Raw genomic sequence first — 57,671 nt, 5'->3', positions numbered from 1 at the left:
GTCCCCAATACTGTAGTCCTTTATCCATTTGTGCATTTCCGAATCCAGGTTTACCGGACGGTGCTTGCTCTTATTGGTAGGAAGTAACCTGTAGCCTAGATACCTAAAATAGAGTAGGGTGATGATCAGTAGCGGCAGACCTATGAGTCCAAACTCGAAAAACGAAAAACCTTCGACGCCCTGCTCCAACAACGCATTGCTAGCAATGATGTTGGGCGGGGTACCGGTAAGGGTCAACAATCCCCCCGTATTGGAACCAAAAGCGATGGGCATCAGCAATTTTGAGGGTACGGTCGCCGCGTTCCATGCTGCGGATACCGTTACCGGTAATAAGGCGGCCACTGTACCGGTATTGCTTACAAAACCGGACAATAGGCTTGAGCCCAGTGTTACGATTACCAGCAGTTTGGGGATACTGCTCCCGGCCCAGGATACGAATTTCTGCCCCGCCAGGGCGGTCCAACCTGTTCGGGAGAGTCCTTCACCTATGATAAAAAGGGCTGCAATCATGATTACGGTAGGATTGCTAAAACCGCTAAGGGTCTCGGTAAGGTCCAAAGTGCCTACCAGGAAAAGGGCCAACATGGATATCAGGGCCACCACATCGGGTGGGAATTTGCCCCATATAAACAATAGAATAGTGAACCCTAATATCAGCAATACTTCAAACATATGTTTGCGTGTTTTATCAATCGATGGCCAATACGGGCACTTTGGAACGAACGGTAAGTTCCTTGGTCAAAAGGCCTTCGGAAGGTTCCGCTTTTTTACTGTGGTTTCTGGGCAGAATAGCAATCAGATCAATATCCTTCTCCTCGGCATAGTTAAAGATGCCGGCCACCACATCAGGATTTTCCATAAACATATGGTGTGAATAAAAATTTTCCAGATAGTACTCCAGCACATTCTCATTACTTTCATCGGCTTTGGAATACCCATAAACTCCCGGTTCATTTTGTACGGTAAGCACGTGGACCATGGCATTGAACCTACGGGCCACTTCCAAGAGCGTTGCCAAGACTTCCACATCCTCAATCTTGTCCTTGCCAAGTACCAAGGCTATGTTCTTTAACTTAAACTCTTCTGCGCTCCCTTGTACCGTGAGAACGGGGCAATCTGCTTCCAATACTAGCTTTGAGGCATGGGTATTCTCTGTGCTACTACCAGCACTGCCCGAGGTACCCATAATGATCAAATCAATATTGTTAGTCTCGCGTATGTGCAGGATAGAGTCGGTCAAGGGCTCCTTGCCCACTACCCAACTCATGGGCGATCTAAAGTTGGGGCCATAAGAGGTGCGCGTACGCTCAAATTCCTGCTGTAGGCGTTCCATATCCGGGTTATCGGACACGTAGCATAGTACGATTTCCATATCGTCGTGCCCTTCCACAAAATGTACGGCATAGTCCAAACCGGTTTTTGCGGTTTCGGAAAAATCAAAGGGGACCAAAATGCGTGAAATTTTTTCCATATCTGCTCTCTTTAAAAGTTGTTTACCTGACGAATTCTGAGGTAAAATTAGTGGGTGGACAAACGCGGAAATATGATATTTGTCATATAAGCCGGGTTTGCATTCCAAACCTCCTTCCCAAGGCAGCAAATTTTCCCTAATACCTTGCTTTGGGTCGATAGGTGATGCACTGTGCCCAATGAATGATATCTTATATGGATTTCCTTTTGAAATTGCCTTGCAAAACCGTATTTTAAACCTTGGTATGGAAGCAGTAATCGGAATAGATATCGGAGGTACCAAAACCAAGATTGGCATCGTAAATCAAAAGGGCGAATGCCTGGAATCCATGTTCTTCAGAACACGGGAACACCAAGACCTGGAAGCCTATCTGGACAAGGTGAGGGACAGTGTGCACGAACTGGAGCAGCGGTTCCCCAAAGACCTAAAGCTTTTGGGCTGTGGTATAGGGGCACCCAATGCTTCCAGTAGAAACGGGACCATTGAAAACGCTTCCAATTTGGCATGGAAGGGCCGCGTACCGATTCTGGATAAATTAAAGGAGCGCATTCCGCTGCCCATGAAGATTATGAACGATGCCAGTGCCGCGGCCCTAGGAGAAATGCTCTTTGGAAATGCCAGGGGCATGACCGATTTTATCGCCATTACCCTAGGTACCGGATTTGGTGCCGGTATTGTAGCCAACGGAATGCTTATAGATGGCTATGATGGTTTTGCAGGCGAATTGGGACATGTAGACATGACCCTTGGTGATGGCCGGGAAACAGGCCTGGGGGTCAAGGGTGGCTTGGAGGCCTATGTGTCGGCCACCGGTCTTAAACGCACCATACTCTATATGCTCAGCAAGCACATGGATGAGAGCCGGTTTAGGTCGGTAGCCTATAACGATCTGCACGGAGAGGATATTACCAAGGCCGCAGAAGAGGGAGATCCCATTGCCCTTAGGGCCTTTGATTATACCGCCGATATTTTAGGGCTGGCCCTGGCCAACTTTACTGCCTTTACCCAACCCGAGGCCTTTTTTCTTATGGGCGGTCTGATCAATAGCGGCAAATGGATCATCGATCCGCTAAAAAAACATTTTGAGGGATACTTGCTGGATATCTACAAGGGGAAGGTAAAACTGCTCCTTTCTGGCCTACCTCCCAAGACCACGGCCATATGTGGTGCTGCAGCGTTGATTTGGGAAGACCACGCCGCTTAAAGCCCAGAGATCTACCATCAAGCTACAACAAAAAAAACCGATGTTTCCACCGGTTTCGCAAGACTAACTCAAACTAACTCCATTAAGAACGTGCCTCTATGAAAGGCACTCCAAAAATACAATCCCTTTGCCCAAGGGGGGGTTAAGAAGGCATGAGCAATTGGTTAATTTTATGTGAACCGGAAGGTGTACCGTATAGTGGTTAAAATGGCTATCTTTAGGGATACCATAAACCTTTAGATTCCAGCCTATGCAATCCGGTAAATACCACGCCCCGAGATGACGCTTGGCCTTGTCCTTTTATTATTCTTGTTGGGGATGGCCAATGGTTTTTACTCCGGACTTATGGGTACTGGAGGCAATGTTATCCTGATTCCGGTCTTGGACCTGATGCTGGCCTCATTCGGTATCGAAGGACAGGAATTGGTAAAATATATTATTGCCCATTCGCTCTTCATCACCGTTTTTAATGGGCTATCCGTAAGCTATAAGCAATATCGGGTCAAGAATTTTTATCCCCGGGAAGTGCTGCTCATTGGGATTCCGGCGATTATCGCCGGTTATGGCATGTCCGAAATCGTCAAAACTTCCCTTTGGTACGACAAAATTTATTTTGACATCCTTTTCTTGATTATGGTCTTCTTGGTCGCTGTCCGATTTCTTTTTTACAAACATCCCGGCATAAGTCCGGACCGCCACGGACATCGGCCCAATAGCTTCGCCTTTGGCGGACTGGGTATTTTTACCGGTATTACCACAGCACTATCTGGTTTTGGTGGAGGTATTGTGGTTATTCCGTCCCTGACCGATATTTTTCGCATTCCTATTAAAAGGGCAAGTTCCGTATCCATTGGGGTAGTGTTGCTCATCGCCATGGGGGTCAGCATCAGCTATCTGAACCTTGGGTCCCCTGCTGTAGTGTCCCAGGTACTTTCCCATCAATACGGCTATATTTCCCTTAGTCTGGTCCTTCCTATTTTGTTTGGGGTATTTGTCTCCGCACCTTTCGGTGTTCGGGTAGCCCATAGAACGTCACCGCCTATCCTGAGATATATCTTTGGGGTTGTCATGGTGGTCCTCTGCGCAAAGACGGTTATGGGTATGGTATAGGTGGCCGCCTGTGCCCTATTTGTCTTTGAGGTGTAAACTTGTGAATACAGGAAAATGGTCAGAAGGGTAACGCTCCCCCTTTGCTTCGTTTATGATAGCGCTTTTGAGGACTACAAAATCGTTTTTGCTGATAAAGATAAAATCGATCCTTCGTTCCACGGGTTTGTGAAAATCAAAGCCATTAAAGGTGCCCTCCGGTCCATGGGCATTAGCTCCTGCAGTGACATGGGTATCCAACATTTTGTTTTGGATCAAACGAATACCCCTGCTATTAGCCTCAAGGTTAAAATCTCCCATCAATACCACCGGAACCTTTTGGGTGTTCAACACATTGATCTGCGCTAAGATCAGTTTTGAACTTTCTTCCCTGGCCCGTTGGCCGATGTGATCAAAATGGGTATTGAACACGTAGAATTCCTTACCATCGGTTTTTCTTTTAAAGCGCCCATAGGTACAGATTCTGGGTAATGCGGCATCCCATCCCTTGGACGGTTTTTCGGGAGTATTGGACAGCCAAAAGGTGTCTCCTTCCAAAAAATCGACCGTAGAACCGTTATAAAAAATAGCGGTAAACTCGCCCTTCTCGTTCCCTTGATCCCGCCCTACACCAAAAAACGAGTAGTCCTCGAGCCCCTTTTCGATATCTCTCAATTGATGTATCATGCCTTCCTGGGTTCCTAAAATGTCCGGAGCGTAGTCCTTAAGCTGGGAGATGAGGAAGGCCTTTCGACTCTCCCAGTTGTTCAAGGTGTCCCTGGGGTCGTCAAATTTGATGTTGTAGCTCATAAACCCAAGCTCTTGTGCAGCCGTTAGCTGAACTAGGCTCAGCGTCAAAAGAAATATCGTATGTTTCATCATGTTCCAATGGTTGAAGGTTGCTAGTTGGAAGTTCCGGTTAAGAATTATGAATTAAAAGTTATAAGTTAGGAATTGATAATTATTTATTGATAATTGTTTATTGATAATTGTTCATTGTTCATTGTTCACTGCTTGTCACCGCCTACTGCCGGATAAAATGCATCGCGCCATACGCCGAGCGCATTGCCAACTGCTTACTGCCGACTGTTTCAGGTTTTTGGTTGATGGTGAAAGCTTTGAGATTCTTCGCCTCGCTTTGCTCAGCGCCTGCCTGCCTAGGACATGTCATTCTTTCTTTACTACCCTTCCGCCCCCAACACTCACTTTGCTTCGGTCGGGGCCACCTTCCCTTAACAAAGGGAAGGAGCTACTTGGAACTGGGAATAATGAATTTAGAATCACGAGGGTCGAACTTTAAATTTAACACGTAGAACTTACCATCGGTCCTTGAACGTAGAGCGAATAGGGTTCAACTCATAACCGATCTCTGACTACTGCCATTTTTTATTGCTAATTGTTTATTGTTAATTGCTCATTGTTCACTGCCCCGAATTGTCCGCTTTTCCCTTTAAACGCTCAAAAGCTTTGTACGCCTTTTGTACCTTTTCTTTAGGGGAGGTCTCAAATTCGCGCTCCGTTACCTTGTACCGTTTTTGGAGGCTATCCAGTTTTAAGTGCATCATGGCAATTTCCTCTATGTACTCCGTATCGTTGATGGCATTATACATTTCCCTGGGGTCTTTTTGCAAATCATAAAATTCCCAGGTGTCAATATCGTCATAAAAATGGATCAATTTATACCTTTTTGTCCGAATTCCGTACTGTTTTTTTACCATATGAAAGGCCGGATAGTCGTAGTAGTGGTAGTATATTGCTTCTTTAAAATCGGCCTCGTCCGAACCCTCCAATACCTTTCTAAAGGACGCGCCCTGCATAACCTTACTTTCTTCTTGCCCGCCTGCAAAATCGAGAAAAGTGGGAGCAAAATCCAAGTTCTGTACCATGGCTTCGATCTTTGTACCGGGGGCGATGACACTCGGCCACTGCATAAGCAGCGGTATCCTCAGGGATTCCTCGTACATAAAGCGCTTGTCGAACCAACCGCGCTCCCCCAAGTAGAATCCTTGATCGGAGGTGTACACCACCAAGGTATTTTCTGCCAATCCGTGCTCCTCCAAATAGTCCAGAACTTCTCCGATACCCTCGTCCACCGCTGCGATGGTTGCCAGGTAATCCTGTAAATACCGCTGTCCTTTCCATACGGCAAGCTCCTCTCCCGATAAATTGGCGCTGTGCATCGCATTGTTTTTAGGTAGATAAGCCTTATCCCAGGCCTTGCGCTGCTGTGGGGTCATGCGGTCAAAATCCGTAGGCCAGGGATTATGGGCCAATGCCGTACTTCCATAGGCTTTCGTCATCTTTAAATCGTGCCCCTCGTACATATCGCTGTAGATGGTCTGCTGTTGTTCCGAGGCTGCCTGCTGGTCCACAAACTCGGGAAAAAAGGACTCCGGCAGAGGAAAAGTGACAGAATCGTATTTGTTCACGTGCCGCAATGCCGGCATCCAGTTGCGGTGCGGGGCCTTATGGTGTACCATCAGGAAAAAGGGGGCATCGTCAGACTCCCTTTGTCGTAACCAATCCAAACTTTTATCCGTAATGATGTCGGTAACATAGCCGTTTACCACGGCAGTATCCTTGCCCTGGATGAATTCTGGATTGTAGTAATTTCCCTGGTCGTTCACAATGTCCCAATAATCGAAACCGGTGGGCTCCCCATGGAGGTGCCATTTACCCACAATGGCCGTTTGATAGCCCAATTTTTGCAAATGCTTGGGCAAGGTTGCCTGCCTACCGTCGAAGCGCTCCCCGTTCATCCGAAACCCGTTGATATGGCTGTGCTTTCCAGTCAGGATCACGGCCCTGCTGGGTCCACATATGGCATTGGTGCAAAAACTGTTTTGGAAAAGGGCCCCATTCTTGGCCAAGCGATCAATGTTGGGAGTAGGAGCCAATTTTGCCAAGGGATGACCATAGGCACCAATCGCTTGGGCGGCGTGGTCGTCGGACATGATAAAAATGATATTAGGAGGCCCCAACTCCGATTTCTTCGCAGGATGGGAATCCTTGCAGGCCCAACCAAGAAGGAATACAAGGGCCCATGCTATTTTTCGGTACATAATTATTTTTTCAAGTGTCAAGTTCAAGGGACAAATTCAAGGTTCAAGGTTCAAGGTTTAAGGTTTAAGGTTTAAGGTTTAAGAATCGGCCATATTTTTTGATTGTTGCAAATTATTTGGCGTTCACTGCTGACAGTTTCATGTTTCTCGTTTACTGGGAATTGTTCATTGTTAATGGTTCACCACCTACTGCCCACTGTTTGAGATTCTTCGCTCCACTGCGCTACGCTCTGAATGACAATACGCATTGATTTGTCATTCCGAGCCTGCGAGGAATCTCTGGCACCATTACCCACTGTCTACTGCCCTCTGCTCACTGTTTACTGTTTACTGTTTACCGTTTAGGAACGGAACATTGTTTATTGCTAATTGTTTATTGTTCATTGTTTACTGCCTACTGCCTACTGTTCACTGTCTCTGGTCTCTGGTCTCTGGTTTCTTGTTTACCGTTCACTGCCAAGTGTTCATTCATTACCGCCTACCATCAATCCTTGGCGCCTACTGCTCACTGTTTACTGTTTACTGTTTACTGTTTACTGTTTACTGTTTACTGTTTAGGAACGGAACATTGTTTATTGCTAATTGTTTATTGTTCATTGTTTACTGCCCACTGTTCATCTATTTTAGCGTAAAGGAGGCTTTCAAAGAACTATCCGAATCTGTCCCAACGAACACTTCAAAGTCTCCAGGTTCCGCTACAAATTGCAATTCGCCATTGTAAAATTTCAGGTCCTCCGGGGATAGGGTCAAGGTCACCTGGACACTTTCACCCTTAGGTACAGATACCTTTTTAAATCCCTTAAGTTGTTTTACGGGCGGGGTGATACTGCGTTCCATATCCCGGAGGTAAAGTTGAACCACTTCCTCTCCGTCAAAATCCCCAGTATTGGTGAGGGTTAGCCCGATGATCAAGGATTCGTCCGGACCAATTTCAGTTTTGTCCAGATGCAGATCCGAATAGGTAAACGTAGTATAGCTAAGACCATAACCAAAGGGGAAAAGGGGTGTGTTGGGCGAATCTAAATAGTTAGACCGGAATTTTTTAAACTCCCCGGTCGCCGGGGGCCGTCCCGTATGTTTTACGCTGTGGTAGATCGGAATCTGACCTACATTCCTGGGCCAGGTAGCGGTAAGCTTCCCAGATGGATTGTAAGTGCCAAAGAGCACATCGGCCACAGCATTTCCGGCTTCTACGCCAGGATGCCACACCTGTAAAATGCTCACGGGAAGTTCAAATTCCTCGGAAATGACCAAGGGCCGTCCACTCATCAGGACCAGGACTATAGGTTTTCCCGTCTCCACTAGGGCCTGAATCATTTTTTTCTGGGCCTTAGGCAGGGATAGGTTGGTTCTGCTAGCCGCTTCCCCGCTCATTTCGGTCGCCTCACCCACCACGGCAACCACTATGTCCGATTGTTTGGCGAGATCAATGGCCTCTTTTAATAGCACTTCCGGTGTTCGCTCATCGATAACCACCCGGGGGCCAAAGACGTTTACCCGTTTGGCCAGTTCAACGTCATCTGTGATATTGGCTCCTTTGGCATACCGTATGGAGCTGTTCGGAGCCGCTTTCTTGAGTCCTTCCAAAATGGTAACGGCCAAGTTGGGGTTTCCCGTGGGGGCCCAGGTGCCCAACATATTGTTACGGCTATCGGCCAAGGGCCCTACCAATGCTATTTCACCTTTTTTTCTTAAGGGGAGAACATCCTGATGGTTTTTAAGGAGCACAAAGGACCGGGAGGCAATTTCACGGGCCAGTTCGCGATGTTCTGCGGTGAGGATATCCTTTTTGGGCCGACTGTCGTCCAAATATCGAAAGGGGTCCTCAAAAAGTCCCAATTTATATTTGGCCTCCAAAATCCGAAGACATGCACGGGTAATTTCCTCCTCGGTGACCTTGCCCTCATCCACCGATTTTTTAAGGGTGGTCAGAAAACCTTCGCCCACCATGTCCATATCCAGACCGGCCTTTAGGGAAAGTGCGGATACGGTCTGTAGGTTCCCCAATCCGTGGGCCACCATTTCGTTGACCGAAGTATAGTCAGAGACCACGAATCCCTGGAACCCCCATGTATCACGGAGTAAGTTGGTAAGCAGCCAACGGTTTCCCGTAGCCGGCACACCGTCCACATCATTGAAGGAAGTCATGACACTGGCTGCTCCCGCATCTATTGCGGCCTTGTAGGGTGGAAGGTATTGGTTAAACATCTTTACCCTACCCATGTCCACCGAGTGGTAATCCCTACCGGCTTGGGATGCTCCGTAGAGTGCAAAGTGTTTTACACAGGCCATCATAGTGGTGGAGTCCGAGAGGTCTTCTCCCTGATATCCCCGTACCATGGCTGCGGCAATGGCCGAACCCAAGTAAGGGTCCTCCCCTGCCCCTTCTGCGATACGCCCCCATCTGGGATCCCTTGCAATATCGACCATGGGCGAAAAATTCCAATTAATACCATCTGCGGTAGCCTCCCTTGCCGCCATGCGTGCGGCCCGTTCCAAAAGCTCCATGTCCCAGGAGGCGGACGAGCCCAAGGGAATGGGGAAAGTGGTCTTATATCCGTGTATCACATCGGAACCGATAAGTAACGGAATTTTTAGCCGTGTTTGCCGTATTGCAAGTTCCTGTACTATCCGGATCTTCGCCGGACCTGCAATACCAAACAATCCGCCTACCTGTCCCGCCTTTATTTTTTCTTCTACGTTTTGGCTTATCACTGCTCCCGTGGCTACGCCGCCGCCAGGGGTAAGCAAGTTCAGCTGCCCAATTTTTTCTTCCAGGGTCATTTTCTGAAGCAGCTCCTGCACCAGGGGAATTTCACTTTTGGTCTGCCCAAGAAGTGGGTAAAGGATGGCAAGGTGAAACAGAAAAGGTAGAAAGGTCTTTTTAATAATGTTCATCGGTAAGATTTTGGATTTATTATTGCGCTGTCCTTGTCCATGGGACATTTAGAAATTGTTTCGGCAAATACGAGTAATCATAGGTCATATTGAAATCCCAATTTCTCCAATCCCGCGCGGACTTCTTCATTTTGCATGAACAATTTCCAAAGCAGACCGCTCCTGTGGTTTTCGATCATCACGGGGATAGGGCCTTGATCAATGGCCAAATATCGAGGTAAATACCAATTGTGGGTAAAGCTAAAAGCATCGTAAGGCCCGTATTTTCCAATGAGGCTGTCCTGCTCTTCGTACATATGCCTAAGGAACCTAAGGCTCTGTTCCGGTGTATAGGGCGTGGAGGAAAGGGCAGCCGTGGGCGATATAACCCCCAAATCCCTATCCGGACGATGGGCCGAATATCCTTTCATGGAATAGCTAGAGGTAAATCCCCACATGTTTTCCCCATACCCTTGGTAGCCCATAGGATTCTCCAGGGCATGTTTGTAGTGGATAAGGGCATGATTGGTATTGAGTTTCCAATAATCCCCAAATTGATCGTTAAGTCCGTTGGGATCCAGGCCCAAGTAGGAATAATGGGCCCAAAAGAGCGGGCCTACAGGGGAACTATCGTTTTCATAATGGTCCAATACGGTCCTCAAGCCATAAAGGTCCGTATCCTGTGTTATACTCCCGCTCCGGGCCCATCCTTTCTCGTACACTTCTTTTTCTATGGCATGCGTTGGTGATGCCGCTGCCAAAATGTACATAATGAGGGCTTCGTTGTACCCCCCTACGGGAAAATCCATCTCCCAGGCATAGTTGGGGCTCCAGTGCCAATACAGCACCTCTTCGCCCCCTTTGGTGTACCAGTCCCACTCTACTTCTTCCCAAAGTTTTTGAATGTTTTCCGTTAGTAGTTTTTCCCTGGCATTGCCTTCCTTAAAATATTCATGTACGGTGAGTAGTCCTTGAATCAAAAAGGCGGTTTCCACCAAATCCCCGCCATCGTCCTTGGTACTGAACGGTTTGGTCTTTCCGGTGGGGCCGTGCAACCAATGGGGCCACGCGCCATGGAACCGATCTGCCTTGGCCAGGTAATCCATGATTCGTTCATAGCGTTCCAGGGCCTGATCTCGCGTAATAAAGCCCCGTTCTACGCCTACCAAAATGGCCATAAGTCCAAAGCCCGAACCGCCGGTGGTTATGACATCCCTATCGTTAGAGGGGTAGATGTCATCCAGATGGATACGTTCTCGGGCCAAGCCCGATACGGGTTCTGCCCCGTCCCAAAAATAATCGAAGGTTTGCCGCTGTACTTTGTCCATAAGTTCCTCATCGGTAAGCGACATGGTATTGGGATCCGTGGTTTCCTCGGATACCACTGTATCTTCGGTCTTGGTAGTTTTAGGGCCATTGCACCCCGCTACTAAGGGTGCAACAGCCAACAAAACTAAACTCAAACCTAACTTAACTAACTCCTTCATATATCGTTTTAATATCCTGGATTTTGTTCTAGAACGCCGTTGCTCAATGAAATTTGGTTTGCAGGTATGGGAAATAGTTCGTGCACACCATCCGTAAACTGTGTACCATGGGCACGTAGCACTTCGCCGGCCCTACCTTGCCGTACCAAATCCAAAAAACGATCGCCTTCCAAAGCGAGTTCCACACGTCTTTCCCTCCATATCTCCATGCGCAATGCGGCTTGATCCGTGGTGTTGGAATCTGCAAGTCCGGCTCGGGTTCTGATCCGATTAAGACTTTGCAGGGCAGCCGCAGCGTTGCCCTGTTCGTTGTTGGCTTCCGCATTCATCAATAAAATATCGGCAAAACGTAAAATTTTCAAATTGGCATCCGCATTTTGCCTGCAGTTGTTTCTTCTATGGTCAACTTCAGGAATGTACGTTTTTTGATTATACCGAATAGGATTGTCCGGATTGTTCCCGGCGGTGATCAAATCGCCTTCGGGGGTAGTTTCGCCCACAAAAAGTATGGTGGCGTCCATGCGAAGATCTCCAGGCTCGTAGGCATTGACCAAATCTTCGGAAGGTGAGTTGAAGCCCCAACCAAACTGTCCCCTTACCCCTTGATGTTGACCGTATTGGGAATCGGCCTGACAGTTTCCATCCGCGGTGGACTGCACTTCAAAGATGGATTCTATATTGTATTCGTTCTGGGGACGGAAAAATTGATAGTAATCCGGAAACAGATCATACCCCAGACCCTTTACTTCTTCGGTGAGCGACAATACCTGCGCCCAGTCGCCCCGATACATATAGGCCTTTGCCAAAAAGCCCTTTGCAGCTCCTTGTGTGGCCCTGCCGACATCCGCGCCACTATAGGACACGGGCAAACCTTCCGCAGCTTGCGTTAAGTCGGCTATGACCAGCGCATATACCTCATCGGCAGAATTTCTTGGAATGTTGTAAATACCGTCCTCGGGCAAGGTCTCATAAAGGGGAACCCCACCGAAGGCTCTTACCAAATTAAAATAGTGATAACCCCTAAAGAATCTTGCTTCGGCCAACAACCTCGTTTTAAGGCTTTCATCCATGGAAATGTTAGGTACATTGGCCAGGACTTGATTGGCATAGTTGATGCCCCTAAACTGTCCGGTCCAGTAATTATCAAATAGGAAGGCGGAAGAATTAAAGGTAAAATTGTTAAAATCGTTCAGAAAGGCAGCATCTCCCGGGTTGCTTCCCTTGTCCGAATCATCAGAGGGAATTTGCAGCACCCCCGTGTATGGAAATCCTGAGGTAAACCATTCTATCTGATAGGCATACATCTGATTTACAGCCTCAAGGGCGTGTTCCTGGGTCACAAAAAACTCCTCTGCCGGCGTAGCATCCTCCAAAGGAATTTCCAAAAAATCTTCTTCGCAGGCCAAAAGGGCCACGCAAGAACATATTAGTGTGATTACTTTTTTCATAGGTGTCATTTTATGCTCCTGTAAAACAGGAGCGAGTTAGGTTTTAAAATTTTAAGCTTACCCCTAAATTATAAGTGGCCGACAAGGGATATACGTTATTATCGATACCCGCATTGACCACAATACGCTCGGGGTTGTTATTATCTCCGATGAAGCTATTTGCATCGCGGTTGAAACTAACACCACCGCCATTAATTTCGGGGGAAAAGCCATTGTAGCTAAAGATGGTCAATGGATTCTGTGCATTAAAATAAATGCGCAGGCTTTTCCAAAGGGCTTTATCACCAAAGATGGTATCAGGCAGGGTATAGCCCAATTGTATGTTCCGTATTCTAAAATAATCCCCTTTTTCCACATAGAAATTACTGGGTCTTGAGGAATTTTGATCCGAGTTGGGTGCCGGATAGTCGGTTACGTTGCTTCCCGGAGTCCATCGATTTTCATAAAAATCCAAATCCCAACTTTCATTTCCAAATCTGGAATTCCTGTTAAAATTGTAAATCTCATTTCCGGCTACTCCTTGGAAATCCATGGCGAAGTCCATGTTTTTATAATTGAGTCCAAATCCAAATCCGTACGTGAATTCGGGAATGGGGCTGCCAAGAAACGTCTTGTCATCCTCTCCGATAAGGCCATCACCGTTTCGATCTTGAAATCTGAAGGCTCCTACCCTGGATCCCAAGGCGGTTGCCTCGGCCTCTGTTTCTATTACCCCATCGGTAACAAAACCATAGTATGAGCCTACCTCGGCGCCTTCCTCGAGACGAATGATCGGGTTGCCAAACAAAGCATCGCCGGTGTTCAGGAATGAGGCTCCCAGAATTTCGGTAATCTCGTTGCTGATGGTGGTCAAATTTCCATAGACGCTGTATTGAAAATCGTCGGAGATATCATCGGCCCAATTAAGGGAAACCTCCACCCCGGTATTCTCAAAGCTACCTGAATTGGTCAGTAGTTGGGCATTGGTAGCCCCTGAAGATGCCAATTGGGAGATGCGGAATACGGCATCTTGTGTTTCCCTGTTGTAATAATTGACCTCCCCAGTAAGCCTGTTATCGAGCAATCCAAACTCCAGTCCTACATCGTACTCCTCCACAATTTCCCAGAAAATACTGGGATCCGAAAACTCGCTGATGGATCTGCTGGGTGCTGCCTGACCGCCAAAGAAGGTAACTGTCGGGTCTGTTGCGGTGACGTCAAAACCCCTAGGTACATTGGCATTCCCCAACTGGCCCCAGCTGGCTTTTAACTTTAGCGTGGTAATGCCTGAATTTTCCATAAAGGCTTCGTTGTTTATTACCCAACCCACACCAACAGAGGGAAAGACTTCGGTATTGTTCTCCGATGGGAAGCTCGATGAGCCATCTCTCCTGATCGTTGCATTCAATAGGTATTTGTTGTCAAACTTGTACTGTAACCTTCCAAAGAGCGATTGGAACCTAATTTTTGAGCCTTGATCATTGACCTCCTCGGTATCTGCATTTCCAAGGTCCAAAAACAAGACCGCATCATCCCCGTTGAAATCCACCTCGTTGGCAAACCCCTGCAATCTAAAGGAGATCCGCTCTTCTTGGGAGAAACCTCCTAGTAGGGTAATATCGTGCTTTCCAATGGCCTTTTGCCAGGTTACCGTATTTTCCCAAAGCCAGTTGTCATTTTCAAATTGATTTCTTTCCAACCTACTGACAGGAGATTGCTGCGCGTCGTTTACCCGAAATTCTGGCGTATATCTGAAATTTCTGCTCGAGGAAAAATCCCCGGAAAAACTAACACGGACCTTCAATTCCTCAATGGGGCTGATTTCCGTATAGATATTGGACAGCACCCTATTTCCTTTGGCCTTTCCCCGGAAGAAGTCGAGCGTGGCCCTTGGATTACCAAAATTTCCTACCGCCTCGGCTGAGCCGTACGAACCGTCCGCATTGAAAGCGTTGAACAAAGGAGGCGCTATAAAGGCCTGATAAAAGGGCTCATTGGCCAAGTTGTTTTGGGTATCCGTATAGGCCACAGAACCGCCTATGGTAACGTATTTACTCAGGTCGATGTCCAGACCTATCCTCCCCGTCAATCTTCTAAAATCGTCACCGGAGTTGATATTGTTTCCCGCATCCAAAATCCCTTCCTGTCCAAAGTAGCCCACACCAACATAATATCTTGTTTTCGCCGAAGACCCTGTTATGGATACATTGTGCGAAGTGGTCAGCGGTGCGCTCCGCAATATTTCGTCGAACCAATCCGTGTCCCCATCAAAATCGGCGACACTAATCCTGGTGTCAGAGCCCTCAAAGGCCTGTTTTTCATTGAAGAGTTCCACATACTGGCTGGCATTGACCAAATCGGGCACATTGGTAACCCGCTGAAAGCCGATAAAGCCATCGTAAGAAAAGGATACTTCCTCTGTTCCTGCTTTGCCTTTTTTGGTCTTGATCACAATGACCCCGTTTGCCGCGCGTATCCCATAAATGGCAGAACTTGAGGCATCCTTCAAGACACTCATACTTTCAATATCCGCTGGGTTTAGGTACTGTATATCATTAGTAAGCACCCCATCCACCACATAAAGGATATCGGCGTTACTAACACTTCCTATTCCTCTGATCCGTACGTTAGGTGCTTCTCCAGGGCGTCCGGAATTGTTGATGGTAACTCCTGCCACCCTACCCTGTACGGAGCTTAAGGGATTGGCATTGGGTTGTCTGGAAATTTGTTCGCCGGTAACGACCTCGATGGAACCGGTAATGTCCTCCTTGCGTTGGGTACCATACCCTATAACGACCACCTCGGCCAAAGCCTGGGTATCCGTAGCCAGGGCCACCGTAATGGTACTCCTTCCGTTTATCTGTACCGTTTGCGTAACAAAACCGATATAGCTGATGACCAAAGTGCCATTTCCGGGAACGTTCTCTAGGACAAAATTCCCATCAAAATCGGTCTGCGTACCTGTCGTAGTGCCTTCAATGATGACACTGGCCCCCGGTAAGGGTTGTCCTTGGTCATCGGAAACACTTCCCGATACCCTTATTGTATTTTGGGCCCAAGTGGTAAACCCGAACAATACCAATAAGATTAATACTAATGAAGTTCTAATTTTCATAATAGTTTAATAATTGAGTTAGATTATTGCTAAATTACCAAAGTGGGCCCGCCATACCGGGTACAGCTGCTACATAAAAAATACATCAGCGAAATATGCGGTGGTAAGCCATATGATTACGGGTTTTGCAGTAGCGAAGTCTGTAAAGAAATCTAAAAATTTAACATTGTGATGCGGTAATGATGTAGTCGATAAAGGGAAATCTTAAAGCTATCCTAAGGTATGGGACGTCCTAAAAGGTTATTAGGAAATTGGAAAGGTTCTCGGAACTGTCTATCTTAAGTTTTTTTCGGAGCCTGTAGCGATGAATTTCCACGCCCCGTATCGTAATGGCCATCAAGGGGGCGATCTCTTTGGTGGAAAGGTTCATTTTAAGATAGGCGCACAGCTTTAGGTCCTTGGGGGTAAGTCTGGGATATTCCCTTAAGAGTCTTTCGAAAAAGTCTTCGTGCAGCTCCTTAAAATTGAGCTCGAACCTTTTCCAGTCCTCCTTGTCCTTAACCGAATTGTCCAATCTTTTGACAAAGGAGCGGTACCGCTGCGAATTGGAAAACTTGTCCTTGTTGAGTACGAGCATATTTTTGAGTTCGAGCAACATCTCGTTCTTTTTTGCAATATTCAAGGTGGTTCCCGCCAGCTCTTTCTGTTTTTGTTTGATCTCCTTGGCCAATTTTTCCTTTTCCAGTTCTGCCAATCTTTTTTCGTGCTCCTTTTCCATCTCCTCCATAAGCTCCTGTTCTTTTCTACCGAGCTTTCTCCTGTTGTATCCCCGAACCAGGGCAATTCCCCCTATAACCATGGCCAAGTACAGGGCCATACTGGGTTTGGACAGATACCAAGGGCTGGCTATACTAAAGTTTATGGTATTTGGAACGGAAGTGTTGTTATCCATACTCACCGTGGACACCTTGAGTTGGTAATCCCCATAGGGCAGGTTCTGAAAACTAATGGTCCCGCTGTCGACGTAAGAGGAATAGGTTTCGGACCCTATCAATTCATAGTAATAACGGGGCTCTATAAGTGCTGGTGAAGCAACTTTGATGGTTACTTCCTGTGCGTCCTTGAAAGGAATTTCTATGGAAGAGGCCTGTAAGGGATAAGGTTTCTTCTCATCCATGAAAGCACTGAGTTTTGGTGTTGGCAGAACAAAATGCTGCAGTTGCTTCCGCAGTTTATACAACTCTATTTTTCCAAAACCGTCGCCAAGGGTAAAGAAAAAGGTGGAATCATTGGATTTGATGATATTCTGCGATTCCGGAACCAAGCGCTGCCTCAACTGGGGATCTGCAATGACCAGACTGTCGTTTTTAAAATCGGTATAGATGATTTCCTTGGTGCCTTCATTGTCCACAAACCAGAAATAATCGTCATGATAGATGAGCTGCATGTTTTTGTAGGGATCAAATTCCCTAAAGGGAAGGATACTATCCAAAATTGGATCATATTTATACCATACGCCCTCGCTGCAAAAAACGATCTGGTTCTTGATATTAAATAGTTTAATATTATAATTATTGGGAATCACGGACTGATCAAACTCCTTGGTGTCCAGTATGTTGTTGTATCGGCCATCGATTTTTATCCTATGGAATCCTTTGTATGGATGGGCCACCCAAATGGTAGAAGGGTCTTCAAAGCACAATTGCTTTACGGGGAAATCTATTCCACGCACCCGCTCCACGTTCCAGGACCCATCCTTTTCCTTTTTGTATTTGGCCAGTCCGCTATACGTGCCCTGCACATGGGTCTCGCCCTGCTCCGGAACCTTGGCAATTTCATACCCCCCCGCTATCGTGGAGATTCTTTGTAATTCGCCCTCTTCTATCCTATAGGTCCCGGTATTATGCCCACATAACAGGTCGCCATCTACGACCTCCAGGTCCCATACATGGCCCTGGGAACCATTCACAAACCTTAACTCATCGTCCTCAAAATAATAAATACCGGTATTGCTGCCCAGGTACAAGAGTCCCTCGTGGAAGGCAATATCGTAGACCGTTCCCAAGACTCCCGAAAAATCAGTGAAGTAGGTAATGGGATGGTTTAACTTGATCCTATCTATTCCATTGTCGAGTCCCACCCACAGCTGTTCCCTAAACTGCCCCATGGAAAGGACGGTGTTGTTTTGAAGTCCGGTTTTTTTGTTCAGGTTATCCACTTCCCCACTGGCCTCATCATAAAAGTAAACGCCATTTTTGATGGTTCCGAAAGCGATCTTGCCCGTATCGAGCTTAATCATTTTGTTAAGTTGCTGCTGCTTCAATTCGGTATTGAGCTTCGTGTCCCAGGGAGAAAGTCGGTCCCCTTTAAAAATATAACAGCCGTTTAGTTTTGTACCAATAAGGAGGTCATTGCCCAGAAAAGTCATATCGGTAATAGTCTTACCACGCAGTAGGTCTTGGTTGTTAAGAGGTACCAGTTTTTTATCAATCAACTCAAACAGGCCATCGCTTCCGCCTCCAATGATCACCCTTTCGTCCTTGATGATGATATCTGTCATGATCGAATAAGGATCTACCACTGTTACCGTATTGTCCTCATAGATATAGATAGAGGAGAAGGTTCGAAGTAAAATGGAATTTTTAAAAGGTACAATCTCCCAAAACTCCTCGCTGGTGAAGGTATGCCCGCTGATCAAATGGGTAAGCGAGGTATACTCCAACAATCCAAAATCGTTTTTTTTCCAAAACCCGAACTCTTCGTAGGATCCAGTATATATTTTATCGCCTACGCAGGCCACGGAACGGATGATTGTTTTGTTGGGCAGTTTGTTCAGGCTCCATTGTTCCCCGTTAAAATAGAGCAGCCCCATATGGTTGGCCACAAAAAGTTCCCCCTCTGCGTTCACGGTCAGTCCCCAATTCTTACTGGCTCCTTTATACTCAAAAATCTTATAGTTGTATACTGGGGGCACTACATTCTGGCCCATTGCGGTAAAGGGAAACAAAGAAAGAAAAAAAAGAAAGTACAGGGCCCTTTTCATACCGTTCCAGATAAAATTTTCGGGAGTTTAACAAAGCATCCCTCCTTAACCGATTCACAAATAAAGTCCTTCGGGACGTTTTATACAACAAGCCAAATTACTATTTATTGGGTTCATAACTGCAGTAGCACCCTACATCATTTATACATCATGCACTGTGGATCTCCGTAGAGGTCCCTTGGGGACTGCTTTCATCTTCTACGGGAATTGGACGCTACTAGGTCTTGGGAGCCCTTATGGCTTTGAGGTAGCGGTGCAATTCCTCCCGTACCTTGGGAAACAAAAAGAACAGGCCTATAATGTTCGGAAAGACCAGGGCCAATATCATGGAATCGGAAAACTTGATGACAGCATCCAGGGTGATGGCCGCTCCAAGAATCGTAAAAAGCAAGAAAATACATTTATACGTGAGGTCCATGGACCTGCTCCTTCCAAATAAGTATTTCCACGACTGCAGTCCATAATAGGACCATGATAAAATGGTTGAAAAGGCGAAGAGTACCACGGCCAAAACCAAAACATAGGAGGAACCGGGAATGGCCCCGTCAAAAGCCAGGGAAGTTAAATTAACGCCCCCTACCCTGGTACCGTCTGCCATTAGCGCCTGGCCGTTGACTACGTCGCCATAGGCAAAAGCACCGTCCATATTGAACATAATGATAACAACCGCCGTCATGGTGCAGATTACCACGGTATCAATGAACGGCTCCAATAAGCCTACCAAGCCTTCCGAGGCCGCAAATCTGGTATTGACGGCAGCATGTGCTATGGCGGCAGAGCCAGCCCCCGCTTCATTGGAGAATGCGGCACGTCGAAATCCTTGAATCATAACCCCTATAAATCCCCCGGTGATGGTGGCCCGCGGTGTAAAGGCTTCACTGAAAATCAAGGAAAAAGCATTGTCCACATAGCTGATATTCGAAAAGATAATGAAGAGGGCGGCAGCCACATATAGGGCAGCCATAAAGGGGACCACCTTTTCGGTGACCTTGGCAATGCGTTTAATACCTCCGATAATAACGATGCCCACGAAAATGGCAAACACAATACCCACAATGCTTCCGGAGGCTGCACCGTGTAAATCGAATCGCTCTATGATTTGGGCAGCGGCCTGATTGGTCTGGAACGCGTTTCCACCACCAAAGGAAGCCCCCACGCATAAAATGGCAAAAACCGCGGCCAACACCTTGCCCAGTTTTTGAAAGCCTCGCTCCTTTAGTCCTCGGGATAAATAGTACATAGGACCCCCATAAACGTTTCCCCCTTCGTCTATGTCCCTGTACTTCACCCCCAAGGTGCATTCCACGAATTTGGACGACATGCCCAAGAGGCCGGCCACAATCATCCAAAAAGTGGCCCCCGGCCCGCCAATGGAAATCGCCACGGCTACCATGGCAATATTGCCCAAGCCTACTGTACCCGAAACGGCAGTGGCAAGGGCCTGAAAGTGATTAACCTCCCCATGATGGCCTTCATCCCGTATGGTATCCACAATATCACCATCCACGGCATGAACATGCTTTAGCCCGGGAGGTCCCAGGGTTTCCAATGCATCATATTTGCCCCTGACCACCTGGATGGCCGTGAGAAAATGCCGTAGGTTGACAAAACCAAAATAGATCGTAAAAAAAAGTGCTCCCGAAAGCAGTAAGATCAGGACCAGGGGGATGCTAAAACCGAAGAGGGGAATTTCGGTGAAAATCAGTTTTTCCCACCAAATGGCAAAAGGCATAAAGGCATCATTTATACGTTCGTCCAATCCTTTGGTCTGTGCCTGGATCAAAAAAGGAAATAGGATAAAGCCCATAAGGGCCATCAATTGTTTTTGCCTCAAATTCATCGTGGTCGGTTTATGATTTGAGGGCAAATTGCAGTTAATAATCTTCCTTGGGGTTTGAAGTCAGAAAAAAGTTAAAAATGTCGGTAAACCCTATTCTGACAAAAACGATGGGGCGGCCTATTTTACAGGGAAATATTATGGGGCGGTACGGCCAAACGAATTTTTCGCTCGCGCTTTTCCGACATCTCAAAAAGGGTGTTTTTCAAGGGTTTTAGATGATGGTCCCGGGTCCAGTTCTCCTTTCCAAAAATCCCATCCAACAGGGCAATGAGCAAACGCTTTATTTCATTATAGTCATTGATGTCGAAATTTTTTCCCGAAAACATAGGGCCCTTTGGCTTGATCTCGAGCCAATCGTCCGAACCCTCCTTCCTACGTTGCGCAAATTTCAGCAGTAGTTCGTACAACGCCGGTGTAAGGGCCACTTTGCGGACCCTGTCGCCTGGAAATCCCCTTAACAATACAAGCTGCTCCCGTTTTCCCTTTGTGTTTTTTTGCTTTTGAAAACCGATGTGAAAATGTTGTGGTTTTGGAATTACGTTTTCGGCGAGCTCCTTTACCCAACTAAGTGCCAGGGCAAAAAACAACATGATGAGCGAAGTCTTAAAGATTGCCGAGAAGAGCGTAAGGTTAACGGATGAATCGGTCAGTTTGTAGCCTTGGGCGATCAAAGTAACCAAAATACAGCTCAGGGACAGCCACGCCAGCGCCTTTAACCTGCGCTTTGCAAAGGATTCCCAGAGTACATAGCCCAAAAATCCCAGGGTGAGGACCGCGTAATAGACATCCAATTCGTTAATAATGCCCAAGACCTTTCCAGAAATCATTTTGTTGATGGTGGGCAATAGCGAAAAAAGGAAGGGCAATCCCACGATATAAATCCAATAATTCGATTTTATGATATGTCCTATGGGCCTGGGCAAATACCGGAACCAAGGCAGTGCCAATAGGATAAACAGGCTGTTGAAAAGGGACAATATGCTCCGCCAGCCATCTATCAGGATGCTCGTCTCCAGTTGAATATGTACAAAATATACCTCTAACGCCCCCGATATGCTCCAGCACAGCACGGACAATGCCAACCACACCTGTCCAAAGTCGTTTTGCCGTTTTCCGATATGCCACCAGATGGCAATCAGCGCCAGAAAGCCGAACAAGCATACGGCGAACTGCCACCATCCATAAAAGGAGAGCACATCCTGGGTGGCATTGGTATGCAAAAGAAAACTAATAGACATGACTTTGAAGTACCAAGGTAGTCCAAATATAGCCAAAATGGCCGGAGTACTTCCTGATCGTAAATGGTTTTGCCAGCGTAGGGCATGATTTGCGGAAGCATTGTTATACTTTTTGATCTTTTACTTATCCATTTTTTTCTACAGGGCGGGAATACTTGACCTAAGCTCCAAAAAAGAGTACATTACAAGAACGTTTCATCACAATCCACAGAACACCATGAAAAATACCGACAAAGGCAAAAACAGACGATCTTTTATCAAAAAACTGACCATGGGCTCGGCCCTGGTGACCGCTGCACCCTATGTATTTTCCTCCCCATCACAAAAACAGCGGTTGTGGTTGGAGCGATCTTACGAAGTCGAAAAATTTAGTGCCAATGACCAGATCAACCTTGCTTTGATCGGTTCCGGTATCCAAGGCATATACGATACCACCGCTGCCCTTAAAGTAGCCGGGGTACAACTGGTTGCTGCCTGTGATCTCTATACCGGGCGACTGGATCGGGCCAAGGAACTCTGGGGGGCACAGCTTTTTGTAACACGGGATTATCGCAAGATCTTGGAACGAAAGGACATTGATGCCGTAATCGTGGCTACTCCGGACCATTGGCATAAGAAAATCACTATTGAGGCCTTAAAAGCAGGGAAGGCCGTCTATTGTGAAAAACCCATGGTACAACATTTTGATGAAGGCCATGAGATTATCAAAGTCCAGAAAGAGACCGGCAAAATCTGCCAAGTTGGAAGCCAGGGGATGTCGTCCCTGGGTAATGAAAAGGCCAAACAGTTATATGAGGAAGGCGCCATCGGAGAAATGGTGATGCTGGATATGTACAACGATCGGTATTCCTCGGAAGGGGCCTGGCAGTATCCCATTCCCCCGGACGCCCATCCGGATACGGTAGATTTCGATACGTTTTTAGGAAATGCGCCCAAAGTGCCCTATGACGCCACGCGATTCTTTAGGTGGCGGAATTATAGGGACTATGGCACCGGTGTTGCGGGCGATTTGTTTGTACATGCGTTTTCTACCCTGAATTTTATTTTGAGCTCACAAGGACCCAATAGGGCCCTATCCACGGGTGGACTGCGTTATTGGAAGGATGGGCGCGACGTTCCCGATGTTACCCTCACCTTTTACGATTATCCGGAATCCAAGACACATGCTGCCTTTAACGCGTCCTTTCGCGTGAATTTCATTGCCGGTTCAGGCGGTGGTGGCGGTTTTAGACTTATAGGTACGGAAGGGGAAATGCAGGTGAGTGCCAATTCGGTAACACTGAAGCGTTCCAAACTGGGGAAAACGCCTGGCGGGTATTCCCTGGTCGCCTATACCGAGGAAACCCAGCAAAAGATACGTGACGGTTATGCCGCCAAAAATTTGGAAAGCAGGGAGGAGATCCTCAAACTCGGGGAAACCACTTTTGAGGCCCCAAGGGGTTACAAAGGCGACCATTACGACCATTTTTATAATTTCTTTCAAGGCGTACGGGGAAAGAACACCGTGGTGCAAGATCCTACCTTTGGACTGCGGGCTGCGGGAGCCGCGCTATTGGCCAATGAAAGCTATTATCAGAGTAAGGCCGTTCAATGGGATCCAAAGGCGATGAAACTGGTGTAAGCCCAAAGTATCCCAAATAGGTCTAGACAAAAAAGAGGCGCATTACAAGATTATGGAAGTTTTCCCTACCCAAATCTTGCGTCCTGCACTTTTTGATTTCGCCCCGTGACAGGGAAATGGGCCCGGGTCCATCCGTAGCACCACAAGTTTCCCTTATATGAGGCCCGCCATGGGCCGTTTCATTTTTTCTTCAGTCCCTTGTATCGTACTGCGATGTGATAATCGGCAAATCGTAGGGGACCAAAATCCTATCCATGTTATAAACACTTAAATACTTTTTTCAAAAATGCTGCGTTACTGATTTGTAAGAAAATTCTTTAAATCATTATCCCATGAAAATATACCAGCACAAGATCGTTGCGCTTGATGACGTAGATCAAATTGAAATTCCGTTTGCCCCAGAAGTTTTTTTCCTTTTTGCTTCCCCCACTTTTCCGGAGACCCGGGAGTTCGTAAAAAGACTAAATGAAAAGTTTGAAAATACCATTTCCATAGGTTGTTCCACCGCTGGTGAAATTATGGGAAACGAGGTGTTGGATTCCACCATTACCCTAACCGCGGTAAAGTTTGATAAAACCACTTTAAGGACAACGGACATTGACCTCACCACCTATGACCTGGACTGTTTTGGCGCAGGAAACGAGATTAGCGAGAATCTGATAGATAAGGACCTACGCCATATATTTATTTTGAGTGATGGTCTTAATGTAAACGGTGCCGAACTGGTGAAGGGCCTCCACTCCAAAATCGACAAATCCATAAGCATTACTGGGGGTTTGGCAGGAGATGGAGCGAATTTTGAAAATACTTTTGTCATCCATAATGGTGAAGTACAATCCAAAAAAATTGTCGCCCTGGGGCTTTATGGTCCGGATTTAAAGATTGGGTTCGGATCTAAGGGAGGATGGGACAGTTTTGGTATTGAGCGCTTGGTGACGAAGTCCCATAACAATGTGCTTTACGAATTGGACGGTCAGCCCGCATTGGAACTTTATAAATCCTTTTTGGGCGATAAGGCCAAGGACTTGCCCAGCTCAGGACTGCTATTTCCATTGAGCATGCGGGACGAAAACAACAAGATTCCCGTAGTAAGAACCATCCTTTCGGTCGATGAGGCCGAAAACAGCCTGACATTTGCCGGGAATATTCCCCAGGGATCCTATGTTAGACTAATGAAAGCCAACATTGATAGAATCATCGATGGGGCGGGACAATCGGCCCTGGTTACTACGGACAAAACCGAATATCAGCATCAATTGGCCTTCTTGATCAGTTGTGTGGGCCGACGCTTGGTGATGAAACAGCTGGTGGAGGAAGAAGTGGAAGCCGTTAACGAGGTGCTCGGGGACGGGGTCCATACCACGGGCTTCTATTCCTACGGGGAAATTGCCCCTTTTGACAAGTTCTCTCCTTGTTCCCTGCATAACCAGACCATGACCATTACAACTTTTTCGGAATGAACAAATTGCACAGGCTTTTAAAGAGGCAACTTAAAAAGGTAGACATCGATCCGGGGACCCGGCTTCAGTTGGAACCTTTTTTGGAGCAGGTAAACCAGGCCTATACCGCCTTTGATAACGACCTGTCCCATATGGAGACCATTTTGGAAAAAAGCTCGGTGGAATTATATGAAGCCAACCAGCAATTGAAGAACAATGTGGAGTTGATCACGGGTCAACTGTCAAAGATTGCCGGGAATATCAAAGATGTTATTTTCGAAATGGACCTAGGCGGAAAATGGTCCTATCTGAACCCTGCCTGGGAAACACTTACGGGCCTTAAGGTGGCCGATAACCTGGGAAGGCCCTACTATGAATTCCTTAGGGATGAACATGGTAAGCCACTAAAGAAACTGATCAACCTGAACGACCCCAATTTTAAGCCCTTCAGCAAGCGCGTTAAATGTTTAATGCCCGATCGCCAGATCAAGTGGTTCGACTTTTCCTTGAAGGCCGTTAAATCGGACAAGGGCAAAGCGGAGGGCTATATTGGTACCTTGGTGGACATCTCCGATTTAAAGGAGACCGAATACGCCCTGATCCAAGCAAAAGAAAAGGAGACCAAGGCCAACAAGGCCAAGGACGATTTTCTATCCACCATGTCCCACGAAATAAGGACGCCCTTAAATGCCGTAATTGGCGTAAGCCACCTCTTGCTTATGGAAGATCCCAAAAAGGAGCAATTGGAGAACCTTCAGGCCCTTAAATATTCATCGGAACACCTTTTGGGCCTGGTGAACGATATTTTGGATTTCAACAAAATAGCTTCCGGTTCCCTTCAATTGGAGGAGGCCGACTTTAGCCTGGAGCAGGTACTCAACGGACTACAAAGTATTTTCCACAACAAGGCAAAGAAAAAAGACATCACCTTCGTCATAAAGAAGGACAATTCCATACCAAAAATATTGGTCGGGGACAGTACCCGGATCTCCCAAATACTGACCAACCTTATCAACAATGCCATAAAATTTACGGAAGAAGGACGTGTAATATTGGACATTGAAATGGCCGATGAAACCGATGACACCCATCTTTTACGATTTGAGGTGAAGGATACCGGAATTGGTATCCCAGCGGACAAGCAGGGGCAGATTTTCCAATCTTTTGCCCAGGCCAATACCGATACCACGAGAAAATATGGCGGTACCGGATTGGGATTGGCCATTTGCAAACAGCTGTTGGAAATCATGGGCAGTGCTATAAGTTTGGAGAGCGAAATTGGAAAGGGATCCAGTTTTACCTTTTATCTGAATTTGCAAAAGAGCCATTTAACCGATTTTCAGGAAGAAGAGGAAGATATTGTCAATTATTCCAATATTCAGGACCAAAAAGGTCTAGGGGGCATTAAAATCCTTGTGGTAGAGGACAACAAATTGAATATCATGGTCATCAAAAAACTGTTCACCAGATGGAAAATTGATTTTGATATTGCGGAAAACGGCTTAATTGGCCTAAAAATGGCGACGGCCAACTGCTATGACATGATTTTGATGGACCTGCAGATGCCGGTCATGAACGGATTTGAGTCCTGTAAATCGATCAGGGATTCCCACAATCCCTTGAACAAGGTGGTCCCCATATATGCCCTGTCCGCCTCTACTGGTGTAGACATCAAAGATGAGATCAAGGAATACGGAATGGACGGTCTTATCTGTAAACCTTTTGATCCGGCAGGACTTTATAAGACCCTGGCCAAAATAGCCCAGCAAGAACGGGTAGCGTAGGACTTCATTTATACCACCAGATTCACCAGCTCCTCGCTCCCCATACCGGGAAAGATAAAGTCTCCTGTTGTTTATTAATAGATAGGCAGTATCATCATCAATCGCGTTGGAGGATTGGCGCATACTTTAAGGAATGGAGGCCGAAGAAACGTCCTTGTGGCCACAAATACTTTTATAACCATCAAAAATCCATTAGTTTAGAGGTGTGAACAACATAATAATTGATTGCAAGGGATTTTTCCAATGGAATCATAGCCGTAACCTTTACGCTAATATGAAAAAAATCTTTCTTCTTACAGTGATTTTGTTTATCAATTTATCCGTTTTAAGTTGTTCTTCGGGGGATGATACGGAAAATGGAGGTGCCGAAACTGGGATAGCCCTACCCTTCGAAAGCCGTCTCTTCTTTGAAGACAATGGCGAGCTCGACCCCGAAAGAAATGCCATCGAAACGGTAATCCGGGAAACTATTTCATTGGTCAACCAAAAAATGTCGGTCGAGAATCTGAACATACGGATAAAGGCTTCACCATCTAATGCAATTCCAGAAATTGGGATCGGTGGATTTAATCCAAACGCAGGGGAGGTCATACTATCAATTGATCCAAACTTTACCAATCTGGCGCAGTCCATTGCAACTGAACTCGGTCCGCTATTGGCTCACGAAATGCATCACGCAAAACGTAGGCGTACGGTCGGCTATGGTTCAACTTTGCTCGAAGCCAGTGTTTCGGAAGGTTTGGCCGATTGTTTCGCAATGGAAATTACAGGTATCGATCCACCTATCTGGTCCGTAGCACTTACAGGAAGTACGTTGGAGGAATGGATTGACATCGCTGGGGAAAGTTGGAACGATAGCTCTTACAATCATGCGAGATGGTTTTTCGGTACAAGTCCTGATGTTCCACGATGGACGGGATACTCCATCGGTTTTAAATTAGTAAAAGATTATATTGCTGCCAATCCGACGAGGAAACCTTCAGATCTTTTCAACGAATCGGCGAGTTCGTTTGACCAATAAAAAATTAACCTAACAACCAGTGCCAATTACAGCTACAACCCGCTTGTCCTCCAAGGGCGGATACAAATTTACATTGCGGCGCCAAATGTAAATAGAAGGCCGAACGACTGGCTCCAACAGTTTTATTTTCTTCCACTATCAAATGATGTCCTTTTCCAAAGCAAAATAGGTCTTCCCCTATAGGATTGGTCGATTCGCTTCTTTTGACAGGCTAGATTTGTATTCCAATAATTCAAAAAGTAGCATCATGAAAAACAAAGGGATAGTGGCTGTTTTAATACTATCGTTAGTGGCATCAACAGGATATGGCCAATCCAAACTGGACAAACACCGCGCACAAGCCAAAAAAGAACTGGAAAAAAGAATTGAAACCTTTGTCAAAGATTTCAACGCCGGAAATGGCGAAGGTTTTGCCGATATTTTTTCAAATAGGTTTTATGACGCCGCCCAGCGACAAGCGGTAGTGAAAAATGTGAAAGGCGTACACCAGTATTATGAGGTGCACTATGAATTGGAAATTGATACCTTGATCGTTGACCACCACATGGCATACGACAAAGGGAAGATCATTACGACCCTAACACCAAAAGGAGCAGGTGAAAAAATCACCGAAACCAACGCCTATATGGAAATTTGGGAAAAGGAAGCGGATGGTAAATGGCGTATTGTCGATGCCATAAAGCACAAAATAAACAAAGCTCCAAACGCTACCTCGGACACCACCGATGTGCCCAAAGAATGGGTAAAATACCTCGGTGATTACTACACCGGTGGCACTGTATTTAAAATATTGGTATCGGAGGATAAAAAACGGCTAATGATCTTTCTCGAGGGCCAGTTAAACCATACCCTTACCGAAAGCGCTAAAAACGTTTATTCCATTGACAGCGCACCGGGTATCTCGGTAAAGTTCAAAGAAGAAAATGGCAAGATTGCCCTACTCGAGTTTGTACAACCCACAGGTACCATCATTGCCAATAGAAAGTAGTGATATCGTACTATGCTATTCGTTCCTATGTCTTCGATTTGGAAGTGGCTTTTTCGAACCCGGTATGCAATTGCCCCATAGAAAAATGACCGGTCGTACCATATATGAACTGGTAAGCGTATTACAGGCACGTTTCATTTACTCACTTTAACACCCTTCAAAAAATATCAAAATCATGGAAAAAAGCGCAAGACAGATCGCCCTGAGGTACGGACTGTATTTAGGATTATTTTTATTTGTTTATGGCCTGTTTTACCGATTGGCCGAGGTGTCGCACAGTTCACCACTTGGTTATATTTTTTATATCGCCCTGCCGATAGGTGTCTTTTTGGCCATACGGCAGTTCAAAAGAAGGAACAGCATGGCCAACTTTAAGAACAGCTTCATCATTAGTGCCATTGTGGTGATCATAGGCAGTGCTATCTATTCCCTATTTGTATATGTCTATAATAAATTTATCGATGATGGGCTCCTAAAAATCATAAGGGAAGAGAACATGGAAAAAATAGGCAACAATGGCACCTTAACGGAAGATCAGGTGGAACAATCGTTAAAACTGGTCGATATTTTGTCACAACCGGGGGCATTTTCAATAACCATATTTATACAACTATTGGTTTTTGGTATCATAACAGCGCTGTTACTGGTATGGTTTATGACCAGAAAAAGGTAACTTAGATACCTGGTTTTATGGTTTAAAAGCTACGGTCCATGCACTTGATATTCATAGTCGCCTCATCGGTTTGTTTGCTTTTGGCGGTATTGATCCTAAGCAAACGGCACAACAACATTCCCAATACCCTTTTAGGCATTTGGCTGTTGTTAACGGCAATCGAATTTACCTTTCAATACGGAATGGAAATAGAAATTTACCTGATCTATCCCCATATCCTAGGGGTTTTGGATTTCTTTCCATTACTACATACTTCGCTACTCTATATCTATGTATTGGCCATAGTTAACGACCCTTTTAAAAAAACCTATTTTCTGTTTTTAATTCCTTTTTTTATTGGCCTCATAGCCTCCATTCCTTTCTTTGTTTTGGGCGGTGATACCAAAATAGAGCTCTATACCGGTACCCGGGACCGTCAACTGGCCTTTCAAAATACAACCATTCTGATCTTGGCGATGGTCCATGCCCTTATTGTGGCATCCTACCTGGTTTTGAGTTTAATAAAACTCAACACCTACCTGATCAAATGGAGGTCACAGATACGGTCGCTAAAAAATAACGGCCTGTTTTGGTTAAGAAACCTGGTGTTGGGGTACTTGGTACTTTGGTCTATCGTTGCCGTATCGACCTTGACCAATATGGCCGACCTGCAAAATACGGGATTGTTGGTATTCGCAGTTTTCATGATAGCCCTTGGGTATTTGGGTTTAAAGCGGACCCATTTATTTGTGCAATCGACCCCTATATCGGATAGTGATACCACTGAGGTTTTTAAATATCAGGACTGGAACGTATTTACCCCCTATGCCCATTCGGGTTTAAAGGAAGAAACGGCAAAGGTGTATTTAAATCGCCTTGAGGCCTATATGAAATCCGATACCCCCTATTTGAATCCAAAATTGACGCTGACATCACTTTCGGATCAATTGGATATTTCCTCCAATCACTTGTCCCAGATCATCAATGAACGGTTACGGATGAATTTTTCCGATTACATCAATTCGTATCGTGTCAAGGAATTTAAGGATAGGATTACTTCCGAGGATTCAAAAAAGTACACCGTATTGGGCTTGGCGTTGGAATGCGGCTTTAATTCCAAATCTTCGTTTAATAATGTCTTTAAGAAGCTAACCGGTGAGACGCCCACTTCTTATATTAGTGCGACCCGTGGGGAAAAGGTCTCTTGAGGAAAGATGTTTCGTGTAAATACGTTCGGTTTTCCCATACTTCGCATGGTATAAGTAGAACCACTATTGATGCAGGTTTCATTGTATTCCGAGATTGGAGAAAATATGAAAAGGCTCAGCTTTAAAAACCGAGCCTTTTTCAAACACTAACCCCACTAACACTATATTCTTATCCTATTAAAGAATTATCCACTGTAATCTTCACTTGTGGTCGACCAACCAATTCCTGAGCGGTTCCCAAACCATTTGTGCAGCATCTTCTGCCATGAACATATCCGCATGGCCATAATCTATTGCACGTAGCTCATCAGGTTGTTTGCTGGCAATATGTATACTGACATCCTTACTACTTGTTACGCTGGTACTGTAAACGCCCTGTTCTCCAAAACCGCCAGCCGCACCAAGATAAAGGATGGGTATTTTAATCCTATTCAGTTGTTTTTCAACAGTACTTACGTTTTCTTCACAGAATTTACCAAATCCTTCGACCGCATTGTAGGTTGGTTGATGAGGCGCTAAGGAAACCAATAGTTTAAACCATCGTTCCGTATCGGTGTATAAAAGCCCTGTTGGGGCCTGTCCATCAAATTCGCCCCCTAAAAAGTGCCAGTTGGGTGCTTGAGGTGAAGGGCCGGGTACAGCGGCGGCGACTATGGCAAATTGATAATTTGTAAGGCCCGGTGCAAAGGGAGAATCCCCGGTTGGGTCCGATAGGGCAGCCCCGCCAACCGCTGCAAAAGCAGCTCCATTGCTGGTTTGGTAAACCCCGTCCAAGTAGTTCGCTTCTGCCGCACGACCAGCGTTACAAATATTTTCCCGGTACGCATCGTCTTCAGGGCTATATAGCATCGCCCAATCTGCCGGAATAATCCCTTTGATATCCCTTAGAATTCTATGCTGGCGAGTTTCCTTATAAGCAGCGTTATAGGTAAGGAATCCGCCGTAGCTAAAGCCCAATAAATTCATTCGCCCAAAACCCTGTCTGGTCAATCCCCTTACCAATCGGGCGATGGCCATCGATTTCATAACGTGCCTGGTATCTTTGGTCGTGCCCCAGTCTTGAAAAGAAGAGAAGTCCGTGGTTTCCAAAGGTACCAGGGTCCAGCCCAGATCAATGCCCCAAACATCAATATTTTGCGAGGCCAAAAAATAGGGCGAGGAGTTTTGTTCATTGGGCGTATCCACTCCCGGGCGAAGAAAAATGTCATCAAAGTCTTGCGATGACCCGTGTACCATAAAAACATTGCCCGAAGTTCGTACAGGACGGTACTTTCTCGCTTCTCTTACCACGCGATGGATCCGTACAATATCATAGGGGCCCTTGCCCATACGGACCAAAATTTGGTAATGGGCAATGTCTCCTGAAAGCACAGACCTTTTGATTTCAAGGATACGGCAACTTCTCCTATATTGACCTCTGTGTTTAAATTCAGTTTGGGAAGGTTTTTGCACAGCACCCTTATCGGATATATCCTTGATGGTCATTTGTCCTTTATCAAGTCCCGATACGGCCAGTAAGGCCCCATTTGTGCTTTGGAGATCTTGGGTATCCCTGGTGTCCTTCTCTTCAAAAAAAACCAAATCTCCTTCGGATACTTGTTGTAGAGCCTCACTTAGTTCATCTTGATCCTCCACCAAAACAAGGGATTCATAGGATAGGTCTTCCATAAAAGTTACCCATTCACCATCATCCGATGCCGGATCGATGGAGATGTACTCTTGCTCATCGCTGTTATCACAGCCTATAGCCACTAACAGGACCATACTTAGAAAAGATTTGGCCATAAAATTCCTGGAAAACATGTTTGCAGTTTTCATAATTAAAAGATTTTTTGGTCGTTACGACCTGATTAAACATTGAGAATGATTGGCCAATCATACAGCGAACGCTTATCCCAAAGGTCTAAAAAAGCGTGTGAAGATAGTTTTGACTATGTAGTGATTCGTTTAAATTTTTAATCCCATTATGTTGAATTATTTAAACTATGTTGCAGAAACAGCGGTTGGAGGTAAATTTAAATCGATAAGAAATTCTTGAAACCTGGGGTCTTTTCTAAAAGCGTCGATGCCTGGCCAAACCCTGAGCCAGGGCACATAAACGTCTGATGGCCTGTGAAGTAACCATTTAAAAGCTTCATTGTTTTTACCAAGTAAGGCGTAAATCGCAATAAGTCCGAAGGCGTTTCTGGAGGTCACTTGTCCCTTGCTCAATTGACCCGCAATTTCAAGGGCTTTTTCATTATTTCCCATACTGGCATAGGCCGTACCCAAAGCCCATAAAGAAGCTGGGTTGATCTCAATGGCCTTTTGATGGGCCGCAATGCCCTTCTCATACCATCCTTTTGCAATATAGATATCACCCAAGGTTTTCCAAGCCGGGGCAAACTCCTTATCCATTTCCAGTGCCTCTTCCACTTCCTGGATTGCTTTGTCATAATTGCCCATCATGTAGTAAAGCAGTCCCATATCGGAACTGATCATTGGAGCCAAGGGGTCCAATTGCTTCGCCAGTTGATGTTCATGAATGGCTTCTTCCCATTTTCCCAAAAGAATCAGATACCAAGCATTGTGGTAGCGATTGTAGGGCAGATTGGGGTTCAATTGCTCGGCAGTTGCGAATGAGCGCTCTGCGGCTTTCCAATCCCGTTCGTAGTATAATTGGATCATGGCCAAAGCGGAATGGGCCTTTGCGGATTTAGGGTTTAGCTCCAGGGCTTTTAAGGCAGCGGCCTTACCTCTGTGCCAAGGCGAATTCATGGGATCTGGCCCATGTCCCAGAAGCGCGTAACCCTCGGCCAATCCGGCATAGGCAATGGGGTCTGCGGGGTCAATTTCCACGGCTTGGTGCAAGTATTCAAGACCCTTGCTAAAATCTTCAGCGTTGGATTTGGTAAGGTAGTGCATGCCCCTCAGATAGGCCTTATAGGTTTCGGGATTGGAATTTTGATGTGAAATCAGTTGTTCTTTGTCTTCCTTGGTCAAACTAATCTTAATGGAGTTTGCTATGTCTTCGATAACCTTACTTTGCAAGGAAAGGATTTCATTGATGCTTCGATGATAATCCTCTGCCCATATATGCTTCTCCTCGGGATAGACATCTATCAACTGCAATTGCAGTCTTAGACTATCGCCCTGGAATACGACCGAACCCTCAATAATGGCATCGACCCCAAGCTCATTTGCAATGTCCTTCATTAGTCCATCCCGGTTTTGGTATTGCAAGGTGGATACTCTTGAAATTACCCTTAGCCCTTTAATGGTACCCAACTCCCCTATCAACGCATCATGAATACCGGCCGTTAGGTATTCTTGCTCCGTATTGTCCGATAAATGATCCAACGGTAAAATTGCGATTGATTTTAGTGCCTTTGGGGAGGTACTTGTTTGTTTTGACCAATTGATGGTTAGAAATACCAAAAGAAGTACTGCGACCAGCGTGGTAATCATTAACCATTGTCTTGTGGCCGAGGTTTTTTTACTGGCGTCGCTTCCCTCTCTTTCCACACTTTTGTCCGAAGAAGAGGTTTTTTCTTTTGAGGTTATGGGCGTTTCGACCGAACCATTCTCTTCTACATCTATATGGTGTTTTGCCTTACCAGGTGAATAGCCATAGCGGTTGTGAAAACAGGTGTTGAAATAGGAAGTACTGCTAAAGCCTACCTTGTAAGCAATCTCAGAAACAGAGGCTTCATCGTTCTTAAGCATTTTCATTGCTTCATTGAGCCTTATTTCCCGAATAAATTGACTTACGGACTGTCCGCTTATCCTTTTTAGCTTGCGGTGCAACTGGGAACGGCTAATGCCATAAACGAGGGCCAGGGTCTGGACACTGAAATCTTCATCGCCCAAGTTCTCTAGGACAATGTCACCAAGTTTTCTGAGTAAAACTTGATCCTGACCAAGATTTTCATCTCCAAACTTTTCCATGTACCTCACAAATTCATCAGGGGAGAACCTTCTTAAAGGTACTAAAATTTGGCCACTAAAATCACTTCTACGACCTATAGGATGAATACATTGGTTTATCCACAATCCTGAGTGAGTAATCCAGATAAGGTTGTTAACCAACCTATGAAGTCGGTACAAGGCTTTAGGCAGGTCGGTTTTTCAGAATAAGCTCCAATAGCGCTACCAAATTATGGGGTTGATCGCTCATCGAATAGTGGCCCCCTTCCATTTCATACACTTTCCACCCTCTTGCGATAGCTCTATTTGAACCCCATTCTTCAAAGGTCGCTTTGCCGTTCTCCTTCATCAGAATAAATGATGTTGGGATCTTCTTTGCAGGACCAAAATTAACATAACCTTTAAAACTTAATATGAAAATTAAGATTATATTCGCCTATAAGCAATAAACGATTTAACCTATGCGATCTAACTTTAAATCCTTCCTTACCAGCAGCATGCTCCTCTTTTTAAGCGCCTGTGCTACGGACCAGATGTCAACAAATAACCAAAACGAAGAAGCTCCATCTATTTTTCAAGAGATCAAATTGGGCCGGATCGCCACAGACGGTGGTCTGTCTCGAGGTGTTGCCTGGGGCGACTATGATGCAGATGGTGATCCCGACCTGTATGTTGCCAACTCCAACGGCCAATGGAATGCCCTCTACCGAAACAACGGAAACGGCAGCTTTAAAAAGATGACCGATGACACGGGCGATGTGAAAGTGATTGCCGAAGTAGTAAAGCATGGCGGGAACTCCCAGGGGGTGAATTGGGTGGATTATGATAACGACCATGATCTGGACCTCTATATCGTGTCCCGGGGAAGCGAGCCCAATTTTCTGTTCAACAACTACGACAATCTGGGGTTTACCAGAATTATGGATCACCCGCTTACCGCAGAAGGCATAAGTGCATCCATGGCATGTTGGGCCGACATTGAAGGGGATGGTGATCTGGATGTTTTTGTGGTTTCCTCTGGACGTGGCAGCAATCTGGTCTTTAAAAATAAGGGGGACGGCCAGTTTGAACAGATGGAAGGCCATATGCTCAATAGTGGTACCGGTAGAGGTCGTGCCTGTGCTTGTGGCGATGCCAACGGAGACGGCTTACCGGAGTTCTACGTGGCCAATGCCCAAACTACCAATGAATATTATGTGAACCTTGGTAATTGGGATTTTCAAAAAGTAGAAAAGGGGCACTTAGTAGAAGATATAGGGTACTCTTATGGTGTGTCTTGGGCGGATTATGATGATGACGGTGATATGGATCTTTTCCTGGCCAATTTTGACAAAAAGAATTTTCTGTATACCAACGATGGTTTCGGAAACCTTGGGCCCGTAAAAAAAGGTGCGGTGGCCGAGCAGGTCGGGGGTGCCTCCAAAGGTCACTCATGGGGCGATTATGACAATGACGGAGATCTTGATCTCTACGTAGCCAACGGTACCTATAGGCCAGAGATGTACAATTTCTTTTATCTGAATGATGGGAATGGCAACTTTCTGCAAGACTTCAGCGGACACTTAAAAAAACATGCCGATACTTCGGCCGGAGTTGCACATGCCGATTTTGATAGAGATGGCGATCTAGACCTTTTTGTAGCCAATTGGGGAAGTGGGGATCAGGTCAATAGATTTTATGAAAATAAGACAGTGGGCAAGAACTGGATTGCCTTGAGACTAAAAGGGAAACAGAGCAATAGTTATGGGATTGGAGCCAAAGTCTTATTATTTTCAAATCAAAAGGTACAATATCGATGGATGTATCCGGTAACAGGTTATGGAAGTCAAAACGATTACGAACTACATTTTGGTCTGGGAGAAGTTCCCCTAATAGATTCATTGAAGATTATTTGGCCGTCTGGCCGAACCGATACGCATCTAGACCCCAGACCAAATGTCCATTATACCGCTGTAGAAGAAGGGGAATTTTTATCAGTGAAATAAGGTTAGTCAATCTGTGTTTTGGTTTTCCTTAGCGGCCTTAGGTGAAAATAGAACGTCCAACGGCTGGCGCCGCCGGTCTTGTTTTGTTTCAAGATCGAATATTCTTGATGAATTGCTCGGTATTCCTTGGCTATTCCAATGTAGACAATTTGATCAGACCTTTCTTCAATGGTTCCTTTAAGCAGTCCTGTTTTAAAATAGAGTTCCAGTTCCTTTCTAGCAAGTTCATCTATATTCATGTATACAGTTGTAGGTTTTTTTAACTTTGCTAAAAGTTCTACTAGTTTTTTAAATATTTGATTTTTCGATTAATTACTTCTGTTGTTTTTTTGTTTTTACCGTCAATCTGTACTTTTTTCATTTTAATCCAATTGCCTTTGTCATCATATTTATAATCAACTATGTATTTAATGTCAGAACTTGAAGTAGGCCAGAAAAATTCTGTTAGGTCTCCGAATTCATTTCTTTTAATCTCATAGTCTTTTATGAAAGATTCCGTTTTATTCAAAACGATTGAACCATCTTCTCTATAAACTTTATAGGTGAAGCTATAATTTTTATAATCATACTCAGCTGTGGATAATCCCAATAACTGGTTATCCGTGTTTAAGGTTCTTATTTCAATTGGATTATTGTTATCATTCAAGATAATTCTCATTGTATAATTTAAAGAACCATCTTGATTTAGGATTCTTAAATCCTTGATTTTTTCTTTGTAAACCGTTTCGTATTTTGAAGTTCTCCAACCTAAGGCCTTGTGTTTGAACCTTGTCGTGTTTTTTAAAACTCTATTCAATGAATCTACAGAAAATTCTCTTGTGGATTCAAGTTCAGAATCTTTAAAGTATGTTGTGCGGATTATCGATTTTTCTGGGAAAGTGTAAATGGTTTTGTCGGAATATGAATATTCCTGACCAGGATTGACTTTCCTAGTAACAATAATTTCTTTTGCCTCACCAACCTTTAAAACATAAGCCTCAGGTAAATCAATTCTAGTTATTTCGGTATGCATTGAAGTTTGTCCAACACAAAAAAAACTGAATAAAGGCAAAAACAATATCTGAAGTAAAAGCCCTTTTATCAAATTAGCTGCAGTTTGTTTATATGGTTGTGGTCATCCTTTTTTTAAACTTTGATAAAGTTTGGCAACATTTTCTGATATGGTTAAACAATATCTATACCTAAACCCACCAATATCCCTATTAGAATTGACATAATCACATAAATTATAAGAATCCATGTTATGATACTGATATTCTTCCTATTTCTTTCACTCTTTTGTTGAATAATCCAGTTGGAATATAATAGTTCCATTAGGATCTCTCTATCTGCATACTCCTCTCTGGCTTTTTCAAACTTTAGTTGATTCAAAGATCGCTGGTATGGTTTTATGGTATTTTTACTCATTATCAATCGTTTATTTGAACTTTGGCTAAACTCATTCTTAATCTATCATTTAAAAAATATGAAATATAACGAGACAAGAATTAATATAAAACCATTTGCAAGTAGCTGAGTATCTAGCTGAAAAAACTCGCCTAAATTTTGATTTCTCTTAGATTGTCTCTTATCATATTTGTCAGATAAAATTTGACCCAAAACAAATAGAATAATCCCCAAAATAAGAATTCCGATTTCCAGCTTCATGTTTTAATCAGTTGTCCAATTAGCTTAAGATTTTATGTGTGCCATTGAATCCTTTATTTGAACTTTGGCTACGGGCTAGTGTATGAGTATTAGCGGGTTTGTACTCACTTACCTTTCGGTTTTGCGCTGACCTTTGTTATATGTTTGTACTTTCGTTTTTTTACTTAAACCACTATTACTCATACACATTGTTAGCAACTTGGCATTTTATTCATATTCCAATAAATACCCAAACTTTTCATCAATCAGCTTCTTACTTACCATTGATTCAATCACTTTTCCACTTTTATCCATAGAAAGGTACTTTCCATTTTCTTTGACATAAATTGTGTCCAATGGTTTTTGTGTCAAATATGGCCATTCCCATAAAATCTGTTCATATTTGATAGGATGAACTATTTTGTTATTCCAATCAACTGTTCCATAAAGTCCATCATTTTTTACCTTGATTAGTGTTGAGTTATCTACAAAAATCTCATCATATTGAGTTGGAATTACAATTTTCCCGTCTCTACTTACTAATCCCTTTTTTCCATTTTTCGTGACAAAATGTTCTTTTGGGCCATATTCAACCCAATTAGATATTTCTTCGTATTCGATTGGAATTATTTCGTTTTCTTTTATGTCAATAATGCCAAATAGTCCGTTCTGTTTAACTATGAATCTTTCATTATCATCGTAATGACAAGGGTTAATTTGCTCATACTTTTTTTGAAATATTTCTTTGCCATTTTTTGAAAAGAGGCCTTGAAATCCATTGTTTTTCACAATGAGATAGTTGAACCACCTCCTTCTTTCTATAAAGTCATTCTCTACTGGCAATAGGATTTCATCGAGGTGATTAATTAATCCATATCTTCCTTTTTTTCTTACTATTGAATAGCTTACATTTTGATGAACCTCAAATATTCCGATATCATCATATTTTTCTGATATTATAACTTTCCCATCGTAATCTGTAACACTTGTTTTCCCAATATTCCTTTTTAGAATTAGTATTCCTTTTCGCAAGGTATCAAGTTGAAAGTAGTTTGGTGTAATTTCTAGATATTGGGTCGGTAATATTTGTTGCCCTAAGGAGTCTACAATACCATATTTGTTGTCATACATTACTTTATATCTACCTGATGGATAGTTAAAATATTCAATTGACTCAAATTTAGGTTCCAAAACAAATTTATCGCTGGTATTGATAAGACCGTACTTTCCTTTTGTTTTGACCACAGCTCTTTTTGCTAAGTCAAAGGGTTGAGATTCTTCATATTTCCCGAAAGGAATCACCATTTCAAAACTCGAATCAATATAACCCTGTTTGCCGTTTTTCGTAACTCGACATAAACCACTCTCGAAGTACGTGTAGCTTGATTCTGAATATGGCGATTCTGTTATCTGGTCAAATTCAAATTCAGTAAGCTGTTTGCCTTCACACGAGAAAAATGCCCATTTTCCATTTTTCATCGCACAAACAAGTTGGTCAGCTTTGTTATATCGTACTTTTTCAAATTCCAAAGGGATTATCACTTTCCCGGTTTTGTCGATAAATCCAGACCCATTATTTTTTTGAGCTTTTGCTAATCCGCATTTGTAAAAATGACTTTCCGTTTCATACTCAAATGGTATTACAACATTCCCTTTTCTGTCAATGAATCCATATTTTCCTTTTAGTTTAGCCGGTGCAAGACCATTTGAAAATACACTCAAATCTTCATATTTGAATGGTATCAGGGTGTCCTGAACAATATTTATGTATCCACTTTTCTCATTTGACTGGGCCAATATCATTCCTTCTTCGTCAATTGGATTTAGAAAGTTGTATTTATTCAGAGGTATAACAGTATCTCCATCTTGATTCACAAATCCCCAAGATTTTTTACCCATTATTCGTTTGAAACTTTGAGACTCAGTCGTATTTAAATCCGAGTTTTTCGGTTTGCAAGAAACCACAAAGAAGAGTATAAATATGAAGTTTAGAAATTTGTTCATTTGTTTGCTTCGCCTTTTTGCTAACTGGTTTATATTCACGTAAAAAACATCTATATACCTCCAAAAAGGAATAAAACCGATGTGATTGGTAATCCTTTATTTAAACTTTAGTTCTTCTAAAGCATCTTTCTGCATCCTGACTGATTGTTCAATCAACAGCTTTACACTAGTATCTAACGTACTATCTAATAAAGAATCCAAAATGCTAATACTTCCCTTTAGTTTTTCGTAATTATCCATTGTTTTTAATCCTTTATTTATACTTTAAAGTTTCATCTGAATTTACAACAAAGAGACAATTTAAAGTTCTTTTTTATATTCAAAAGGTATATTATGGCCAGACCCTCCACATTTGAAACATCTACCATTTTGAAAATAATGATACTGTGAAATATAACCCTTGCCTAAACATCGTTCGCATTCACCAAATTTCATTTTATTGGCCATATTCTCATCCCAAATTGGAATTTTGCATTCATCATGAATTTTTTGGTGGCAATCCCTACAAACCGTTAAGAGAGACTCATTGGGATAATTCCAAGGAAAACAATTAACTATATAATAACTGTGATGTACTTCAAGATTTACTGATTCATTTAAGTTCCTACCAGTAAGTTTATAATTTTGGCTATCATCATCGATAATATTAATATGTTCCTTAGGACCAAGCCATAACTTTACAGTCATTGATTTACGGCACTTATTGCATCTACTAAAGTCTCTTTTAAGAATTTCTTTTCTTTTGTCTCTCCATTCATTACAACCAAGTAGATCGTTGTAGGTGATTTGCTCAAAGGGTTTGGAGTTTTCTAAATCTAAAACAGTCATTTCAAGAAATTGAAGGTAAAGGCGATTATCGTTTTATTGAACTTTTCTTTGCTCTAATTTTTTTCTAAGTTTTTTTAAGGCTCGTTCTTTAGCTTTAAACTCATTCTTTCCTTTCTCAACTTCGATATTCTCTATAACATCGATAGCATCTATGTTGCCAAATTTTCCTAGACCATCCAAGGCATGTCCCTTAACATCTTTATCGTTTAAGCCATCTAAAAGAACCTGATATGCTTCATCTGTCTTGATTCTTGGTAATACCATCAGAAAAAGCATTTGTCTTGCGATTCCATTTTTTTGGTTTTTACATATTTCTATTATTTCAGGATAAGAACTTTTATCATTAATTATAGAAAGGGCGTTTCCCACTACCCATAAGAATGTCTTGGAGTAAGTTTCTTTTGAGTAAAACATCTCAAGCAGTGGGTTGCAGGCAACGTTATTACCCTTTACTGAAAGAGCCCTAACCACCGTTTCCTGCTCGTTTTTCGAAAGTTTGGGTAAGTATTCCAATAAGATTTCAGCATATGGCTTTCTGGGCCACTTAGTATTAACTAAGGTGTCAACTGAAGTGCCTTTAACACTTAAAAATTCGTGATTCGGTACTCCCAGTTCGTTGAGTTTATCATTTAGCTTTTGATATTCTGATTTCATAAAATCAATCATATACCATGGTTATCGTTTATTTAGACTTTAAACCTTTATATACTCCATGAGGAGAAAAAATTAATTGTTGACTATTGTAGTGGTATATTTCTCGATTCTTAATCCCGAAACTCCCAGTATCAAAATCTTCAGTTGTAACACTATCAGGTAGGCCTATTTTCTTAATTACTTGGCCTTTAGTCATTGGATAGGCAATTTCATTTTTAATAATATACAAGTTACTCTTCTTCTCTTTTTTGCATGATAAACATACAATTAGAGTTAATAGCATATATACAGTGCTTTTCATCCTTTTTTTTGAACTTTTACCTATTCAATCACTTTCAGTTCGTAAACTAAAGTAGAATTAGGAGGAATATTACCGTATGCTTTTTCTCCGTACGCCAATTCTGGATCAATTTTTAAATATCCTTTGGAACCTTTGCCAAATTTCAGCAGACCTTCTTGAAAACTCTCTAAATACTTATCATCACCTACAACCATTTCAAACCTGTTACCCGTAATTTCTGTATTGTCAAATTGGCCACCATTTATAAAATATCCAACATATGATATTCGAACAGTGTCACCAGGTTTAATCAATTCGCTATTCCCATTTTCCTGAAGATTATACTGCAACCCTTTTCTGATACTTTTCCATTTAATCCAACTCAAATCTTTCTTGGGCTGCAATTTTAATTTTGGAATATCGCTCCTTTGAATTGTGTCTCCTTTTTCGTCCAATACATATATGTCACTTAGGGCGCCAGAAGGTTCATAAAAAAACTCCGCATTTAAGTCTCTATTTTCATAGTAGTAAATAACGGACTTCAAAACTCCATATTCATCTAAAACCGGTTTACTCTTCAATACACCATTTGAATAGAATGTTGAGTCTTTTTGAGATATGCTAATCAATGGCATACTCAGTGTTAACAGCAAGTTGAATATTATAGTTTTATTCATGAAATCCTTTTATTGAACTTCCGTCAGAATCCGTTTGTTGTTGTTCTCCGGATTTTTTGTTAATGTAATTTATCGTGACAAGACTTGCAAATTGAAACCAGCCATTTTATTGGTTCTTTTCCGATGTTCTTTTTCGCATATTTTTTATGATGAACCTGTGTTGCTCGTTTACCACAGTAGACACATTTCCAGTTATCCCGTTTAAGAACTACATAGCGTTTCCTTTTCCATTCGTCGGATTTTAAATAGGTATTACGATAATAATTCCGACGACTTTTTCGCTTTAAGTTGAACCTCCACCGTTTAATTAGCCAAGGAACTAGACCAACTCCTAACAGGAGGAGTAAAAGTTTAATGTCTGCACCAATGTCTAATGATAAATAAGCCATTGTCTGAACATCGTTTTTTTTGAACTTTAGTTTAATTGAGCTTTCCAGATAACAACTTTTCCATTCTCGTCACCAGATACTATATGTCTTCCGTCTGGAGAAAATCCAATTTTACTAATATTACTAAAAACAGTAAGTCTTTCACCTCGAAAAATACTAGTCTCTTTCTTTTCTCTTCCAAAAGTCGATAGTAATGTTCCTTCACTATCTATAACACGAATTAAACCATCTGTGCCTAACAAGGATAGCTTTGTTTTTGATCTGGCCGCTTCAAATGAGTAAAATTTACTCTTGTCCATTTCTTTAACGCTTTTGCTTTCTAGCTGGAACAACTTTTCAGTCCGACTTTTATCATTATAGTCAAAGAAAAAATAAATCATATCATCAAAAATGATACTTGAATACATTTCAAATCCATCAATCAGTTTAGTGTCTAGGCTATTAATATCTAAAAAGATATTTGGTGTAATAAGCAATTCTGCTTCAGATGTAAAGTAGATTTGTGTATCCTTCTTATGATTATTTATTTGAATGTTTTTCAACAACTTCCCACCTTTACTCCAAATATTGAGAATATTAAACTTGTCAATTGAAGCAATTGTCGTGCCCTCAGGTGAAATGGCAATATGCTGTATCAACTCCAAATGAGATAAACCATTTTTCGCTTGGGGAATATCTAATCCCTCTACAACGCTTAAAGTTGGAAACGATTTTTTTATTGAATTAAGTGTATTTTGCTCGCTTACCGTATTATTCTTGTAGAATTCATTAACGAATTCTTGAGTCAACTCGGGGTCTATAAACTCATTTTCTTGATTTCCATTTATATCAAAACTTTTGATTATGAATCTCGGCGTGCTATTATTGTTTTTTTCAGTCATACCAACCATCAATGAATTGCTTTTAGGAATAAACAATAGTGAATTAATCTTTCCTTCAAGTAATTTGTGTTTATAAATTATTCTTCCATCATAGTTCCATACTATGATGGACTTATCGTAGCTGCTAGTCGCGAAATAATTATCATTGCAAGCTATAGATATAATCTCTTCAGCATGTTTTGATTTTGATTTCACCTTTTTGAACTCTTGGCCATAAATACAAGAGCAGGTAAAAATGAATACTACGAGATAAATTATTCTGTTCATCGTTTTTTTGAACTTTATCGAACTAGATTTTGATTTTTCATAGGAGCCATTGTTTACATAGGTTTTAAATATTAATTTGAGTTTGAGTTATTGATTGGCAGGAAAAAATTTGGATGTAAGACGACTGGTAATTCAGTGCCATGCTTTTCTTTTATTTCTCTTCCAATAAACCTAATTAATTCATTTGCTAAATCTTGCTTAATTAGAATTAAATTATCCTCAATCCATGATGCTTGAACCAACCATAAAGAATCGTCAATTTTATTAATTTCAAGTACTAATTCATCATCATCAAAAACATCCACTTTAGAATCTCCATAAAAGTCGATTTCCAATTTAGAAATATCATAATTAAATTCTGTCATGACTTTGGGTACTTACTCTAGCCTGTTGTTCTTAATTAGTGAATCCATTTCCGCTTGGTGTCTTTTTCGCCAATCGTTTATTTGAACTTTTTGTTTTTGTATCAATTCCTAGAACGATGTATCAATATAATACATCAGTAAAATTAAAAGCACTAGTAGTACTATACCAATGTAAATTGGAATGCTGTCCTTGTGGTGCTTCCAAATCATCTTTCTTAATTTTTCATTATTGAACCACATGCAATCGTTTATTTGAACTATTCAATCATAGATCTAATTTTAAATTTTGTTCAATTTTTTTGATTCTTTCTTTTTCGAGGCCAGAATATTTGGCATATACCGCCCATTGGGATACTGCCTCTTTAACTTGATCTATGATTTCATTAGGTTTCTTTATATCTATATCTTGAGCTATTTTTAACAGATCTTTCTTATCTATGTTTTCCCTTTTTCCATTTACGGACATTTGGTGTTTATTGGTATTTCTTCCTTTAATAGGGTTATAGCTATAGGTCATATCGTATGCAGGGGATAATTTCCAAGATTCATTTTCAGCCAATAGGAACGATACATTTTTTGTATGATCATCTTGATTTCTACCAACTATGTTAAAAACTAGCCTCCTGTACATTTGTTCCATTTCATCGTTTCCTAGCTTTAACTTTCTCATTATCTGGAACAATTGTTCATATGAAGTAGATCCTATGTCATTAAAATCATAGTGAGCTATCCCGGTTAGTGTTTGCATATGAATTTTTTTACCATTTTTTCTGTCAAATCTCTTCGTCATAAAATGTGACCTGGAATCTTCTTCCAACAACTTGCACTGAGACATTTCTATATTTGCGTCTGTAGCCATTTTATAGTAGACATATTCAATAATTCCATAACCTCTTGGGTCTCCAAAAATTTCATCTTGAACACCATCAAATTTTAAAATCCAATGTTCGTAGTTTCCATTTGATTGTACATGTCCTGATATTATTTTGCCATTCTTTTTGTGAACTGCAATGACTGCCTTGGGTCTCATTCCTCCAGCAGAAGTGCCAACGGCTATTATTCGTTCTAATGCTTTTGTTTCGCCTATCTTAAATGAAATGTCTAGTGCTTCTTTTTGGGACATGACTTTATTTGCAATAGCTACCAATTCACTAAGTTGTATCTCTTCTTGGGATATACTCTCTTTTACTAACGCTTTTTTGAACTCTAATGCCCCCATAGCCCTTTTCCCAACATAACACAATCTTTCAACCGGAGTAAAATCATTTTGGGACCTTCCTGTTTGGGCTAACCAAAGATTTATCAATTTGTTTCCAAACTTGTCAGGCAATGAATCTGCCAACATTCCTGGTAATTTTTTAAATGTTATCTCGTTCAATTGTGGGAATGAATATATTCTATCACCTCTTTTCAATTGTTCTAATGGCATGGTAATCGGTGCTAAATCAATCTCCTTATTTATGAATTTTTTATCAAATTCAAAGATTGCTAGATTTTTTTTATCATCCCATATTACAGCACCCACATAAATCCCCCATATTTCAATTTCCGCTTGTGCCATTTCTATTTGTCATTTTTTTTTAGTTGAAGCTCTTTTCCTTTTTTTCCCTTTTAATTTAATTACCTCAATGGGACTTATTTCATCTTCTGGGAATAAGTATTCTATATTCTGAAGTAGGCCCAACATTCTGAGTATTCCAATTAAAGAAGATAAGGTTACTCCCTTTCCTCTTTCAATCTTACTGATTGCTACTCTACTTATTCCAACTTTATTAGCTAACTCTAATTGGGTTAGATTCCTTTTTATTCTGTTGTTCTTTATTCTTAAACCTATTTCAAGTTCTATTCTAGCGTTAGTCATTGAATACCAGTCCATAATTTATATATTTATTTACATTAAATATTTATTTTCCTGAATATATAAATAATAATTTACATTGTTACAAATTTATAATAAATATAATATAATGTATAAAAAAGTATACATAATTGTACATATTTAGTTATTGTGTATACAATAATTTACATTGAAAACATATTCAAATATAAAGAATTATCTATTTGAAATATCTAAAAACAAGTAAATTCCGGAACCGCCTCAGTACTTATTGGTCACACCTTAATTGGTTCCATTTTAGGGAAAGTACTTTCTTGAAGTGCCTTTGATACAGCCATGGAAATGAATCATTCCTTATATGGAACTTTCCAAGAACTACGAATCATTTAATGGTTGGTGACAAAAGGTTATCGGCAAAAAGTGCTCACCAAACTGATTTTCATCATTTTATCATAGCTTTTTCAATAGTATTTTCGATTAGTTATTCCCATATCACGGAAAACTTTATCCCATTCTTTCCAGTTCTCCCATTTGATATTATACAACGTCAAACCGGTTGCCTACCTAAAAGTCGGATTGTGTACTAAATAAACTACTATGAAATATAATACGATTATCATCGGAGGGGGATTGGCTGGATTGACTGCCGGAGCCACCCTATCAAAATTTGGTAAGAAAGTGCTTTTATTGGAACAGCACCACAAACCTGGGGGCTGTGCAACCACATTTAAACGAGGGGATTTCATTATAGAAGTCGGCTTGCACGAAATGAGCGGACTAACCGAAAATGGCTCGATTACGCAAATTTTTGAAATGCTCGAAGTAGATAAGCATGTTCAATTTGAAAAAGTGCCAGAATTCTACGGAGTAGTTTCAGATAATGAAGATTTTGTGCTACCACATGGATATGATGCAGCCACTAAAGCATTAATAGACAAATATCCTGAAGATGAAAAAGGCATCAAACGTTTTATGCAGTTGATTGCACGAACACGAAAGGAAGCAGTCGATTTACCCCGTTCGCCACTAAAACAAAGATTGATTTATCCCTTGATGCCCTTACTTTATCCCAACCTCGTAGAGGCAACCAGACATACTGTTGGATCTTGGTTGGATAAGTACATTGCCAATGAAAATGCAAAACTAGATCTCATAGCACATATTGTGTATTGGGGCGACGACCCGTATACCCTATCAATGTTTTACTTTGCTACTCCATTTTCAGGCTTTATAGAAAATGGCGGTCACTTTATAAAAGGTGGTTCACAACAACTTTCTAATTATCTGGCTTCCTATATCGAAAAAAATGGCGGCAGTGTTCTTTTAGGTAAAAGAGCAGAGAAAATCATTACCGATAATGGCAAAGCGACTGGGGTCACTTTCCGTGATAGTTTTAATGAGAATTCAGAACCTACCACCATTTTATGTGATAATGTTGTAGCCAACTGCGCCATTCCTTTAGTACCAGCTATGCTGGATGAGCCCAACTCCACAAATCTTTATCAAAAAATCAGTTCAAAAACCAATTCGTGTTCACTATTATGTATGTATCTCGGGTTTAGGACAGATGTAGAAAAGTTTGGTGTAAAATACTACTCAAATGTTTTTCAAGGAGATGGTGTAACTGCCTTAAAGGATATAAAAAATAATCACCATGGTGATTGGTCTAAACGCGGATTCATTTTTGTAGACTATGGCAAGGTAGATGCCGAATTGGCGCCACCTGATAAATCTGAAGGTGTAATCTGTGTTGTGGATTATATTGAAGATTGGGAAAACTTAAATGAAGAAGACTACAAGACAAAAAAAGAAGAAGTAGCTCAAGTTTTATTGCAGCGATTGGAAAAGCAGTTTCCCGGAATTCGAAATAGTATCGAATACTACGAAGTGTCTACTTCCAAAACCATTCAACGCTACACCTCGAATCCTACCGGATCGGTTTACGGTTATGCGCAGATTAAAGGACAAACAGGATCGAAACGATTTAGAAATAATTTCTTGATTTCCAATTTGTATTTCGCATCGGCATGGGCATTTCCAGGTGGTGGTTTTGAAGGTTCCATCCAAGGGGGCTTTTTGGCCGCACTACAGATGAATAAAGACAAAATTTGGTCAGAATGTGATAATGAAAAGTATGTTGATGACAGAGTTGTTGAGCTCAGGGAACGCAAAACAATAGACGACAAAACGCTGGAAATGAGTTTTGTAAAACCAGCTGGTTTTCAAAACCAAAACGGAGAGCATGTTATTCTCCACCTTGTAAACCCGAAAGTGACCGAGCTGGACTTGCCCTATCGATGGCTTCCTATCGTTTCTAATGGAGAGGACGATATCTTGAGGTTTCAAGTTGAACTGGATGACAGCGGCTTTTCTAAAAGTTGTAGGCTTTTAGAAATTAATGATAAGGCCATTGTATATGGACCTATGGTTTAGGTCTAAAAAAGTAGAAAAGTGCGGTAGTGCAACAATGTATATGGAATCACTGTTCCCATTTGGTGGCAACGCTTGATGTTCTTACAGTTATCTGTAATTAATAATATATTTTATGTATTCAAATAAGCATATAGCCAAAATTGTCGGAATATTATTTATAACAGCTACTATTACTTCTTCACTGAGCATCTGGCTCACAGAACCCGCTCTTGAAGCAACTAATTTTCTTAAAGCATTTTCTGATTATTCAAATCAAATTGTAGCAGCTATGCTTCTCATGCTTATAGATGCTATTTCAGTTGCATTTATCGCGATACTGTTATTCCCTATTCTTAAAAGGAATAGTGAAAGGTTGGCACTGGGTTATGTTGGAATGCGAATCATGGAAGGTATTCTATTCGCTGCTTATGTTGCGATATTGTTAACTGTTTTGTCTATAAGCAAAGAATATTCATCCAGTAACGTTCAGGATGCTGGTAACTTCAAACTCATAGGTCAATCCTTATTGATTTTAGCGGAATGGGCATTCGACATAGGACTCGGAATTGTATTTACTATTTCCGCCCTGATATTGAATTACATATTATTCCGATTTGCACTCGTCCCTAGATGGTTGTCCGTTTGGGGCTTTCTCGGTGCACTTGTAACAATGACCATAGTGCTATTGAAATTTTATGACATTCAAGTAGCTGAAGCCCTGGATTTTATAATAGGAATACAAGAAATGGTGTTTGCCATATGGCTCATTGTTAAAGGCTTAACATATGAATCGCCAAAACAACCAGATAATAGTGTGTAACAGATCATAGCTGCCTTTCGGCGAGCTACTTTTGTTATAATCACCAATGGGCTTTACACGACAAAAAGAAAGTTGACCAAAAATTATAATTATGAAGAAACCTGAATATTTCTTATTACGACCTGAAGTAGAAAAAGCGTACGGATATTCACATGCTGTGAAAATTGGAAATTGTATAAAAATTTCTGGCGCGGTGAGTATGGATGATGAGGGAAATCCAACTGCAATTGGTGACTTGGAAAAGCAAATGAAAAACTGTTATTCGGACTTGGAGAAGATTTTAGAACACTATGGTTGCACTTTTAATGATGTGGTCATGGAAAACATTTTTACGACCAATATGCCCTTGTTTCTTGAAAAATCAGCTTATCGAAGTGAAATTTATACCAAACAATTTCCAACAGGAACCTGGATTGGTGTTAAAGAATTGGCAATACCAGAATTTATAATAGAAATCGAATTGGAAGTATATAAATCAGAATAAGACTAAGAGGGCAAATATCTGATTGCGGGTGAATTCCAAGTCGGAACTTATTGCAATTTACTACGCTTAGGCCACAATGGAAGACCCCTGTGGATTTCCCATTACGTGCCATACATAAACTGCCAGCAGCGATCGACAGTTTCTAGCTTGGGCCTTACATTAATAAACAGACTATTATAAAGATCATGCGTATATGGAAACGTGCTCACAAACGAATACCAAGTCATTTCAAAAAACGAAATCAGAAAAATATGGGATATCATATTGATTTAAAAAGTATAAGCATCGACAAATACAAAGAGGTTTTGAAATCTACCAACTTGATTCCAAGTAGAATGATTTTGAAAGAGAACACCAGCAACAATCTTGATATAATTAAAAGCCATAATATTCAAAATCTTGAGGTATTGCAAAAAACCTTAAGGGATAAAAACAAGCTTAAAGAACTTTCAAAAAAATTCGGCATATCGGTAAGGTTTTTAGAAGTGCTAAGAGTAGAAATAAATGGGTATCTACGGAAACCTAATAGAATAAAAGATTTTTCTTGTATTGATGAGGGCATTGTACTGGGACTTGAAAAATTGGGATTAAAAAATACAATGAAACTGTATGAAGAAGTATTGACCAAAGAAAAAAGAAATGAGCTTTCAAATAAAACAGGAATAAGTAAAAAGGACATAATGCAACTTACCAAATTAACTGACCTCTCAAGGATAAGGTGGGTGAATCATACATTTGCTTATGTATTATTAGAGGCTGGATATGATACTGTTGAAAAAGTTGCAAATGCTGATTACATGGAGATGTACGAGGTAATAAAAAAACTTAATGAGGAGAGAAAAATATACAATGCCCATATCGGAGCAAATGATATGAAATTATGTATTCAGTCTGCTAAAAGCTTAGATTTAGAAATTGAATATTAAAATATCTACAGAAAATACGAATGCAGAACAATGCCCATAACTAATTGCTTGTTCTTTCTTATTTCTTAATGCCTTAGAGATTTTTGGTTTGAGTGTACTTACTGTTAGGTACTAAACCACAATATTACTCATAGTATATGCCGTTGTATGCAAGCGACAAGTATAACCTAAAATAAAACATGAGTTGAAAGATTTTCTGCTTTAAAGGCGGGGGGGGGCATTATATTAACTCATCACAGAAGGATATTAAAATGAATGAATCTTATCACCCTTTTAAGTCAGAAAAAGCAAAAGAAAAATATCTTGCTTTCAATGATGAACATGCTAAACTTTGGCCTGTTCCTTCAAAGAATAAATATATTGAAACCTCTTATGGAAAAACCTTTGTTAGAATAAGTGGTCCAGAAGATAAACCACCTTTAATTCTTTTACCCGGGGATACTGAAAATTCATTGTCTTGGATGCCCCAGATAAAGGCTTTTTCAGAACACTATCAAACATATGCATTAGACAATATCTATGATAATGGGCGAAGTATATATTCTCGACCTTTGAAAAAGCCCAGAGATTTTGTTTACTGGTTAAATGAAGTGTTTGATGTATTGAATCTGAAAAACAATATTAATCTACTGGGATTTTCCTACGGCGGATGGATAACAGGTATTTATACTTTGACTCATCCAGAAAGACTTAATAAAACCATACTTATCTCTCCATCTACAACAGTATTACAACCCAGAACAAGTTACTTGATACCTGCAATATTCGTACATTTTTTTCCATTTCATTTCTTTGTGAAAAAACTAGTGTATTGGGAAAGAAAATGTTTAGTAAAACAAGGAGAAGTAGGTCGAGCTATTGCAGACCAAATGACCGAGGATATCGTATTGTCCGGTAAATGTTTTAAATTGAGAAAGTTTATCAATCCAACGCTTTTAAGTGATCATGATTTACAAAATCTTAAAGTTGCTATAATGTACCTTATTGGGGAAAAAGAAGTTATGTACCCTGCTGATAAAGTTGTGAAGCGCCTTAATACTATTGCACCTCAAATAAAAACAATAATTATACCTGATGCCAGCCACGATATAACGCATTCCCGGGCAGAGTTGGTCAATAGAAAGGTTCTTGATTTTTTAAAAGAGCAATAACGTTTATCAACACACCAACATACAACAACGTAGCCTATGAAAAAACTTAATCCAGTTCTTTAAAGCTAATTATTATTTACTTTTTTACTCGAGTTAGAGAGTAAGATGCATCCTCCAAGTGGCATACAGCGGCATCCTAAACAAAAACATTGTATACCATTAGGTTACAGTGGCTTATATGACGAAAATCATTTCATAAACTGATACACTATAGTAATTTGCTTTCAAAATCATATCCATATCATGAAAGCAACATTTTTATCTATCTGCTTCATGTTACTATTCAGTTTCTCTTACGGACAAGCAGATAATCAATCAACCAAAAATACAACCGTAGGTTTTGAACTAGATGCAGTACCCTATATCTTCAAAGGATATTATGGTTCGGTCTGGGTTGGTCACAATCATTTGAGATATAGAGCAGTCATTACAAAAATAGAAACACCTGACTTTGTTTTAGAAGATGGTTTTACCAACAATGAAATGAAAGTTTATGCGGCCATTGTGGATTACTTTTTTAAACCTGACTTTGAAGGTTGGTGGATAGGTCCAGGTCTAGAGTATTGGGACGCTACGATACAGACCGATGCTAAATTGGAAACTGCAGAATACAATAATATAATATTCACTCTTGGTGGAGGATATGTCTGGAAGTTCTATAAGAATTTCTATTTGAACCCGTGGGTAGCTGGGCATTTAAGAATAGGTGGGGATAAAGACGTCATGGTAGACCAAAGTACATTTGAAACAAAACTAATAATCCCTGAAATATCTGTAAAGCTTGGCTGGCATTTCTAATGATAAACTGTAAATCATGAAAACCGCATTAATCATTATTGGAGTAATTTTAGCTTTAATCATTGTTGCTTTTACGTATTATAGGGGCTTCACAAGTGTGAATTGTAGGGTTGACACCCAAGGAGGAGAGACTTTAGTCTTCAAGGAAATGATAGGAGATTACGCCAAGAGTAAAAAACTATCGGACGAAGTCTATTATGCCTTACTCAATGAATACAAAATTGAAACTTTCAAAGGATTTGGTATTTATTACGATAACCCAAAAGAGGTTGAAAAAAGCAAATTACGTTCTGAAATAGGTTGTATCGTGGAACAAAAGGATAATTCAAAAGTGTCTCAAATCCAGGGAGCGTTTAAAATTAGAACATATCCTGAAAAATCGTATATCGTAGCTGAATTTCCGTTCAAAGGTAGAATGTCGGTTATTTTAGGGGTAATGAAAGTGTATCCTGCAATGGACAAGTTCGTTAAAGAAAAAGGTTATAATGAGAAAGGTGCTATTATGGAAATCTATGATGTGCCAAATAAAAAGATTGTGTATCGTAAAGAGATCTAGTAGAAAATCAAACTTGAGTTATTTCCATTTTATTAATAATGTCCTTTAAAACGAACGTTTTTTGAGACCATATATGTACAAGGCTTGCTGTAATCAATCCCACCTTTAGTTGAACTTTGGATGCCTTGGATGACAAAATGAAATCCGTGCAGACCGTCTGCCTAATTTACTGTACATATTAATATAAAACATTACATATTATAGCAATAAATAGTAGTTTAAGTATTTGTTTTATTGGTATTTACCTATATGCTACTAACTATCATTTGTACTCTACAAAATCGAAAACCAAGCACATTTCAGAAAACAAACCTGCATTGCATGCGCAATGCTATTTGTTGTTTCCGCTAAAAGCTGGAACGGACCTATTGGTTTTCGACAGGATTACCTCACACCTGCGCAAAGCTTCGGTGTGCAGGACGGTTTTCCTTTGCGGCCCCAGGTGAAAATAGAACGTCCAATGGCTAACGCCACTGGTTTTATTTTGTTCCATGCTTGAAACGCCCTTGGCTTTCCAAGCTTTCCACAAAACAAAAAATCCATTACTGGCGTAATGGACGTTCTGCGTTAAGTGATCGCGACAGGATTCGAACCTGTGACCGTCTGCTTAGAAGGCAGATGCTCTATCCAGCTGAGCTACGCGACCTTGTTGCGGAGCGAAGCTGCCTGTCCGCCATAGCGGAACGGAGGAGGAAGCTACGCGACCTTGTTGCGAAGCGAAGCTGCCTGTCCGCCGCAGTGGAACGGAGGAGGAAGCTACGCCACCCTAAGAGGCTGCAAATATACACAACATTCAAAAATCGACAACATTCAAAAAACAAAAAATCCCGGGATAGCACCTAAAATCTTCAGGAACCCGTCAACCTTGCCTCTACCGGCCTACTGGTCAAAAAACACCAGCACCTGCAAATCTTCCGTTATATCAAAAAACCGATGCGGGATCTTGGCCCTCACAAACAGAATACTGCCAGCAGCTACGGACACCGGTTCACCCTCTGCCTTAAACTGCGCCCTTCCCTTTACCACATAATAGACCTCATCCGTTTCGTGCGGCTGTTGCCGGTCCTCCTCCCCTACCCTCAGCATATAAATGCCTCCCAAGAGTTTTTCTCCCTTAAAAAAGGGGTGCCACTTTTGTTGTTTTTCCAAACTTTGGGCCACTAGCGAGTCCATTTCAAAAATGGCCGACGCAGGATCCCGATCTTCCTGTGCCTGTAGCGCCGTTGCCAAGGTGAATACAAGGTAAACTACAAGTTTTCTCATTCTATGAAGATACAAAGTACTCCGGTTTCCCCCAATGTTCCTTGCCATTTTTATAGCGTTTGGGCGCAAGCAAATCCACCAGACACGGGAAGCAAGAAAAACCTTGGGTCATTATGGTTATTTTAAGCTTTGACATCGACAAAAACCTTAGGATTGCTAAGGTTTTATTTAGCCTTTCTTTTCCTACAAGAGGGTGTAGTCCCTAAAAATCAGCATTTTATCGGAAAGCCCTTTAAAATGAGTGGTTTAAAGTAAAAGAAAAGTTTGGTTATCTCCTAAATAAAAGTTAAATTCCAGCGACTAATTAATTAAAAACCACCTCACGATGAAGCAAAATTACTCGGTGAGTGGTAACGATTTGCGAAAACGTTTTCGTAATTGTTGCTACTTAATTACACTATTCCTTATTTATTTCTTGGGTGGTCTGCAAAACATGCAGGCCCAACAGATGGAAAGAATGCCCGGCGTACCCGTGGTCTGTCCTGCTAAATTCGAGGACCAGAATTCGCGTATGGCCATGATGCAACTTGCCTCCAAGAAATTTCAGACCACAAGCAAAAGCGCCGTTACAGCGGAGCTGTTGATTACATTTGGCCCCGGCGCGCAAGGCAATGCAGCCGTGGAGGAGGCCTTTCAGTTTGCGCTCGATATTTGGTCGCAAGAGATCGTATCTTCCGTACCCATTCGCATTTTTGCGGATTTTGCGGATTTGGGTGCAGGCGTTCTGGCTTCTGCCGGGCCTACCACCCTGATCAGTAATTTTACGGGAGCACCACAAGCGGATGTCTTTTATCCCGTGGCCCTGGCCAACTCCTTAGCGGGAGAGGACCTTGCGCCCGATCTGGAATTTGATCTTGTCGTCAATATCGGTAATGGTATCCCCTGGTATTTCGGTACCGATGGGAACACCCCTGCCGGCCAATTCGATTTTGTCACCGTGGCCCTTCACGAAGCCGGCCATGGATTGGGCTTTGTGGATGGCGGTAACGTAAACAACAACACCGGCGTTGGTAACATCAATAATGGAGGAAATCCCTTCATCTTTGATACCTTTATAGTAGATAGCGCCGAAAATTCCGTATTGGACATTCCCAATCCATCCGTAGAGTTGGGCGATTTTTTTACCAGTGGCGATGTTTTTGTGAACGGTACCTTTGCCGTAGCTGCCCTGGGTGGAACACTCCCGGAGCTTTTTGCTCCCAACCCGTTTCAGGGCGGATCTAGTATTGCGCATTGGGACGAAGCCGCCTTTCCGGCCGGGGATCCCAACTCGCTCATGAGTCCACAGGTGGGCACCGCAGAATCCAACTTTAATATCGGGGACATTACCCGAGGCCATTTTCGGGATATGGGATGGGTATTGGCCGAACAGCCACCCATAAATGCCATTCCCGCAGCCTTTAATGAAGAAATTTTTATCAACACCACCAGCGTACTGGAACTTACCGTGTCCAATACTTCTGATGCACCGGCTACCGTATCTACAGGTACCAGTCCGGGAGCCAATATTATCAGTTCGTTTTCACCGGAGTCCTTTACCCTGGCACCCGCGGAAGTGATCATTGTTGAAGTCACCCTGAACACCACCGGTATCGTCAAGGGCATTTATGAAGAATCCATAGAGCTTACCATTGATGGTTTTGATGGCTCTGTTAGCGTTCCGGTGACCGTCCGGGTGCTGGATGGCACCGAGGCCCCTATGATCGTGGTAACACCGGAATCCTTTGATGAGACCATACAACAATTAACAGTGGAAACCAGAGATCTTAGCATTGAAAATACGGGTGACGATGACCTTAACTTTAGCATTACTGTAAACGATAACCCGCAGCTTACCTTCCAAAGCCGAGTAGCGGCTTCCAAAGCGGCCATTGCCGCCAGTGGATTTACATCCGGAACCCTATCGGCAAGTAGTCCTGCCAACCCCCTAGCAGCGCTGGTGGGTGCCAATGCCCCCATGAACAAAGTGGTTACCAGTTTGTACGCGGAAGATTTTGAAGGTTTTGCCCTGGGCGACATTGTAAATCAGTTTGGATGGTTTGGACGATTCGAAAACAACTGGACCATCTCCAATGCGAACGCTTTTGAAGGAGCACAACACCTTCGAGGTATTTCCGATGGCTTGGGCCCCGACAGAGCGGCCGCTCCCCTGGCACTTTCACCAGTGGTCGTTGCAGGGAACGAACCTTTTATGGTATTATCGGCCCGTGTTAACGTACAGGGAAGTGGCGTAAGCTGGGAAATTATTCCGCAATCACCTACCGCAGGTTTAGTGGTTACCCGCCTTCGTTTTAACGGGGATGGCAGCATCGATGTCCTTGATGGGGCGTCCAGCTCCTTTGTACCCTTGAGCGTTACTACCCCGGCAGGCTATTTTGATCTGCGCATCATCATTGACAAGGACGACCTGGGTCTGACCATTTTCTTTGATGATTCCCTAGTGTATTCCGGTACGGGTATTACTCCTTTGATAGAAAGTGTTGCCCTCCTATCCGATATGGCGGTAGTGGGGTCTACCATGGATATCGATAACTTTGAGATTACCGACGGTGATCCCAATGCCTTTTTCCTATCGGTTTCTCCCGCTGCGGGAGTGGTCCCTTTTGGAGGGGAAACGGTGGCATCCGTAAAGTTCGATGCCAGAACCCTGGAACCGGGCGACTATTCCGCTACCATCAATATCGTAAGCGACGATACCAACAGTCCGTCCATCGATATCCCGGTAAGCCTTACCGTATTGTCCCCACCGACCATTGAGGTGGCTCCCAATACGCTGAGTGCCACGGTAGACGTGTTGGTCGATATTCCGCCTACCAAAACGGAAACCATTACCATCACCAATAGTGGGCAGAGTCCGTTGGACTTTACGGCCTCACAAAGCCCAAGGACGTTCACACCGCCTTCGGACGACAATACGGCTCAGATGGTCGCAGCGCTAGACATGACAAAATACGGTGTGGGCAAGGCGACCGCAGGTACCGTAAAGCGGGCCGGACTATCCAAGAGTGGCTTTAAATCGGCCCGGGCCGAAACACAGTTGGAAAATGCCCTGATATTTA

General features: G+C 42.4%; 45 protein-coding genes and 1 tRNA gene (2 of these 46 running past the window's edge). 18 read left to right on the top strand and 28 right to left on the bottom strand.

Going from position 1 to position 57,671, the window contains the following annotated elements; translation table 11 throughout:
* Together ACRD67_RS20220 and ACRD67_RS20215 are read right to left on the bottom strand one after the other, a co-directional pair.
* Window positions 1–672 carry the start of an SLC13 family permease gene (locus tag ACRD67_RS20220; RefSeq protein WP_430969108.1) on the bottom strand. It extends 1,167 nt beyond the left edge of the window, so only the first 672 of its 1,839 coding nucleotides appear in the window; it begins with the start codon at window positions 670–672; its stop codon lies off the left edge, out of view.
* A gap of 16 nt (window positions 673–688) precedes the next feature.
* Entirely contained in the window at window positions 689–1,471 is a 783-nt protein-coding gene (locus tag ACRD67_RS20215; RefSeq protein ID WP_430969107.1) for a universal stress protein, read from the bottom strand.
* A gap of 244 nt (window positions 1,472–1,715) precedes the next feature.
* Here ACRD67_RS20215 and ACRD67_RS20210 point away from each other — a divergent pair, with 244 nt between their 5' ends.
* Both ACRD67_RS20210 and ACRD67_RS20205 read left to right on the top strand, forming a co-directional pair.
* Window positions 1,716–2,675 (top strand): ROK family protein, encoded by a 960-nt coding sequence (locus ACRD67_RS20210; RefSeq protein ID WP_430969106.1) that lies wholly within the window; start codon window positions 1,716–1,718, stop codon window positions 2,673–2,675.
* A 279-nt stretch (window positions 2,676–2,954) separates the two neighbouring features.
* Entirely contained in the window at window positions 2,955–3,785 is an 831-nt protein-coding gene (locus tag ACRD67_RS20205) for a sulfite exporter TauE/SafE family protein (RefSeq protein WP_430969105.1), read from the top strand.
* Window positions 3,786–3,800: 15 nt separating this feature from the next.
* Here ACRD67_RS20205 and ACRD67_RS20200 read toward each other — a convergent pair whose 3' ends face one another.
* The 9 genes from ACRD67_RS20200 to ACRD67_RS20160 form a co-directional block, all read right to left on the bottom strand.
* The gene (locus ACRD67_RS20200) at window positions 3,801–4,643 is read right to left on the bottom strand and encodes an endonuclease/exonuclease/phosphatase family protein (protein WP_430969104.1); all 843 of its coding nucleotides are present in this window, start codon (window positions 4,641–4,643) and stop codon (window positions 3,801–3,803) included.
* Window positions 4,644–5,182: 539 nt separating this feature from the next.
* Window positions 5,183–6,823 (bottom strand): sulfatase family protein, encoded by a 1,641-nt coding sequence (locus ACRD67_RS20195; protein ID WP_430969103.1) that lies wholly within the window; start codon window positions 6,821–6,823, stop codon window positions 5,183–5,185.
* Between the two features lie 618 nt (window positions 6,824–7,441).
* A complete protein-coding gene (gene bglX / locus ACRD67_RS20190; protein WP_430969102.1) occupies window positions 7,442–9,721 on the bottom strand; it encodes a beta-glucosidase BglX in 2,280 nt (759 codons plus the stop codon).
* A gap of 77 nt (window positions 9,722–9,798) precedes the next feature.
* A complete protein-coding gene (locus ACRD67_RS20185) occupies window positions 9,799–11,187 on the bottom strand; it encodes a glucoamylase family protein (protein ID WP_430969101.1) in 1,389 nt (462 codons plus the stop codon).
* A gap of 8 nt (window positions 11,188–11,195) precedes the next feature.
* A complete protein-coding gene (locus tag ACRD67_RS20180; protein WP_430969100.1) occupies window positions 11,196–12,635 on the bottom strand; it encodes a RagB/SusD family nutrient uptake outer membrane protein in 1,440 nt (479 codons plus the stop codon).
* Between the two features lie 43 nt (window positions 12,636–12,678).
* On the bottom strand, window positions 12,679–15,729 hold the full coding sequence (locus ACRD67_RS20175) for a SusC/RagA family TonB-linked outer membrane protein (RefSeq protein WP_430969099.1): 3,051 nt from the start codon (window positions 15,727–15,729) through the stop codon (window positions 12,679–12,681).
* Between the two features lie 232 nt (window positions 15,730–15,961).
* Complete coding sequence (locus tag ACRD67_RS20170; RefSeq protein ID WP_430969098.1) at window positions 15,962–18,712, bottom strand: helix-turn-helix and ligand-binding sensor domain-containing protein; 2,751 nt, start codon at window positions 18,710–18,712, stop codon at window positions 15,962–15,964.
* A 217-nt stretch (window positions 18,713–18,929) separates the two neighbouring features.
* Window positions 18,930–20,552 carry an alanine/glycine:cation symporter family protein gene (locus tag ACRD67_RS20165; protein WP_430969097.1) on the bottom strand — a complete coding sequence of 541 codons (1,623 nt, stop codon included), beginning with the start codon at window positions 20,550–20,552 and terminating at the stop codon, window positions 18,930–18,932.
* Between the two features lie 122 nt (window positions 20,553–20,674).
* Window positions 20,675–21,790 carry a hypothetical protein gene (locus ACRD67_RS20160; RefSeq protein WP_430969096.1) on the bottom strand — a complete coding sequence of 372 codons (1,116 nt, stop codon included), beginning with the start codon at window positions 21,788–21,790 and terminating at the stop codon, window positions 20,675–20,677.
* 217 nt (window positions 21,791–22,007) lie between these two features.
* On the opposite strand from ACRD67_RS20160, the gene ACRD67_RS20155 reads away from it, so the two are divergent.
* The 7 genes from ACRD67_RS20155 to ACRD67_RS20125 all read left to right on the top strand — a co-directional run bounded on the left by ACRD67_RS20155 (window position 22,008) and on the right by ACRD67_RS20125 (window position 30,503).
* Window positions 22,008–23,411, top strand: a complete 1,404-nt coding sequence (locus ACRD67_RS20155) for a Gfo/Idh/MocA family protein (protein WP_430969095.1) — start codon at window positions 22,008–22,010, stop codon at window positions 23,409–23,411.
* 332 nt (window positions 23,412–23,743) lie between these two features.
* Window positions 23,744–24,871, top strand: coding sequence for an FIST signal transduction protein (locus ACRD67_RS20150; RefSeq protein WP_430969094.1), 1,128 nt, complete (start codon window positions 23,744–23,746; stop codon window positions 24,869–24,871).
* Window positions 24,868–26,634 carry a PAS domain-containing hybrid sensor histidine kinase/response regulator gene (locus tag ACRD67_RS20145; protein WP_430969093.1) on the top strand — a complete coding sequence of 589 codons (1,767 nt, stop codon included), beginning with the start codon at window positions 24,868–24,870 and terminating at the stop codon, window positions 26,632–26,634. The genes ACRD67_RS20150 and ACRD67_RS20145 overlap by 4 nt, the downstream gene beginning before the upstream one ends.
* Window positions 26,635–26,908: 274 nt before the next feature.
* A complete protein-coding gene (locus tag ACRD67_RS20140; protein WP_430969092.1) occupies window positions 26,909–27,655 on the top strand; it encodes a DUF2268 domain-containing putative Zn-dependent protease in 747 nt (248 codons plus the stop codon).
* A 247-nt stretch (window positions 27,656–27,902) separates the two neighbouring features.
* Window positions 27,903–28,643, top strand: a complete 741-nt coding sequence (locus ACRD67_RS20135; RefSeq protein ID WP_430969091.1) for a YybH family protein — start codon at window positions 27,903–27,905, stop codon at window positions 28,641–28,643.
* Between the two features lie 175 nt (window positions 28,644–28,818).
* Complete coding sequence (locus ACRD67_RS20130; protein WP_430969090.1) at window positions 28,819–29,316, top strand: DUF4199 domain-containing protein; 498 nt, start codon at window positions 28,819–28,821, stop codon at window positions 29,314–29,316.
* Window positions 29,317–29,354: 38 nt separating this feature from the next.
* Entirely contained in the window at window positions 29,355–30,503 is a 1,149-nt protein-coding gene (locus tag ACRD67_RS20125; protein WP_430969089.1) for a helix-turn-helix domain-containing protein, read from the top strand.
* Between the two features lie 201 nt (window positions 30,504–30,704).
* Here ACRD67_RS20125 and ACRD67_RS20120 read toward each other — a convergent pair whose 3' ends face one another.
* From ACRD67_RS20120 to ACRD67_RS20110, 3 genes are all read right to left on the bottom strand, one after another.
* Window positions 30,705–32,321: a hypothetical protein gene (locus tag ACRD67_RS20120; RefSeq protein ID WP_430969088.1), complete on the bottom strand. Its 1,617-nt coding sequence runs from the start codon at window positions 32,319–32,321 to the stop codon at window positions 30,705–30,707.
* A gap of 165 nt (window positions 32,322–32,486) precedes the next feature.
* The gene (locus ACRD67_RS20115; RefSeq protein WP_430969087.1) at window positions 32,487–34,430 is read right to left on the bottom strand and encodes a helix-turn-helix domain-containing protein; all 1,944 of its coding nucleotides are present in this window, start codon (window positions 34,428–34,430) and stop codon (window positions 32,487–32,489) included.
* A 163-nt stretch (window positions 34,431–34,593) separates the two neighbouring features.
* Window positions 34,594–34,758, bottom strand: a complete 165-nt coding sequence (locus tag ACRD67_RS20110; protein WP_430969086.1) for a hypothetical protein — start codon at window positions 34,756–34,758, stop codon at window positions 34,594–34,596.
* Between the two features lie 112 nt (window positions 34,759–34,870).
* Here ACRD67_RS20110 and ACRD67_RS20105 point away from each other — a divergent pair, with 112 nt between their 5' ends.
* The gene (locus ACRD67_RS20105) at window positions 34,871–36,394 is read left to right on the top strand and encodes a CRTAC1 family protein (RefSeq protein ID WP_430969085.1); all 1,524 of its coding nucleotides are present in this window, start codon (window positions 34,871–34,873) and stop codon (window positions 36,392–36,394) included.
* Window positions 36,395–36,396: 2 nt separating this feature from the next.
* Here the strand turns inward: ACRD67_RS20105 and ACRD67_RS20100 are convergent, their stop codons facing one another.
* From ACRD67_RS20100 to ACRD67_RS20045, 12 genes are all read right to left on the bottom strand, one after another.
* Window positions 36,397–36,633: a hypothetical protein gene (locus ACRD67_RS20100; RefSeq protein WP_430969084.1), complete on the bottom strand. Its 237-nt coding sequence runs from the start codon at window positions 36,631–36,633 to the stop codon at window positions 36,397–36,399.
* 41 nt (window positions 36,634–36,674) lie between these two features.
* A complete protein-coding gene (locus tag ACRD67_RS20095) occupies window positions 36,675–37,406 on the bottom strand; it encodes a hypothetical protein (RefSeq protein ID WP_430969083.1) in 732 nt (243 codons plus the stop codon).
* An 842-nt stretch (window positions 37,407–38,248) separates the two neighbouring features.
* Complete coding sequence (locus ACRD67_RS20090; protein ID WP_430969082.1) at window positions 38,249–40,024, bottom strand: WG repeat-containing protein; 1,776 nt, start codon at window positions 40,022–40,024, stop codon at window positions 38,249–38,251.
* Between the two features lie 300 nt (window positions 40,025–40,324).
* Window positions 40,325–40,852, bottom strand: a complete 528-nt coding sequence (locus ACRD67_RS20085; protein ID WP_430969081.1) for a hypothetical protein — start codon at window positions 40,850–40,852, stop codon at window positions 40,325–40,327.
* A gap of 33 nt (window positions 40,853–40,885) precedes the next feature.
* On the bottom strand, window positions 40,886–41,518 hold the full coding sequence (locus ACRD67_RS20080) for a HEAT repeat domain-containing protein (RefSeq protein ID WP_430969080.1): 633 nt from the start codon (window positions 41,516–41,518) through the stop codon (window positions 40,886–40,888).
* A 16-nt stretch (window positions 41,519–41,534) separates the two neighbouring features.
* Window positions 41,535–41,807 (bottom strand): hypothetical protein, encoded by a 273-nt coding sequence (locus ACRD67_RS20075; RefSeq protein ID WP_430969079.1) that lies wholly within the window; start codon window positions 41,805–41,807, stop codon window positions 41,535–41,537.
* A 20-nt stretch (window positions 41,808–41,827) separates the two neighbouring features.
* Window positions 41,828–42,463 (bottom strand): FKBP-type peptidyl-prolyl cis-trans isomerase, encoded by a 636-nt coding sequence (locus tag ACRD67_RS20070; RefSeq protein WP_430969078.1) that lies wholly within the window; start codon window positions 42,461–42,463, stop codon window positions 41,828–41,830.
* 59 nt (window positions 42,464–42,522) lie between these two features.
* Window positions 42,523–42,852: an HNH endonuclease gene (locus ACRD67_RS20065; RefSeq protein WP_430969077.1), complete on the bottom strand. Its 330-nt coding sequence runs from the start codon at window positions 42,850–42,852 to the stop codon at window positions 42,523–42,525.
* A 26-nt stretch (window positions 42,853–42,878) separates the two neighbouring features.
* Window positions 42,879–44,000 carry a WD40 repeat domain-containing protein gene (locus ACRD67_RS20060; RefSeq protein WP_430969076.1) on the bottom strand — a complete coding sequence of 374 codons (1,122 nt, stop codon included), beginning with the start codon at window positions 43,998–44,000 and terminating at the stop codon, window positions 42,879–42,881.
* Window positions 44,001–44,071: 71 nt separating this feature from the next.
* Window positions 44,072–44,365, bottom strand: a complete 294-nt coding sequence (locus ACRD67_RS20055) for a hypothetical protein (protein WP_430969075.1) — start codon at window positions 44,363–44,365, stop codon at window positions 44,072–44,074.
* A 265-nt stretch (window positions 44,366–44,630) separates the two neighbouring features.
* Complete coding sequence (locus ACRD67_RS20050) at window positions 44,631–45,926, bottom strand: type II toxin-antitoxin system HipA family toxin (protein ID WP_430969074.1); 1,296 nt, start codon at window positions 45,924–45,926, stop codon at window positions 44,631–44,633.
* A 9-nt stretch (window positions 45,927–45,935) separates the two neighbouring features.
* On the bottom strand, window positions 45,936–46,241 hold the full coding sequence (locus ACRD67_RS20045) for a helix-turn-helix domain-containing protein (protein ID WP_430969073.1): 306 nt from the start codon (window positions 46,239–46,241) through the stop codon (window positions 45,936–45,938).
* A 558-nt stretch (window positions 46,242–46,799) separates the two neighbouring features.
* Here ACRD67_RS20045 and ACRD67_RS20040 point away from each other — a divergent pair.
* The 7 genes from ACRD67_RS20040 (at window position 46,800) to ACRD67_RS20010 (ending at window position 53,349) form a co-directional block, all read left to right on the top strand.
* Entirely contained in the window at window positions 46,800–48,635 is a 1,836-nt protein-coding gene (locus ACRD67_RS20040) for a phytoene desaturase family protein (RefSeq protein WP_430969072.1), read from the top strand.
* Between the two features lie 112 nt (window positions 48,636–48,747).
* Window positions 48,748–49,434, top strand: coding sequence for a DUF4386 domain-containing protein (locus ACRD67_RS20035; protein ID WP_430969071.1), 687 nt, complete (start codon window positions 48,748–48,750; stop codon window positions 49,432–49,434).
* A 91-nt stretch (window positions 49,435–49,525) separates the two neighbouring features.
* Window positions 49,526–49,918 (top strand): RidA family protein, encoded by a 393-nt coding sequence (locus ACRD67_RS20030; protein ID WP_430969070.1) that lies wholly within the window; start codon window positions 49,526–49,528, stop codon window positions 49,916–49,918.
* 251 nt (window positions 49,919–50,169) lie between these two features.
* Window positions 50,170–50,844, top strand: coding sequence for a DUF4332 domain-containing protein (locus ACRD67_RS20025; RefSeq protein ID WP_430969069.1), 675 nt, complete (start codon window positions 50,170–50,172; stop codon window positions 50,842–50,844).
* A 251-nt stretch (window positions 50,845–51,095) separates the two neighbouring features.
* Window positions 51,096–51,995, top strand: coding sequence for an alpha/beta fold hydrolase (locus ACRD67_RS20020; protein WP_430969068.1), 900 nt, complete (start codon window positions 51,096–51,098; stop codon window positions 51,993–51,995).
* Between the two features lie 243 nt (window positions 51,996–52,238).
* Entirely contained in the window at window positions 52,239–52,793 is a 555-nt protein-coding gene (locus ACRD67_RS20015; RefSeq protein WP_430969067.1) for a hypothetical protein, read from the top strand.
* A 16-nt stretch (window positions 52,794–52,809) separates the two neighbouring features.
* Window positions 52,810–53,349, top strand: a complete 540-nt coding sequence (locus ACRD67_RS20010) for a GyrI-like domain-containing protein (RefSeq protein WP_430969066.1) — start codon at window positions 52,810–52,812, stop codon at window positions 53,347–53,349.
* Window positions 53,350–53,921: 572 nt separating this feature from the next.
* Here ACRD67_RS20010 and ACRD67_RS20005 read toward each other — a convergent pair.
* Both ACRD67_RS20005 and ACRD67_RS20000 read right to left on the bottom strand, forming a co-directional pair.
* Window positions 53,922–53,995, bottom strand: a tRNA-Arg gene (locus ACRD67_RS20005).
* A gap of 233 nt (window positions 53,996–54,228) precedes the next feature.
* Window positions 54,229–54,612, bottom strand: coding sequence for a cupin domain-containing protein (locus tag ACRD67_RS20000; protein WP_430969065.1), 384 nt, complete (start codon window positions 54,610–54,612; stop codon window positions 54,229–54,231).
* 325 nt (window positions 54,613–54,937) lie between these two features.
* Here ACRD67_RS20000 and ACRD67_RS19995 point away from each other — a divergent pair, with 325 nt between their 5' ends.
* Window positions 54,938–57,671, top strand: the 5' end (the start) of a protein-coding gene (locus ACRD67_RS19995; protein ID WP_430969064.1) for an Ig-like domain-containing protein. 4,313 nt of this gene lie beyond the right edge of the window; 2,734 of the gene's 7,047 nt are visible here — the first part of the coding sequence; its start codon is at window positions 54,938–54,940; the stop codon falls past the right edge of the window.

Origin of the sequence: Eudoraea algarum (assembly GCF_050589645.1) — a bacterium.
Classification (GTDB): Bacteria; Bacteroidota; Bacteroidia; order Flavobacteriales; family Flavobacteriaceae; genus JBNGOQ01.
Note: the sequence above shows the minus strand (reverse complement) of the source record. Positions and strands in the feature narration are given on the sequence as shown.

Excerpts from the sequence above, each read along its gene's own strand:
- ACRD67_RS20025 (WP_430969069.1), top strand. The coding sequence starts at position 50,170 with ATGGGATATCATATTGATTTAAAAAGTATAAGCATCGACAAATACAAA.
- ACRD67_RS20145 (WP_430969093.1), top strand. The coding sequence starts at position 24,868 with ATGAACAAATTGCACAGGCTTTTAAAGAGGCAACTTAAAAAGGTAGAC.
- ACRD67_RS20115 (WP_430969087.1), bottom strand. The coding sequence starts at position 34,430 with ATGGAAAAGTTTGGAGATGAAAATCTTGGTCAGGATCAAGTTTTACTC.
- ACRD67_RS20155 (WP_430969095.1), top strand. The coding sequence starts at position 22,008 with ATGAAAAATACCGACAAAGGCAAAAACAGACGATCTTTTATCAAAAAA.
- ACRD67_RS20120 (WP_430969088.1), bottom strand. The coding sequence starts at position 32,321 with ATGAAAACTGCAAACATGTTTTCCAGGAATTTTATGGCCAAATCTTTT.
- ACRD67_RS20140 (WP_430969092.1), top strand. The coding sequence starts at position 26,909 with ATGAAAAAAATCTTTCTTCTTACAGTGATTTTGTTTATCAATTTATCC.
- ACRD67_RS20160 (WP_430969096.1), bottom strand. The coding sequence starts at position 21,790 with ATGTCTATTAGTTTTCTTTTGCATACCAATGCCACCCAGGATGTGCTC.
- ACRD67_RS20030 (WP_430969070.1), top strand. The coding sequence starts at position 49,526 with ATGAAGAAACCTGAATATTTCTTATTACGACCTGAAGTAGAAAAAGCG.
- ACRD67_RS20130 (WP_430969090.1), top strand. The coding sequence starts at position 28,819 with ATGGAAAAAAGCGCAAGACAGATCGCCCTGAGGTACGGACTGTATTTA.
- ACRD67_RS20040 (WP_430969072.1), top strand. The coding sequence starts at position 46,800 with ATGAAATATAATACGATTATCATCGGAGGGGGATTGGCTGGATTGACT.
- ACRD67_RS20175 (WP_430969099.1), bottom strand. The coding sequence starts at position 15,729 with ATGAAAATTAGAACTTCATTAGTATTAATCTTATTGGTATTGTTCGGG.
- ACRD67_RS20180 (WP_430969100.1), bottom strand. The coding sequence starts at position 12,635 with ATGAAAAAAGTAATCACACTAATATGTTCTTGCGTGGCCCTTTTGGCC.
- ACRD67_RS20170 (WP_430969098.1), bottom strand. The coding sequence starts at position 18,712 with ATGAAAAGGGCCCTGTACTTTCTTTTTTTTCTTTCTTTGTTTCCCTTT.
- ACRD67_RS20150 (WP_430969094.1), top strand. The coding sequence starts at position 23,744 with ATGAAAATATACCAGCACAAGATCGTTGCGCTTGATGACGTAGATCAA.
- ACRD67_RS20185 (WP_430969101.1), bottom strand. The coding sequence starts at position 11,187 with ATGAAGGAGTTAGTTAAGTTAGGTTTGAGTTTAGTTTTGTTGGCTGTT.
- ACRD67_RS20015 (WP_430969067.1), top strand. The coding sequence starts at position 52,239 with ATGAAAGCAACATTTTTATCTATCTGCTTCATGTTACTATTCAGTTTC.
- ACRD67_RS20085 (WP_430969081.1), bottom strand. The coding sequence starts at position 40,852 with ATGACTGTTTTAGATTTAGAAAACTCCAAACCCTTTGAGCAAATCACC.
- ACRD67_RS20205 (WP_430969105.1), top strand. The coding sequence starts at position 2,955 with ATGACGCTTGGCCTTGTCCTTTTATTATTCTTGTTGGGGATGGCCAAT.
- ACRD67_RS20215 (WP_430969107.1), bottom strand. The coding sequence starts at position 1,471 with ATGGAAAAAATTTCACGCATTTTGGTCCCCTTTGATTTTTCCGAAACC.
- ACRD67_RS20055 (WP_430969075.1), bottom strand. The coding sequence starts at position 44,365 with ATGACAGAATTTAATTATGATATTTCTAAATTGGAAATCGACTTTTAT.
- ACRD67_RS20010 (WP_430969066.1), top strand. The coding sequence starts at position 52,810 with ATGAAAACCGCATTAATCATTATTGGAGTAATTTTAGCTTTAATCATT.
- ACRD67_RS20195 (WP_430969103.1), bottom strand. The coding sequence starts at position 6,823 with ATGTACCGAAAAATAGCATGGGCCCTTGTATTCCTTCTTGGTTGGGCC.
- ACRD67_RS20050 (WP_430969074.1), bottom strand. The coding sequence starts at position 45,926 with ATGGCACAAGCGGAAATTGAAATATGGGGGATTTATGTGGGTGCTGTA.
- ACRD67_RS20100 (WP_430969084.1), bottom strand. The coding sequence starts at position 36,633 with ATGAATATAGATGAACTTGCTAGAAAGGAACTGGAACTCTATTTTAAA.
- ACRD67_RS20000 (WP_430969065.1), bottom strand. The coding sequence starts at position 54,612 with ATGAGAAAACTTGTAGTTTACCTTGTATTCACCTTGGCAACGGCGCTA.
- ACRD67_RS20035 (WP_430969071.1), top strand. The coding sequence starts at position 48,748 with ATGTATTCAAATAAGCATATAGCCAAAATTGTCGGAATATTATTTATA.
- ACRD67_RS20070 (WP_430969078.1), bottom strand. The coding sequence starts at position 42,463 with ATGAATAAAACTATAATATTCAACTTGCTGTTAACACTGAGTATGCCA.
- ACRD67_RS20200 (WP_430969104.1), bottom strand. The coding sequence starts at position 4,643 with ATGATGAAACATACGATATTTCTTTTGACGCTGAGCCTAGTTCAGCTA.
- ACRD67_RS20075 (WP_430969079.1), bottom strand. The coding sequence starts at position 41,807 with ATGAAAAGCACTGTATATATGCTATTAACTCTAATTGTATGTTTATCA.
- ACRD67_RS20095 (WP_430969083.1), bottom strand. The coding sequence starts at position 37,406 with ATGCATACCGAAATAACTAGAATTGATTTACCTGAGGCTTATGTTTTA.
- ACRD67_RS20105 (WP_430969085.1), top strand. The coding sequence starts at position 34,871 with ATGCGATCTAACTTTAAATCCTTCCTTACCAGCAGCATGCTCCTCTTT.
- ACRD67_RS20080 (WP_430969080.1), bottom strand. The coding sequence starts at position 41,518 with ATGATTGATTTTATGAAATCAGAATATCAAAAGCTAAATGATAAACTC.
- ACRD67_RS20045 (WP_430969073.1), bottom strand. The coding sequence starts at position 46,241 with ATGGACTGGTATTCAATGACTAACGCTAGAATAGAACTTGAAATAGGT.
- ACRD67_RS20135 (WP_430969091.1), top strand. The coding sequence starts at position 27,903 with ATGAAAAACAAAGGGATAGTGGCTGTTTTAATACTATCGTTAGTGGCA.
- ACRD67_RS20065 (WP_430969077.1), bottom strand. The coding sequence starts at position 42,852 with ATGGCTTATTTATCATTAGACATTGGTGCAGACATTAAACTTTTACTC.
- bglX (WP_430969102.1), bottom strand. The coding sequence starts at position 9,721 with ATGAACATTATTAAAAAGACCTTTCTACCTTTTCTGTTTCACCTTGCC.
- ACRD67_RS20210 (WP_430969106.1), top strand. The coding sequence starts at position 1,716 with ATGGAAGCAGTAATCGGAATAGATATCGGAGGTACCAAAACCAAGATT.
- ACRD67_RS20020 (WP_430969068.1), top strand. The coding sequence starts at position 51,096 with ATGAATGAATCTTATCACCCTTTTAAGTCAGAAAAAGCAAAAGAAAAA.
- ACRD67_RS20090 (WP_430969082.1), bottom strand. The coding sequence starts at position 40,024 with ATGAACAAATTTCTAAACTTCATATTTATACTCTTCTTTGTGGTTTCT.
- ACRD67_RS20110 (WP_430969086.1), bottom strand. The coding sequence starts at position 34,758 with ATGAAGGAGAACGGCAAAGCGACCTTTGAAGAATGGGGTTCAAATAGA.
- ACRD67_RS20060 (WP_430969076.1), bottom strand. The coding sequence starts at position 44,000 with ATGAACAGAATAATTTATCTCGTAGTATTCATTTTTACCTGCTCTTGT.
- ACRD67_RS20125 (WP_430969089.1), top strand. The coding sequence starts at position 29,355 with ATGCACTTGATATTCATAGTCGCCTCATCGGTTTGTTTGCTTTTGGCG.
- ACRD67_RS20165 (WP_430969097.1), bottom strand. The coding sequence starts at position 20,552 with ATGAATTTGAGGCAAAAACAATTGATGGCCCTTATGGGCTTTATCCTA.